The sequence below is a fragment of the uncultured Microbacterium sp. genome, assembly GCF_947488465.1.
GTDB lineage: Bacteria > Actinomycetota > Actinomycetes > Actinomycetales > Microbacteriaceae > Microbacterium.
On the sequence record NZ_CANKZA010000004.1, the window covers coordinates 287,689 to 343,483 of the forward strand.

A 55,795-nucleotide genomic window follows, 5' to 3' on the forward strand; every position below is an offset into this window, starting at 1 on the left:
GCGTTGTCCTTCCTGCAGCTGGTGGTAGTCCCACAGGCATCTGGTGTCGGCCGTGTAGGTCGCGATGGTGTGGGTGCCGAACTGGGCGCGGACGCCGCAGTAGTCGGCTCTCCATCCGTGCTGGGTGCGATCGTGCCAGGGCTTGGTGGCGTCGACGAGCGCGCGGCGCTCCGCGGCCGCGTCGAGGTCCGCGGCGGAGTAATACCGGCTGGTGAACCCGAGGGGCGTTCCTTCCCAGGCAGGGAGGCCGGCGATCTTGTCTTCGGCGAGCAACTGGTCGATGGCGTCGCTGAGGCTGAGCGTGGTGTTCACAGCGTGTACCCCTGTTCGATGAGTGTGGTGGTGATCCAGGCGGCGACCCATTGCGAACGCGACCGCGGGCTCCCCCCGTAGGATCGATGTCAGGAGGCGACCGATATGGATCCGGTCAAGGCTGGCTGGCGGATGAGCGACCTCGTCGCGTACGACACTGCGACAGCCGACGTGATCGCGAAGATCGCGGATGCCGCCGCGCCAGTCGAGACCCGTTCGATAGCCGAGACGGTCGACGTCATCCGCGCGGAGCTCCGCGCACTCTCAGTCGGAGTAGCGCCGTGACCTTCGACCTCGATCGCACGTTCGAGTCGCTCATCAAGCCCGCGCTCTTCGCGGACAATGGCGCACCCGCAGAGCCGAGCTTGAAGCTCCTGGTTGGCGAACCCGGATCGGGCCGCACTCGCGCCGCGTACCGAGACCAGCACGCGCCGGCCCCACGATCCGTGGTTAGCGCAGCTGTGCTCCGCGCATTCCACCCCGACTATCTCGAGCTCGCGAGCAGCCGGCCGTTCGAGCTCGAGGACGCTCTGCGCCCCACCGTCGAACGGTGGATCGCGCAGTCGGTTGGAACAGCGCTTAACGAGCGCCGCTCCGTCGTTCTCGAGAGCGAGGCGCTCACTGCGGACGCGGCCCGAGGGGCCTCAGCAGCCTTCGCTGGGGTTGGGTTCACGACCGAAGTCGTCGTGATGGCGTCTCGCACTCCCGACAGCTTGCTGACTGCGGCATCCGCGTATCTCAATCAGCGTCGAGAGCGAATCCCCACGCAGCCGACGACGGCCGATGCCCATCGCACGGCCGCTGCGGCGGCGCGAGATCTGACGGCTTCCCTCGAGGCCGACGGGCCGTTCGATCGCGTCCGGGTGCTCAACCCTGGTGGCGTCTCATTGCATGAAGCTGAGCCGTGCCGGCATCCTGAGTCGATCCAGGGGCTGACCGCTGCGTTGGATGCCGAGCGGCACCGCCCCTACTCGTCGATCGAGGGTGTGCAGTGGCTGAGTGAGTTGCGCCGCATCACCGAGTACGCCCGCCAGGCACGCGAGGACGTCGAGCCGGTCCTCGAGACGCTTGCCGAGTTGCACCGTTTGGCGCTGACCACAGTGCTGCCGAGCATGCCGCTGCGCCCGGACTCTGATGCCGCGATTCGGCAGCGCGTTCAACTCGAGCAGGAACTGGGGCGCCTCGATCAGCAACTGGCCGCTACGCGGGACATCCCGGCACCCCTCGACTTCCCCACGCGGGCCCCGTCGCGCGGGCTCGATCGCTGACCAGTCCCCGGCATCCTTCGGACACTCAGCGATCTCAGCGGTGGGCGCGGCGCGCAGTGCCGGGTCGTGGAATAGCGCAGGGCCGGAGCGCAGCAGAGGCCCGAGCATATGCCGCGAAAGCCCGGAACGGAGCGCCGCGCCCACCGCTACGATCTCGCGTCCGGAGGAAGCTGCGAGCTATTCGTCGATTATCTCCATGAGCGTCGCGATGAAGGTCTCACGGTTGCTCGTCGGGTCTGCGGCGACGTCGCGTACGAGCGCGCCGAGATTCGCGCGCTCGGTTCTGCCCAGCATGGTGAGCGGTTCGAGACACCAGGCGACATCCTGATCGGCCTGAGCCGTGGATGCCGGGGCGCCAAAGCGCACGGCGACGAACGCCGCGCGGTAGATGACCGCTTCGACGTCTGCACGATCGACCATGATCTGATCCTTGCTCTTCTGGGGGTTCATCGCGATATGCCGGGTCGTGCCGACGACATCGGTGGTGCCGGCGCGGTCACGGGCGTCGGCCGGGGGGCGACCTTCGGCTGGGTCCGCAGCCTGTCGTTGATCGCGGCCGCCACGGCATCCATTCGTGCTTCGTCATCTGCTCGCGCCATTGCGTTGCGCTCTGCCCGTGTCGGGCGGAGTTGTTGCTCAAGGCGTCCCTCGCCGCGAGTCAGCGATTCCGCATAGTGCGCGGCGGCGCGATGTCGCGCGTTCGCACGCTCGAACTGATCGATGAGGTAGCGGGGCGTCCCACGTTCGTTCCGCAGACGCGTGATTTCTTCGCCGGAGCGCACACGGGTGAAGAACGCCTCGGCTGCGGCCAGGTTCGTCCTTCGCTCTGTCCCCGTAACGCGGTGCAAGCGCTGCGGCGGTAGCCCGTTCGCACGCCGCCACTTCTCTCGCGCGCGGTACTGGCGCTGATCTGCCAGCGACTTCTCGTGATCGGCCCAGTACTTCTCGCGCTTGCGCTGCTTGACCTCGTCGGCGTGGGCGGCGTAGTAGCGCGCGGCGTTCTCGCGCTTCGTCGCCGGGGCGTCACGGTCTTTGTCACGCTGGTGCTGGCGGATCTGTTCACGGTGCGAGTCCCGCCAGCGCTGGTTGGCAGCCCGCAGTCGGGCGCGGAACTCCTCTGGGTTCTCGGCGCGCTGACGCTCGCGGTAGCGCCGCTGGATCTCTTGGTGCAGCGGCTTGTTGGCGGCGTACCACGCCCGCGCGTACTGACGCTTGGCCTCTTTGCGTTCCTCGCGGAGCTGCTCGGCGCGACGGTCGCCCAAGACGGCATCGCGCTTGCGCAGTTCGCGTTCTCGTTGCGCGGTATTGATCTCTTCACGATGCGTCTCGACCCAACGCTGCCGGATCTCCCGGACCTTCTCAGGGTTCGCCGCGTTCCAACGCAGCCGAGCGGCCCGGACTTTCTCTGGGTTCGCGTCCCGCCAGCGCTTTCTGGCAGCCCGCAGCGACGCGCGACGCGCGCCGTCGCCCTGCTTCCCCCGACTCTGCGGCTCGTCCACCGTTGATCACCTGCCGAGGCCCGAGGTCGGGGCAGGAGTCGGCGTGGGCAACCCGTGCACCGGTGCTGTGAACTCACCGCGCGGTCGCCGCGGCGGCGCCAGAGGGAACACGCGGTCGACGTCCTCGGGGTGGCGGTGCCCCTCAGGAAAGTACTCGAAGAACGTGGCGTGTTCGGGGTCGCGAACGACCCACTGGCATCCCACGCCGTGGAGCACGGCGAGCTTGAGTTCTGCCTCTTCGGTGGATGCGCCGAGCGCGAGAATGACGCGACCGTCGTCGAGTTGCGCGGTGTGCCAGGTGTACTCGCGTCGCCACACACGCCGCTCGTCGAGGACCTCGTCAATCAAGGCCTGACGCGCGCGGCGGTCTTCGCCAATGCCGCCGGGGACGGTCGCACGGATCCACGAGGCGATGTCGAGAAAGGATGCCTCAAGGCCGGGGCGCTCAGTGTTCATGAGCTCGCCTCGATTCGGGTCGACAGTTGCTGAATCAGGTCGGGCCTGAACCCTGACCAATGGTGCCGCTGGTCCTGATCGACGACCACGACCGGCGCGGCGCTGTAGCCCAGGTCGTCCGTCACGAACTCGCGGGCCGGCGCATTCACCGAGACGCTCAGATCAATGATCGTGAACGGGATGCCTGCCTGCCGAAGGCACGCGCAGGTGCGGACACACCACCGGCATCCGTCGCCCGTCGAGTACACGGTCACGGAGATCATCGTGATCGCCTCGCTCGCGACCACGCCTCAGACGTCGACCGACATGCCGTCTGTCCGATGTAATCGATGACCTCGCTGCGAAGGTAGGCGACCGTCTTGCCGAACTTGTGGAAGATCGGGCCGCCGCCGAGCCGGCGCCAGCGCTCGAGCTTTCCGACCGTCACGCCGCCGGGCAGCATGTCCGCGACCTGCTGGGGGGAGAGCCATTCGATCTCTTCCCGGGTTTCGACTTCTGTGGCCATCATCAACCCCCGTTCGCGTATGCACGACCACGTTTGACATGAGTAGATCAGTTAGCTATACACTTGTCAAGAGGTTGAATGTGCGAATCTGCAGCACGGTAAGACACACTGAGGAGGTGAAGGTCGACGTGTACACACTGAACGGCGAGAAGATGACGTGGCGAGCTGCCACCCAGCCGGTCGGCACAGCGCTGCGGATCGCTCCCGGCTTCACCGCGCGAGCATTCGACGTCGCTCCGGGACTCGACGCGCAGCTCGAGGCGAACTACAGCGCAGATGAGGGTCGGTACCTGATCACGAAGTTCGAACTCGTGGCGGACGGGGGCGAGATCACCCACCGCGCGCTTCGACTCGTCTCGATCGAATCGATCATGCGTGCGGCGGCGCCGCACTGCATCGCCCTCAGCCTCGATGACGGTCCGCCGAACATGACGGCGCACGAACTGACGACCACGGAGGGTCGCATCCTGCCGGCGTGGCTCGCGGCGCAGGTGGTCGCACGCGGCAACCGCGACGAACGGATGGAAGCGATCGAGCTGCTCTACGGCATCGCCGCGCTCAGCGGGAACCCGCCCGTGCAGGCGATCCAGCAAGAACTGGGTATCCCGCACCGCACCGCATCGGATTGGACCAAGAAGGCACGCGTAGAAGGGCGCCTGGCTGGCATGAGCTACATCGTCGGCCGCCAGGCGGATGGCTAGCATCCAGACCTACAAGACCACGCAAGGAAAGCGTTACCTCGTCCGATACAAGAAGCCGGACGGGAGCCACGGCAACAAGCGCGGCTTTCGCACCAAGCGCGACGCAGAAGAGTTCATCGCGTCCGTATCCGTAGCGATCAGCGCGAATCAATACATAGACCCGCGTGATGCGAAGGTGCAGGTCGCGGAACTCGGACGAGTGTGGCTCGAGGACCAGTCGGCTGTCCTCAAACCCTCTTCCCTTCGCCCGCTCGAGTCGGCGTGGAGAGTACACGTGTCTCCGCGTTGGTCTCGCATCGCCGTGGGCGACATACGCTACAGCGACGTTCGGGCCTGGGTCACAGAGCTGTCGGCAACCAAGGGCGCGTCAACAGTCATTCGGTCCTACGGAATTCTCGCTGCCATCCTCGACATAGCCGTTCGCGACCGACGTATCCAGGAAAACCCTGTGCGCGGGATACGTCTTCCGAAGAAGACCCCGAAGCGCCGCGTGTATCTGTCCCACCGCCAGGTGGACCTCCTCGCCAAAGAGTCGCGCTTCCCGGACTTGGTGTATTTCCTCGCCTACACAGGCATGCGCTGGGGAGAAGTCACTGGACTTCGCGTGCGCGACGTTGACCTGATTCGGCGACGCGTCTTCGTTCAGGAGAACGCGGTCCTGGTCGGGAGTGTCATACACGTCGGCACGCCGAAGACCCACGCTGCGAGGTCCGTCCCCTTTCCGGACTTTCTCGTTGCCCAGATCGATCTCGCTATGGCGGGAAAACGCCAGGAATCGCTGCTCTTCGGCGACGGTAGCGGGCACTTGATTCGCCCGAACTCCCAGGACGGCTGGTTCGCGGCGGCTGTGCGACGCGCGATGGCGAAGGACCCTACCTTCGGACGAGTGACTCCCCATGACCTACGCCACACTGCGGCGAGCCTTGCAATCAGCGCGGGGGCGAATGTGAAAGCAGTGCAGCGGATGCTCGGGCATGCCTCGGCGGCGATGACCCTCGATACATATGCCGACCTCTTCGACGACGATCTGGATTCGGTCGCGGCGGCGCTGAGTCGCGCGCGCATGGCCGACCTGCCGCCTCGGAACCTCAGCTGAACCGCCGGGGGCATGGCGCGCCCCTTGATAGGACTCGCCATGGCGCCGCCGGGCGAAGCGATTTACCCGCTCTTTACCCACTTTGACGACTGTGGAAAGGAAGAAGCCCCGCGATCTCAGTGTTTACAAGGGATCGCGGGGCTTCGACGCTGGCGGTGACGGTGGGATTTGAACCCACGGTAGGGGGTTACCCTACACAACTTTTCGAGAGTTGCACCTTCGGCCGCTCGGACACGTCACCGCCGTCAATCCTACGACACGCGGGGTGATGCCGCGAACCGGGACCGCTGCCGGTGGGTTTCTGAGGAGATGACGGATGCTGAGGAGGATTCCACCGGTGTCGATCCGCAGACGGCGCAATCTCCTCAACAACCCGCACGAGACGCCCGGATCAGCCAATCGCGCCGGGATAGCCCCGTGCGCGAGTAGCGTGACGACGTGACCGAGCAGATGAACGCGCAGCAGCGACTGGTGCTCGCGGTGGCGGTCCTGGGCTCGTTCGTCGCGTTCCTCGACTCCACGATTGTGAACGTCGCGCTCCCCGCGATCTCCGAAGAACTCGGCGGCGGTCTCACCACGCAGCAGTGGACGGTGGATGCCTACCTCATCACGCTCGGCGCGCTCATCCTCGTGGCCGGCGCGGTCAGTGACGCCTACGGACGCATCCTCGTGTTGCGGATCGGTCTGATCGGCTTCGGCATCGCCTCGGTCGCGGTGGCCCTCGCTCCCGATCCGACCGTGCTCATCGTCGCGCGCGCCGTACAGGGTGCGGCCGGCGCGTTTCTCGTCCCGAGCTCGCTCGCCCTCATCACGGCAACGATGCGCGACCCGCTCCGCGCACGCGCGATCGGCATGTGGACCGCGCTGACCACGGGCGCCACGGTCATCGGTCCGCTCATCGGCGGGCTGATGGTCGACTATCTTTCGTGGCGCTTCGCCTTCCTCATCAATGTGGTGCCGATCGCGCTCGGGCTGGTCCTCCTCGCGCGCCTGAAGCTTCCCGATGACGGCGCACACGCGAAGACGACCCGCATCGACTGGCTCGGCGCCGCGATGTGCACGTTCGGCCTGGGCGCGGCGGTCTATGCCCTGATCGAAGAACCGAACGCGGGATGGGCGGCGCCCGAGATCTGGATGCCGGGGATCGCCGGCATCCTGTTGCTCGTCGCCTTCGGCTGGCGTCAACGCACCGTCTCTCACCCGATCCTCCCGCCCGCACTCTTCCGCCATCGCAACTTCAGCGCCGGCAACATCTCGACCCTGTTCGTCTACGCCGCACTGTCGCTGAACGGTTTCGTCCTCGCCGTCTACCTCCAGCAGGGCGCCGGACTCTCGGCGACGCTGGCCGGGCTCGCGAGCCTGCCCATCACGCTCCTGATGATCGCGCTGAGCTCGCGCGCCGGCACCCTCGCCGGCCGCTGGGGTCCGCGCATCTTCATGACGGCGGGTCCGCTGATCATGTCGGCGGGCACCCTCCTTCTCCTCACGGTCTCGGCCGATTTCGACTACTGGTGGCAGGTGCTGCCGTTCATGCTCCTGTTCGGCCTGGGCCTTGCCGTGACGGTGTCGCCGCTCACATCGGCGATCCTCGGGGCGGCTGACCCCGCCCAGGCGGGCATCGCCTCGGCGGTCAACAATGCGGTGGCGCGCGTCGCCGGGCTCCTGCCGATCGCGGCACTGGCCTCGATCACGGGCGGCGCGCTCGACCTGGACGGCTTCCACCGGGCGGCCATCGTGACCGCGATCCTGCTCGCCGTCGGCGGGGTGGTCGCGCTCGTCGGCATTCGCAACCCGCCGACTGTCCAGTGAGGCCCTGCTGAGCTGTAGACAGCGCCGCACGATCACGAGGCGCCACCTCGACCGTTTGGCGGTAGCCCCGGCATCCGGTCACTGCCAGACTGGGCGTATGAGCGTGATCGAGAATTCCAAACTCACTGTCGTCGGCGCGGGTGCGGTCGGATCTTCCGTCGCATACGCCGCCCTGATCCGCGGCTCCGCCCGCCACGTCGCCCTGTACGACATCGCCGCGGAGAAGACCGAGGCCGAGGTGCTCGACCTCGCCCACGGCGCCCAGTTCACCGGATCGAGCGACATCATCGGTGGCGCCGATATTTCGGTCGCGGCCGGCTCACACGTCGTCGTGATCACCGCGGGCGCCAAGCAGCGCCCCGGCCAGACACGCATCGAGCTCGCCGGCGTCAACGCCAACATCCTGAAGTCGATGATGCCGCAGCTCCTCGAAGTCGCACCGGACGCCGTCTACGTCATCGTGACGAACCCGTGCGACGTGCTCACGGTGCTCGCACAGGAGAACACTGGCCTGCCGTCGGAGCGCATCTTCGCTTCCGGCACGGTGCTGGACACCTCCCGCCTGCGCTGGAAGATCGCGCAGCGCGCAGGGGTCTCGATCGCGAGCGTGCACGCTTACATCGTCGGCGAGCACGGCGACACCGAATTCCCCCTGTGGTCGCACGCGACGATCGGCACGGTCCCGATCCTCGACTGGCAGCCCCTCGACGGACAGCCAAAGTTCACAGTTGCCGAACTCGACCAGATCGCGGTCGATGTGCGCGATGCCGCGTACAAGGTGATCCAGGGCAAGGGTGCGACCAACTATGCGATCGGCCTGTCGAGTGCGCGCATCGTCGAGGCGATCCTCAACGACGAGCACACGGTCATGCCGGTCTCGACAGTGCTACAGGACTTCCACGGCGTGAACGGTGTCGCCCTGTCGGTGCCCTCGGTCGTCAGCAATCGTGGCGCGGTACCGATCCGCGAGACCACCTTCTCGGAGCACGAGCTCGGCCTCTTCCGACACTCGGCCGAGGCTCTCCGCGAGGTCGCCGACTCCCTGCGCTGACCCCCGCTCGAGCGGGCCGGGTGTCGGTGGGCGCGGCTAGCCTGAAGACATGGCATCCAAGCGCGCGACCACCACGACCGCGTTCCGGTGCACGGAGTGCGGCTGGACCGCCGCGAAATGGGTCGGCCGGTGCGGCGAGTGCCAGCAGTGGGGCAGCGTCGTCGAAGCGGCGACCCAGACCGGCATCGTCCAGAACGTCGCCGCGATCAGCCCGATCCGCTCGGCGGTTCCGATCACCCAGGTCGACACGGCCGACACGCCCCGACGCACGAGCGGCGTCGGAGAGTTCGACCGCGTGCTCGGCGGCGGCATCGTCCCGGGCGCCGCGATCCTGCTCTCCGGTGAGCCGGGCGTGGGCAAGTCGACACTCCTGCTCGAAGTCGCCGCGCAGAGCGCGCGGGCCGGGCGGCGCGTGCTCTACGTCAGCGCCGAAGAGTCGCTCGGCCAAGTGCGCCTGCGCGCCGAGCGCACGGCCGCTCTTCACGACGAATTGTTCCTCGCGAGCGAGACCGATCTCGCCACCGTTCTCGGCCACATCGACGAGTGCGCGCCTGACCTGCTCATCGTCGACTCCGTCCAGACGGTCTCGTCATCCCTGATCGACGGCGCCGCCGGCCAGCCCGCGCAGGTGCGTGAAGTCGCCTCCACACTCATCCGCGTCGCGAAAGCACGCGATCTGCCGGTCATCATCGTCGGACACGTCACGAAAGACGGCTCGATCGCGGGCCCCCGCATCCTCGAGCACCTCGTCGACGTCGTCTGCCACTTCGAGGGCGACCGCCAAACGTCGCTGCGATTCGTCCGTGCGCTGAAGAACCGTTTCGGCGCGACGGATGAAGTCGGATGCTTCGACATGACCGGTGCCGGCATTGCCGAAGTCCCCGACCCCAGCGCCCTCTTTCTCGGCCACGGATCCCGGCAGCCCGGCACCTGCGTGACGATCGCCCTCGAGGGGCGGCGCGCTCTCCCGGTCGAGGTCCAGGCGCTGACGTTGCCGGCATCCGGACCGAACCCCCGCCGTATCGTCAGCGGAGTCGACGGTGCACGCGTGGCGATGGTGCTCGCGGTGCTCGAAAAGCGCGCGCGCGTCAAAACCTCGGATCAAGACGTCTACGTGTCGACCGTCGGCGGCGTGCGCCTGATCGAGCCGGCCGCCGACCTCGCAATCGCCCTCGCCGTCGCGAGCGCCATCACGGGGCGACGCAACCCGGCAGGGGCCGTCGCGATCGGTGAGCTGAGCCTGGCGGGCGAGATCCGCGCTGTCACACAGCATGCGCAGCGCAGATCCGAAGCGGCCCGCCTCGGCTATCGGACGGTCGTCGACACCGCCTCGCGTGAACTCGCGACGGCGTGGCGTGAGCTCGCCGGCGCACACCGGGTCGACCCGGGCGACGCGCCGACGTTCTGAGCGTCCGCTACGCGTCGAGCGCGGCGATCAGGTCCGCGGGCGTCGCCTGGAGCGGATGCGGCCCGGCGATGTCGAAGAACACCGTCGTGATCTCCTCCGCGTGTGCGCCGAGAAACGCACGCAACCACGCCGGCGACTGCAACGCGACCGCGGGCGGCAACGCCGCAGGCTTGTGCGCCGCATCACTGAACAGCAGCAGGGCAAGATCGCCCGACGCCGGATCGCGATACGTCCACACCTCGCCGCTGTCGAGCGGGTTGTCGCGCTGACCGGGCTTCATCAGCGGGACCACCGTCGGCCCGTGGCGGAGCGCGAACGCGAGCGCGGCCATGTCCTGCGTCTGGAGAGCGTCCGCCAGCTGCGTGTTCCGGAACTCCAGCGGGGGTTTCGCGCGCTTCTTTCCGGCCATGACGACAACTCTAGAAGACAAGAAGGGGCCCTCTCGATTTCCTCATTGGGGACTGCGGTAATCGAAAGGGCCCATCGCTCACCGGGGCGAAAGATTTCGTCTGGCCACTGGGGGTTGGCTTCGACCGACCGTTGCTGGGGACAACGGGGACCGCCACCGGGAACTACCTACAAGGGTACGCACCCCGAGGCCTGGTCGTCTGCCCAAAACCCCAGATAACTCATGAGAATGTTCTCAGGAAGGTCGAGGTCACCGCAGTTCGAACGCCTTCGTGTCCGCTGCTTCGATTCCACCGATCGACACCGACAGATGAAAGTAGCCCGCCGGCGCCTGCGGGCGGGACCCCGCGCAGGTCTCGGTCGACGACCGGGTGCGGTCCCATTCCAGCGGCGTCACGCTCGAGACGGTCTGCCCGGCATCCAACTGAACCACCTGATCACTCGACTCGGCCTGGCAATCGGTCGAGCGCCACCAGATGTCCGGGCCGCTGGAGATCTCGAACTTCTGTGTCGCGGTCCCGACGTTGATGAGGCACGGACTGTCGGAGTCGTTGGAGAGCGTGATCGACAGCTTCGGTAGCTCGCCACCTCCGTACGAGTCCTTGTCGGTGACGGCAAGCACGGTGATGTTCGAGGTCGAACAGGCCTCGATGGCAGCATCGGTGGCCGATTCCGTCGGTTCCGGTGCGGTGGATGCCGGTGTCTCGGTCGGCGACGGCGTGACCGCGGGGCTGGTCGCGACGGGCGAGCTCGTCGGGCTCGCGGACGCAGCCGGTGCCACGATCCCCCGCCAGGGCTGCCAGATCACCAGCGCGACGACGCCCGCGACGACGAGCAACGCCACCACCACCACGACCAGCCTGCGGCGACGGTAGACGGCGGGCGACGGCCGACGAGAGGGAGTGCTCACGAAACCAGGCTATGCGCCGGCATCCGCCGATGCGTCAGGACGCGCCTGCAGGCTCTTCAGCATGCGGGTATTGCCCAGGGTGTTGGGCTTGACGTGCGCGAGGTCGAGGAACTCCGCGACGCCCTCGTCGGGGCTGCGGAGGAGCTGCGAGTAGACATCCGGATCGACGACTTGCTCCCCGATCGGCGCGAACCCGCGGCGGGTGAAGAAGTCGACCTCGAATGTGAGACAGAAAAGGCGGCTGAGCCCCAGCTCGTGCGCGTGTTCTTCGAGCGTGTCGACGATCGCGCCACCCACGCCGTGGTGCAGCCAGTCTTCGGCGACGATCAGCGTGCGCACCTCACCGAGGTCTTCCCAGATGACGTGCAACGCGCCGCACCCGATGAGGCGTCCCCGCGCCTCGGCGACGACGAACTCCTGAACGGATTCGAACAGTGTCACGACCTCTTTGCCGAGCAAAATGCGCCGTTGTACCCACGGGTCGAGGAGCTCGAGGATGCCACGTACATCAGCCGTTCGTGCGGGTCTCACCCGGAAGAGCGGGTCGGCGGAGTGCGAGGGCGTCACCGCACCACTGTATTGCGCGTCCCGCCACCCCGCACGAACGCAGGGATAGTGTTACCTGTAACCCGCCCGCAACAGGGCTCGACCAAGCTGGGGCAATGTCGATCAAAGTCGCACTGGAGCACTACACCAGTTACGAGTTCGCGCGTCCGGTGTCGGTCACCCCGCACGTCGTGCGCTTGCGACCCGCTCCGCACGCGCGGACGCCCATCGAGGCGTACACGCTGGACATCTCACCGGCGAACCACTTCCTCAACTGGCAACAGGACCCGTTCGGCAACTGGCTCGCGCGGATCGTCTTCCCCGAGAAGGTCAGCAAACTCGAGATCACGGTCGGCGTCGTCGCCGACATGATGGTGATCAATCCGCTCGACTTCTTCATCGAGGAGTACGCCGAGCGTTTCCCGTTCACCTATGCGCCGTCGCTGGCGGCCGATCTCGCGCCTTACCTCCGCCCCGTCGACGACAGCGATCGGACGGAGGCCTGGCGTGCGGGACTTCCGCCGCTCCCGGCAGATGGCATGCCGACGGTCAGCTTCCTCTCCCAGCTCAACGCGGCCGTCAACGGTGCCGTCGCCTACAGCGTGCGCATGGAACCGGGTGTGCAGACGCCCGATCACACACTCGCCGCCGGGATCGGCTCGTGCCGCGACAGTGCGTGGATGCTGGTGAGCTTGCTGCGCCAGTACGGTCTCGCGGCGCGGTTCGTGTCGGGTTACCTCGTGCAGCTCGCGCCCGACCAGAAGTCCCTCGACGGCGGAAGCGGCCCGGCCGAGGACTTCACCGATCTGCACGCGTGGGCCGAGGTGTTCATCCCCGGCGCCGGCTGGGTCGGGCTCGACGCGACGAGCGCACTGTTCGCGGGCGAAGGGCACATTCCGCTGTCGGCGACGCCGCATCCGTCCAGTGCCGCACCGATCGAGGGTGGCACCGAGCCGGTCGACGTGACCTTCGCGTTCCACAACGAGGTGCGGCGCATCCACGAGGACCCCCGCACGACGAAGCCCTACACCGATGCCCAGTGGGGCCGAATCGACGCGGCCGGCGAGGTCGTCGACGAGCGGCTGCGCGCGGGAGATGTGCGGCTGACCCTCGGCGGCGAACCGACGTTCGTCGCTCTCGACGATGCGACGGCCGCCGAGTGGAACACGGACGCCGACGGCCCCCAGAAGCGCGAGCTCGCGAACGTGCTCGCCGAACGCTTGCGGCGCACATATGCCGCCGGCGGCATCGTCCATCGTGGGCAGGGGAAGTGGTACCCCGGTGAGCCCATGCCGCGGTGGAACATCGCTCTGCAGTGGCGTACCGACGGCGTGCCCCTCTGGAACCGTGCCGAGCTGTTCGATGACCCGTGGGGCACACCCGCCTACCCGGGCAGCGCGCCCGACCGTGCCGAAGCCCTCGCGCGCAGCATCACCGGCATCCTCGGCCTTCCGGAAGGGCAGCTGCTGCCCGCCACGGAAGATGCCCTCGCGGCGCGGCTCGCCGAGGTCCGACTGCCCTCCGGCGATCGGCCCGGCGACGAGGACGACAGCGACGCTGCGGATGCCGGAACCCCGACCGCCTGGGTCCTGCCACTCGTGACGGGAGAGGCGTGGGCGAGCCCCGCATGGCGTTTCCGCCGCGGACGCCTCGTCCTCGTTCCGGGCACGAGCTCGGCCGGACTCCGCCTGCCGCTCGACTCCGTCTCGTGGGAGGACCCCGCGTGGCAGGGCGAACCGACCTATCTGGAGGCCTCGGCGCCCCTCGTCCCCGGCATCCCCCGTGTCGCCATCGTCGATCCGGACGAGCAACCCACGACAGCTCTCGTGGTGGAGGCCCGCGAAGGATTCGTCTACGTTTTCCTCCCGCCGACCGACCGCCTCGATGACTACGTGAGCCTGCTCCAGGTCATCGAGCAAGCCGCGACCCAGGGTGGCACACGGCTCGTGATCGAAGGGTACGGCCCTCCGCCGGACGCGCGCCTCACCCAGCTCGTCGTGACACCGGATCCCGGGGTCATCGAGGTCAACGTGCAGCCGACCGCGTCGTGGGCGGAGCAGCGCGCGCTCACGTTCGATCTGTACGGCGAGGCACGCCTGGCCCGACTGTCGACCGAGAAGTTCGATGTCGACGGCACCCACACCGGCACCGGCGGCGGCAACCACATCACTCTCGGCGGGCAGACGCCCATCGACTCGCCGCTACTCCGGCGTCCCGACCTGCTCGCGTCACTCGTGACCTATTGGCAACGGCATCCGGCTCTGTCGTTCCTCTTCTCCGGCCGCTTCATCGGACCGACCAGCCAAGCACCCCGTTTCGATGAGGGGCGCCCGGAAGCGGTCTACGAGATGGAGATCGCGTTGAGCGAGGTGCGGCGCCTGAGCGCCGAAACCGACGAGCCCCGCCCGTGGCTCATCGACCGTGCCCTGCGACACCTGCTCACCGACCTCACCGGCAATACGCACCGCGCCGAGTTCTGCATCGACAAGCTGTACAGCCCCGACACAAGCCGCGGGCGCCTGGGCCTCCTCGAGCTGCGCGGGTTCGAGATGCCTCCGCATCCGCAACTGGCCCTCGTCCAGGCGCTCCTTGTCCGCAGCCTCGTGGCGATGTTCTGGGAGAAACCGCTCATCGCGCCGCTCGTCCGCTGGGGCACAGCACTCCACGAAGATTTCCTCCTCCCGCAGGGAACCCGTCGCGACATCCTCGAGGTGATCGATGACCTCCGCGCCGCCGGCATCCCCTTCGAGGACAGCTGGATGGAGCCGTTCGTCGAGTTCCGGTTCCCGCGGATCGGGTTCACCCGCCTGGGCGGCAGCGCCGGGATCGAGCTCGAACTGCGCCAGGCGATCGAACCGTGGCACGTGCTGGGCGAGGAAGCGACGGCCGGTGGCACCTCGCGTTACGTCGACTCATCGGTCGAGCGCATCCAAGTGACCGTCTCCGGCATCGATCCGACTCGGCACCTCGTCGCGTGCAACGGCGTCGCCGTGCCGCTGACGTCGACGGGGAAGCCTGGCGAGTACTACGCCGGCGTTCGCTATCGCGCCTGGCAGCCCTGGTCTGCCCTGCATCCGTCGATCGAGGTGCACGCACCGCTGAGTTTCGAAGTCGTCGATGTGGATGCCGCGGCCAGCCTCGGCGGGGCGACCTACCACGTCGTCCACCCCGGCGGGCGGGCGTACGAGCATCCCCCCATCAACGCGAACGAGGCCGAAGCGCGGCGCTCCGGCCGGTTCGAACCGCGCGGTCACACGCCGGGCGCGTTCGACGTCGCGGCAGCCCGTGAGGCCGGCGCGCGTGCGGCGACGCTCGACTACCCCCGTACGCTGGACCTCAGGAGGGTTCCGCAGGCGTGAGTGTGCTCCGCGACTACGCGATGGCAGTGTCGCAACCGACACTGCCCTTTGACGCGTCCCTGGACGGCGTCGTCGCGCGCTACGACGAAGTGGTGGGCGCCGATGGTGCACTCCGGCCCGCGTGGAAGTCGATCGCCTCGCTTGCTCTTTCGCTGAACCCGCAAGAACTCCACCGCATCGACGACGAGATCACGAGGTTCCTCGCCGACGACGGTGTCTCCTACATCCGCCCCGGCACCGGCGCACAGCCGTGGCAGCTCGATCCCATGCCGCTCGTCATCGACGCGGCCGGATGGGCGCGACTGGATGTCGGGCTCGCGCAGCGCGCGGAACTGCTCAACGCGATCCTCGTCGACCTCTACGGACCCCAGACGCTGCTGCGCGAGGGGATCATCCCCGCCGCGATCGTTCTCGGTCACGCCGGCTTCGCACGGCCGGTTGCGCGGCCGAGCGCCACCGACCCGAACCCGCTGCTGCTCTCGGCGACCGACCTCGGCCGCGACGCCGACGGCGAGTGGCATGTGCTCGCCGATCGCACTCAAGCGCCCTCCGGACTCGGGTTCGCCGCCGAGAACCGCCGGGTGATCTCACAGGTGCTTCCCGACCTGTACCAGGAGGGCAACCTCCACCGCATGGATCCGTATTTCACTGCTCTGCGCGCGGCCCTCCTCTCTTCTGCCCCGGAACAGCTCGACGATCCGCAGATCGTCATCCTCTCCCCCGGCACCCACTCCGAAACCGCATTCGACCAGGCTTTCCTCGCCAACGCCCTGGGGTTCCCGCTCGTGCAGGGCAGCGACCTCGTCGTGCGCGACGGCTGGGTCTGGATGAAGCCATCCGGGTGGCCGCGGACGCGCCCGACCGAACGGATCGACGTGATCATCCGCCGGGTGGATGCCGCCTACTGCGACCCGCTCGAGCTGCGCGGCGACTCGCGGCTCGGGGTCGCCGGGCTCTCCGAAGCCGTCCGCCGCGGCCGCGTGCGACTCGTCAACGGTCTCGGCGCCGGCGTGCTCGAGAATCCCGCCCTCATGCCGTTCCTGGCGGCCGCGTGCGAGCACCTCCTCGGCGAGCAACTTCGCCTTCCGTCCGCGCCGACCTGGTGGTGCGGGAATCCGGATGATCGCACCCTCGTGGTCTCCCGGATCGCCGCCGGCGACCCGTCACTGATCGTGCGGATCATGGATGCCCCGCGCCGCAATCTCGCCGATCTCTCACCCGACGAGGTGATCGCTCGCATCGAGGCTGCCCCCCACCGATTCGTCGGACAAGACGTGCTTCCCCTCTCGCAAGCTCCGGTCTGGAATAGCTCCGGGATCGCGTCGGCGATGCCGATGACCTTCCGCGCGTTCACGCTCCGCTATGGATCTGCCTACCGACCGCTGATCGGCGGGCTGGCGACCGTGCGCTCCGCCGCCGACTCCACGCCGACCACGAAAGACGTGTGGGTGCTGAAGTCGGCCGAAACCGACCCGGACCAGGGAATGTCGGAGATCGTGCCGGCACCGTCGGGGCGATCGATCCCCTCGCTCGCGCCGCGCGCCCTCGCCGACATGTTCTGGGCCGGGCGCTACGCAGAGCGCGCCGAGGATCTCCTCCGCCTGGTGCTGAGCGCCCAGACCTCGCTCGATCAACACGGCGGGCACACGGCGACGACGGCCGATGACAGCTCCCGCGTGTTGTTGAACGCGCTCGGCCTGCTCGCCGGTACCCGGTCGCTCGACCCTGAAGCGGAGTTCCGCTCGTTGCTGATGGATGCCGGTCGCCCCGGCTCGGCGGGCCACTCGATCTCCCGTCTGCGTGAAGCGATGGAAGGGGTACGCGATCAGCTGTCCGGCGACACGTGGCGCGTGTTCGCGCACATCGACCGTGCACTGCGGTCGCTGCGGAGTTCCGCGCATCCGCACCGCACGGCGGAGTCCGCGGGACGCATGCTTGCCGCCATGCTGTCGCTCTACGGCGTGACAGCCAACATGATCCGCGACACCGGGTGGCGCATGATCGAGGCCGGTCGTCACCTCGAACGAAGCCTGCAAGTGTGCCATCTCCTGACCGCGGGTCTCGTGGAGCCGCGCAACCCGCGGCGGGAGCGGGATGTGCTGGAAGCAGTGCTGACGGCATCCGAGAGCATCGTCACCCACCGCCGCCGGTACCGCGGATCGATGCGCGTCGCGGACGTCCTCGATCTGCTCCTGAGCGACCAGGACAACCCGCGCTCGGTCGCCTTCGGCCTGGCCGCACTCCGCACGCACCTCGCTGCGATGCCGGCCTCAACCGGTTCCACCCGCGCGGAGCGCCTGCTCGACCACCTCGAGACCCAGCTGCAGAGCGCCGACCTGGCGGAGTTGGCCACCGTGACCTCGGGGCGCCGCGAACACCTCTCCGTGTTCCTCCGAGAGATCTCCGCCCAGCTGGCACAGCTGTCCGACGCGATCGGCCACCTCCACTTCGAGAGCGGTCCGCCGGCCCTGTCGATCGCCGACCTGGCGCTGATCGAGCTCATGGAGGCGCACGCGTGAACCGCTACCGCGTCTGGCATCGCACCGAGTACACCTACTCCAAACCCGTGCAGGACAGTGTCGGCCAGTTCCATCTGGTGCCGCGGAGTCTGCCCTGGCAAGACGTGACGGATGCGACGGTCACCCTCGACCCGCATCCGGCCGATCTCGAACCGGATGTCGACTACTTCGGCAACTCCGCCACCTACTTCCATCTCACCGGGGGGCACTCGGCGCTGTCGATCGAAGCCTCCAGCGAGGTCACGGTCACCGAACCCACCTACGATCCGCAGGCACTCGCCCGGCCGTGGGAAGACGCGCGGCCGCTCCTGCACCCCGAGCTCACCGGCGCCTGGTCGGCGGTGGAGTACGCGTTGGAATCCGATCGCGCCCGGCACGATGCCGACGCGACCGCCTACGCCGCCGAGAGCCTGACCCCGGGGCGACCGATCGGCGAGGCCGTGACCGAGCTCATGCAACGGATCTTCCGCGATTTCGACTACGACAAGACGGCGACCACGGTGACCAGCAGCGTCGCCGATGCCATGCGCAAGCGTGCCGGCGTCTGCCAGGATTTCGCGCACGTCGCGCTCGCGAGCCTCCGTGCACACGGCGTCGCCGCCCGGTACGTCTCGGGATATCTGGCCACCCAGCCCCCACCCGGGAAGCAACGCGTGTTCGGCGCCGACGCCTCGCACGCGTGGATCGCCGTGTGGCTCCCCGGCACCGACCAGTGGCTCGCCGTCGACCCCACGAACAATCAGTGGGCGAACGACCGGTACGTCACCGTCGCCTGGGGGCGCGACTACGCCGATGTCTCGCCGGTGCGCGGCATCATCTTCACGAAGGCGAAGAAGTCGACCCTTCGCGTCTCGGTCGACGTCGCACCCGTCCTGGAGTGATGCGGCGCTGTCAACCCCGCGCGCCCCTGCGTGCGCTGTGACACGCTAGGGCGGTGAAGGCCTATCGTTGCCGCGTCTGCGGCAATCCCCTGTACTTCGAGAACTCCGTCTGCGTCGCATGCGGCACTCCGCTCGGCTACTCGCGCGGCGAGCGTGAGATCGTCCCCGTCGACGCGTCCGGTGTCTACGTCGACGCGGACGGGTGGATCTGGCACGTCTGCCGCAACCTCAATCTGTCCGGCTGCACCTGGCTCGCGCCGCTGGCAGGCGGGCAGTGCTTCTCGTGCGACCTCACCCGCATCCGGCCCGCCGATTCGGATGCCGCCGGCCTCGTGAACTTCCCGATCGCCGAACGGGCGAAACGCCACCTGATCACCGAGCTCGACGCGCTGGGTTTCCCGCTCGTCACGAAGGGGGAGGACCCGAGCGGCGGCCTCGCGTTCGATCTGCTGTCGAGCACGCTGGCTCCCGTCATGATCGCGCACAGCGACGGCATCATCACGATCGATCTGGCCGAGAGCGACGACTCGCACCGCGAGCGCATCCGCCGGCAACTCGACGAGCCGTACCGCACGATGCTCGGCCACTTCCGCCACGAGGTCGGTCACTACTTCCAGTGGCGCCTCGTCGAAAACGACCCCGAGGTGCTCGCACGATACCGCGAGCTGTTCGGCGATGAGAGCGTCGATTACGACGCCGAGATCCAGCGGCACTACGCCGACGGGCCCCCGGCGCACTGGACCGAGCGGTACATCTCGTCCTACGCGACGATGCATCCCTACGAGGACTTCGCGGAGACGTGGGCGCATTACCTCCACATCTGCGACACACTGGAGACGGCGATCGAGTACGGGCTTCTTCCCGCCGCGGACCTCCTCGGACACGCGCGATTCCGCGATCTCGTGGGGCGGGTCTGGGTGAAGCTCTCGACGGCACTGAACCTCGTCAACCGCTCGATGGGCAAAGACGACCTGTACCCGTTCGTCCTGGCTCCGACCGTGCTCGACAAGCTGGACTTCGTCTCCACCCTCCGCCCGACGCCCTGACAACCGTCGCCACAACGACGAAGAGCGGATGCCCGTCGGCATCCGCTCTTCGTGGTGTGAGGGCTACGCCCCGGCGACGATGTCCGGTGTGGCCTCGATCGCGCCGGCAGCGGTCACACCGACCGCGACCTTCTCGCCACGCGGGCCGTTCACGAACGCGAACTTGCCGTCTTCGACATCCACCTTGACGTGGTCGCCGCTGTTCAGCTCGCCGTGGAGGATCCGCTCACTGAGGTGGTCCTCGATCTCGCGCTGCATGGCGCGGCGGAGCGGCCGGGCACCGAGAGTCGGGTCGAAGCCGATCTCGATCAGCTTGTCCTTCGCGGCATCGGTCAACTCGATCGTCATGTCGCGATCGAGCAGACGCTCCCCGAGGCGCTTCGTGAACAGTCCGACGATCTGGCGCAGTTCCGGCTTGCTCAGCTGCGGGAAGACGATGACGTCGTCGACACGGTTGAGGAACTCGGGCTTGAAGTGGCGCTTGAGCTCTTCGTCGACCTTGCCCTTCATCCGCTCATACGTCGTCTGCGCGTTGCCCTCGACCTGGAAGCCCACCGGGCCACCGGCGATTGCCGACGAACCGAGGTTGGTCGTCATGATGATGACCGTGTTCTTGAAATCGATCACGCGGCCCTGACCGTCAGTCAGGCGACCCTCTTCGAGGATCTGCAGCAGCGAGTTGAAGATGTCCGGGTGTGCCTTCTCGATCTCGTCGAACAGCACGACGGAGAACGGCTTGCGGCGGACCTTCTCGGTGAGCTGGCCACCCTCTTCGAATCCGACGAATCCCGGAGGGGCACCGAACAGACGCGAGACGGTGTGCTTCTCGCCGAACTCGCTCATGTCGAGCGAGATCAGTGCGCTCTCGTCGTCGAACAGGAACTCGGCGAGCGCCTTGGCCATTTCGGTCTTTCCGACACCCGTGGGGCCGGCGAAGATGAACGACCCGCTGGGGCGCTTCGGGTCCTTGAGGCCCGCACGCTGGCGACGGATCGTGCGCGAGAGCGCCGCGATCGCCTCTTCCTGACCGATGACCCGCTGGTGCAGGGCCTTCTCCATGAAGACGAGGCGCGAGGTCTCTTCTTCGGTGAGCTTGAAGACGGGGATGCCGGTGGCCTGCGCCAGCACCTCGGCGATCAGACCTTCGTCGACGACCGCGTGGGTCGCGACATCACCGGAACGCCACTGCTTCTCGAGGCGCAGGCGCTCGGCGAGGAGGGACTTCTCCTCGTCGCGGAGCGATGCGGCCTTCTCGAAGTCCTGCTCTTCGCTGGCGAGTTCCTTGTCCTCACGGACCTTGGCGATCTTCTCGTCGAATTCGCGCAGCTCCGGCGGGCTCGACAGGATCGACAGGCGCAGGCGGGCGCCGGCCTCGTCGATCAGGTCGATCGCCTTGTCGGGCAGGAACCGGTCCGCGATGTAGCGGTCGGCGAGGTTCGCGGCAGCCACGATCGCACCGTCCGTGATCTGCACCTTGTGGTGTGCCTCGTAGCGGTCGCGGAGGCCCTTGAGGATGTTGATCGCGTGGGGCAGGCTCGGCTCGGCCACCTGGATCGGCTGGAAGCGGCGCTCGAGCGCGGCATCCTTCTCGAAGTGCTTGCGGTACTCGTCGAGGGTCGTCGCGCCGATCGTCTGCAGCTCGCCGCGGGCGAGGAGCGGCTTCAGGATCGAGGCGGCGTCGATCGCGCCTTCCGCGGCGCCCGCGCCCACGAGGGTGTGGATCTCGTCGATGAAGACGATGATGTCGCCGCGCGTGCGGATCTCCTTGGTGACCTTCTTCAGGCGCTCTTCGAAGTCACCGCGGTAGCGGGAGCCGGCGATGAGCGAGCCAAGGTCGAGCGAGTAGACCTGCTTGTCCTTCAACGTCTCGGGCACGTCGTTCTTCACGATCGCCTGCGCGAGGCCCTCGACGACGGCGGTCTTGCCGACGCCGGGCTCGCCGATGAGGACGGGGTTGTTCTTGGAGCGACGCGAGAGGATCTGCATGACCCGCTCGATCTCCTTCTCGCGCCCGATCACGGGGTCGAGCTTGTTGTCGCGCGCGGCCTGGGTGAGGTTGCGGCCGAACTGGTCGAGGACCGCCGAACCGCCCTGGGCGGATTGGCTGTTCTGCTCACCGGCTCCGGCGGCGACACCCGCGGGCTCCTTGCCCTGGTAGCCGCTGAGCAGCTGGATGACCTGCTGGCGCACCTTGTTCAGGTCGGCGCCGAGCTTGACGAGTACCTGCGCGGCAACACCTTCACCCTCGCGGATGAGGCCGAGCAGGATGTGCTCCGTGCCGATGTAGTTGTGGCCGAGCTGCAGGGCTTCGCGCAGCGAGAGCTCGAGCACCTTCTTGGCGCGCGGCGTGAACGGGATGTGACCCGTCGGCTGCTGCTGGCCCTGGCCGATGATGTCCTGGACCTGCTCGCGCACGGCGTCGAGCGAAATCCCCAGGCTCTCGAGGGCCTTGGCGGCGACGCCCTCGCCCTCGTGGATGAGGCCGAGCAGGATGTGCTCGGTACCGATGTAGTTGTGGTTGAGCATCTTCGCCTCTTCTTGGGCGAGCACAACCACGCGACGGGCGCGATCCGTGAATCTCTCGAACATCTTGGGCTCCTCCAGCACACAGTCCTCGGGTGTGCTTACGAACGACGATAACGACGGATGCGTGCCGGTATGCCCGTGTTCGCCGTCGGCATACCTCCTCCTGACGAATCAGAGCCCTCGACGTGCGCCGACCAGGTTCGGGGTCGCGACGTGCCGCCTGCGGCCTTCGGAACCGACACAACGCGACCCCGAACTGGGCTCTTGACCTCAGGAGCATTCGCACCATATCGTTTCTCGATAACAACGTTTATCGATATGGAGGATGCCGTGGCTGACCACACGCTGATGTCTCGCTGGGATCGCACACTCGCGTTCCTTCTCTACCTGGCGACGTTCTTCTTCGGCGCCTGGTGGGCGACGAGCGGCCTCATCCAGGCCGCGTTCCGCGTGATCGCCCCCTCGCGGTATCCGGTGACGCTCCTCGCCGAAACCCCGGTCGACCACGGAACGGAGGTCATCTCCGCGGTGGCTGACACCGTCACCGTGCGGTCCGACGCGCTGTCGTCCGGCACCGTATGGATGCTTGCGTCCGCCGATTTCCTCCAGGCTCTGACGATCGCCGGCGTCCTGATCGGCAGTGGGCTGGTGGTCGAGCGGCTGCTGCGAGGCAAGCCGTTCCACCGGGTGGTGCGCCCGGCGATCCTGCTCGCGGCCTGCTCACTGGCATTCGGCAGTCTGCTCACCCAAGGCGTTGGTGGCCTCGGGCAGATGATGGCGGCATCCGACCTGAACGATCAGCTCGGCGGCATCCTGGTCGTGGGGTTCTCGTTCGACATCGTCCCGATCGTGGCCGGCTTCGGGTTGCTCGCGCTCTCGTACGTCATCGCCGCGGGCATGCGGCTCGAGCGCGACACGGAAGGACTCGTCTGATGGATGTCATCGGACTCGCAGCGACAGCCGTCGCCGGCATCGGCGTGATCTTCCGCTACGGCTCACGCCTGCAGCGCGACACCGAGGGGCTGGTGTGAGCCCCGCCGACGACGAAGTCACCGGCATCCACTGCCGCCTCGACGAGTTGCTCGCAGATCGCGGCATGACCCTCGCGCGCCTCTCCGAGCTCGTCGGAGTGTCGGTGGTGAACCTGTCGATCCTGAAGAACGACCGGGCCCGCGCGATCCGCTACTCGACTCTGGCTGCGATCTGCCGCGTGCTGGAGTGCGAGGTCGGCGACCTCCTCGTCCGCGCCGACTGACCCGCGCCCGTTGCGCCCGACGAGGGGTCGCGATCTGCCCCACAGGGCGCCGTGACGGGGCAGATTGCGCCCCCGCGTGGGCGTAGCGGCGAAGGAGGTGGCGCGAACTGCGGGTTGATCTGCGCGAAGAGGGCAGATTGCGCCACCTCCCACTCAGAGCTATCCCGCGCGCGCCCCACACGCGAAAGGAGCGGACACCCGAGTAGGGCGCCCGCTCCTGAATCGATCGGGGTCAGCCGACAATCTCGAGCTGCACGGGGGTTTCGAACTCGACACCGCCACCGGTCAGGGTCAGATCGACGACGTTGTCCTCCACATCGTCGACGGCGACCAGCGTCACGCGAGGCGCCATGTCAGCGGTGCACACCATGTCGGCCGGCGGGGCGCTGAAGGTCACCGTGATCTGGTTGCCCTCGGCAACGGTCGCGTCCTGCACCATCGGCGCACAGGAGGACGAACCCCAGGTCAGAAGAGCGAACTGTCCGTCATCGATCCAGCCGGCAGACGGTGCGTACTCTTCGACCGGGCCACCCGAGTAGGCGTCGAGGTCGGTGTCGCCGCGCAGGTCGCCGTAGGTCACGACGAGCTCGAGCTCGAGGTCGCCGTTGACCCCTTCGGGCAGCTGCACGCCCGTCGCGCGCGGCACGAGGTCGCGCGTGCACGCCGTGTCACCGGCGGGGTCTTCGAGGGTCACTGCGACCGAACCGTCGGCCTGCAGAGTGACGCTGGATGCCGTGGGCACGCACGTGCTGGATCCCTGGGTCACGATCGCGACCATGCGGCCGCCGTCGAGCCACGCGGCGTCGACCTCGAGCTCGGTGGAGGAATCGTCCGATCCACCGGAGGCACCCGGAGCGGCAGGAGTACTCGCGCATCCGGAGAAGGCGAGGGCGCCTGCTCCGAGGAGAGCGAGCAGGGCGAGGGTGCGTCGAGTGGTCATGCCACTATCCTTTCGTGGCGTACGGAGAGGGTGCCGGAAGATCGGTCACGCCCCAGTAACGAGTCACTGAAGAGCCGATGTGAGACGGGCGAGGTTGTCGAGCACCGTAGACCGCAGCGGCTGCTTCTCCCACTCCTCCAGCGTCAGCTCGCGGCTCTGCGAGCGGTATTGGTCTTCCACGGCGCGGAGTTGCTCCACGAACTCCTCTCCACGGGTGAGGAGCGAGATCTCGAGGTTCAGACCGAACGAGCGCATGTCCATGTTGCTCGAGCCGATGACGGCCACTTCGTCGTCGATCGACATCGACTTGGAGTGGAGGATGTAGGGCCGCTTGTACATCCAGATCTTCACCCCTCCCCGCAGGAGCGCCTCGTAGTAGCTGCGCTGCGCGTGGTAGACCATCGCCTGATCACCCTCTTCCGAGACGAAGAGCTCGACGTGCACGCCCCGTTGACACGCGGTCGTGATCGCGAGGAGCAGACCCTCGTCGGGGACGAAGTAGGGGCTGACGATGATGATCTTCTTTTGCGCGGCGAACAGGAGCGCCATGAAGAGCTTCAGATTGTTCTGGAACTCGAAGCCCGGACCGGACGGGATGATCTGGCAATCGAGGTCGCCGGGGCCGGGTGCGACGTCGAACAGGTCGATCTCTTCCAGGAGGGTCTCGTCGGTCTCGCTGTACCAGTCGGACAAAAACACGGCGTTGACCGACGCGACGATCGGACCCTCCAGCCGTGCCATCATGTCGACCCAGTGGAGACCCCGCTTGATGTTCTTCGGCAGGTTGTACGTCGAATCGGTGACGTTCTGCGATCCCGTGTAGGCCACGCGCCCGTCGACGACGAGGAGCTTGCGGTGATTGCGGAGGTCGGGCCGCTGGTACTTCCCCCGCAGTGGTTGCACGGGGAGCATCACGTGCCAGTGCGCGCCCATCGCGTTCAGGCGCCGCTTGGTGTCTTTGTACTTGGGCTTACTGCGGTTCGCCCAGTGGTCCAGCAACACGCGGACGACCACGCCTCGCGCCGCGGCCTCCTCCATCGCGCGGAAGAAGTTGTCGGTCGAATCGTCGGCCTGCAGGATGTAGAACTCGACGTGCACGTAACGCTGGGCGGCACGGATGTCTTCCGCCATCGCATCGAGGCTCCCCTGGTAATCGGGGATCATGCGGGCCGCGTTGTCCCCCGCGATCGGCATGGCGCCGAGATTGCGATTCATGCGGACGAGCGAGGTGAACCAGGCCGGAGCGTCGGGGCGGAGCGTCCCGAAGTCCAGCCCTCGACTGGTTTCTCGGATGTAGTCGCTGATCTGTTCCTGCTTCTTGCGCCGCTTCCGCGGAAGACGCGGGTTCCCGATCAGCAGGAAAAGGAGGACTCCGATGAACGGAATGAAGTAGATCGCGAGCAGCCACGCCATGGCCGCGGTCGGACGACGATTGCGCGGGATGACGATGATCGCCGTGACGCGGATGATGATGTCAACCACGAGGATGACCCAGACCGCCCAGGTCGTCGTCCAATCGACGATGATGTCCACTGCGCACTCTTCTCTGTCATCCCGCGCCCGTGAGGGCCGGTCCGCTCAGCGTAGCGAGTGCGCGTCGCAGGCGGCGTTAGACCGCGGCATCCTTGCTCGTCGCGATGGGCAGGCCACGCTTGGCGCGCTCCTCCGCTTCGACCTCGGAGTAGACGCGGCGTTCGGTGCGGTCCATCCGCAGGATCGATCGCAACACGAAGATGAACAGACCCAGCACGACGACGGTCGGCAACAGCGACCAGATGACGGCGAGCCAGTAGGAGTCCATGTCTCCATGGTACGCGCGGCGCACAGCTTCCTCCCCAACCGGGCTTCCTCGGAAGTTCCTCACCGATCGGCATCCGGCGCTCCCACGACCGCCGTGCTCGGCCCAAGCTCGTCGACATGTCCACCATCGTCACCGCCTCCGGGCCGGCCCAGTTCCTGTCCCTCGTGCCGAGCCTGCTCGGCTTCACCCCGACGCGCAGTGTCGTGCTCGTCCCACTCGCACGCGGGCGCAGCCTCGGCGCGATGCGCCTCGACCTCCCACCCGACGACCTGAGCGACTCGGTGGCGTCATCGGCCGTGGGCATGCTCTGCCGCATCCCGACGGCCGACGCGGCCATGGTCGTCATCTACACGGATGCCGCGATCACCGGCGCGCTTCCGCACCGCGATCTGGCGGAAGCCATCGGCCGATCTGCGGATGCGTGCGGGCTGAAGCTCGTCGATGCCTTCACGATCGCCGCTGACGGCTGGGGTTCCCACCTCGACCGCCGCCTTCCCCCTCAGGGCCGGCCCCTCGACGAGCTGATCCCGCATGCCTCCGGCCCCGGCCCGGTGCCGGAGGGTGACCAGTCGAGCGGCGCGACTCTGCCGCGGCGGAGCGGCGGGGAGCGGCGAGCGGTCGGCGGCGCACTGCGCTCGCTCGAGACCGCATTGGAGGTGATCTGCGGCATCCCGGCACGCGCCGAGCGCGTCGACCGCGTCGACCCTGCCGCTCTCGAATCCGCGTGCCAGTTGGATGATCTGCCGACCCTGTTCGAAGACGCGCTGAGGGGGGATGCCGGAGCCCTCACCCCGATGCGCGCCGCCGCCCTGGCCTGGTGCTTCGCCCGGCCCGCACTACGCGACGTGGCGCTCGTGCAGTGGGCGAGCGACCTGTCGGGCGGCGACCGCGCGCTCGACGCCCAACAGAAGTGGGAGGACGGTGCGCCGTATCCGGCCGATCTCGCCGAGCGGATGTGGGGCGAGGGGCCACGCCCCGACACTGATCGGCTTCAGGCGGCGCTCGATCTCACGCGCCAGGTTGCCGCGCTCGCTCCGCGCCCGCTTCGCCCCGGACCGCTCGCGCTGTGCGCGTGGCTGTCGTGGGCGTTAGGGCGCTCGACGCACGCCGACCACTACACGCGCGAAGCGCTGAAGATCGAGCCCACGCACGGGCTATCGGAGATCGTGCAGTCGTTCGTGCAGGCCGGGCACATCCCCGACTGGGCCTTCCGCCCGGCTACTTGACGAGCGGGAAGAGGATCGTCTCGCGAATGCCGAGGCCGGTGATCGCCATCATCAGACGGTCGATGCCCATTCCCATGCCCCCGGTCGGCGGCATGCCGTGCTCGAGCGCGCGCAGGAACTCCTCATCCACGCGCATCGCCTCGTCGTCGCCGCGCGCGGCGAGCTTTGCCTGTTCGACGAAACGCTCGCGCTGGATGACCGGGTCGACGAGTTCCGAGTAGCCGGTGGCCAGCTCGAACCCGCGCACGTACAGGTCCCACTTCTCCACGACACCCGGGATCGTCCGATGCTCGCGCACGAGCGGGCTCGTGTCGAGCGGGAAGTCCATGACGAAAGTCGGGCGCGAGAGGTCGCCCTTGACGAAGTGCTCCCAGAGCTCTTCGACGAGCTTCCCGTGCGTCGCGACCTTCTCGGGGACTTCCACGCCTACCTCGGCGGCGAGGGCCTGGAGGTCGGCGAGTGCGGTCTCCGGCGTGATGGAGCGGCCAGCGGCATCCGACAGCGACGCGTACATCGAGATGCGGTCCCACTGACCACCGAGGTCGTACTCGGTCCCGTCTGCCCACGTGACGGTGGTCGACCCGGCGACCGCGATCGCGGCCTTCTGGATCAGTTCCTGTGTGAGGTCGGCGATGCCGTGGTAGTCGGAGTAGGCCTGGTAGGCCTCGAGCATGGCGAACTCGGGGCTGTGGGTGGAGTCGGCGCCCTCGTTGCGGAAGTTGCGGTTGATCTCAAACACCCGGTCGATGCCGCCGACGACGGCGCGCTTGAGGAAGAGCTCGGGAGCGATGCGCAGGTAGAGCTCGGCGTCGAACGCATTCGAGTTCGTGACGAACGGGCGCGCAGCCGCACCGCCGTGCTGGACCTGCAGCATCGGGGTCTCGACCTCGATGAACTCGTGCGCCGTGAACGTCGCGCGCAGCGACGCGTTGACCTTCGCACGGGCGATCACCGTCTCCCGCGCCTGATCGCGCACGATCAGATCGAGGAAACGCGAGCGTACGCGGCTCTCTTCGCTGAGTTCGCTGTGCAGGTTCGGCAACGGCAGCAGCGCCTTCGCGGCGATCTGCCAGTCGGTCACCATGATCGACAGTTCGCCGCGGCGGCTGGAGATGACCTGCCCCGTCACGGAGACGTGGTCACCCAGGTCGACGATCTCTTTCCAGGCCTGGAGCGATTCGTCGCCGACCTCGGCGAGCGACACCATCGCCTGGATGCGGCTGCCGTCGCCCGACTGCAACGAGGCGAAGCAGAGCTTGCCGGTGTTGCGACTGAAGACGACGCGTCCGGCGACGGATGCCGTGACCCCGGTCTCGTCGCCGGCGGCCAGGTCGGCGAACCGCGCGCGGAGAGCGGGGATCGTGTCGGTCGTCGGAACCGCGACCGGGTACGGTCCGCCGGCGGCATCGGTGCGGTCGGCGAGCAGACGCTCGCGCTTGGCGAGACGTACGGCTTTCTGCTCGAACACGTCCTCATCGGAGGCGGGATCGATCTCAGCGGCGGGGGTGTTGTCCGTCATGTACGGGCTCCTCGAAGTCCCTCCCATCTTACCGGCGCCCCTCCCGGCCGCTCTCGCGGCGGTCAGTCGTCGGCGGCGGTCAGCGCGCGCTCGATCGTGGAGTGCAGGACCGCGGCCAGGTAGCGCCCCGGCTCGTCGACGCCGACGTGGCGCAGAAGGGTCGCCGACTGCCGCACGAGGGATGCCGCAAAATCGGTCGCGATGCCGATCGCCTCCCCGTAGGCAGGACGGTCGGCCTCGGCGATCACGACGGGTTCGCAGCCGAGTTCGACGGCCAGGGCCTGCGCGATCGGGAGCACGGCGGGCGGCGCGGTGACGGCGGCGAAAGCGTCGTGGAGCTGGCGCAGGTCGATCGACGTCCCGGTGAAACTGATCGCCGGATGCACGGCCAGCGGGATCGCACCGCGCTGGGCGGCCGGCGCGAGGACGTCCGTCCCGTACGCCGGATCGACGTGCATGACCAGCTGACCGGTCTGCCAGCCGCCGAGTTCGGCGATGCCCGCGACGATGGCGGGAAGGTCGTCGTGGGGCACCGCGAGGATCACCAGTTCGCTCCGCCGCACGATCTCATCGGCAGGAAGCACGGGCACGTCCGGGAGGATCGCCTCGACGCGCTCGGGGTCCGACCCCGCCGTGATGCCGATCAGCGCATGGCCCACGCCGGCGAAGGCGGCAGCCAAGACGGGTCCGACCCGGCCCGCGCCGATGACCCCGACGCCCAGTCGCCCGGCGCGGCTCACGGTCGCTCCTCCGGCGCCACCACAGTTTCGGGCGCCACCACCGCAACCGGTACCGGCTCCTCGACGGGAGCGACCGCCGTCGCCTCCTCGGCCTCGGCATCCCACCGGTGCGAGTGGTCCTGCGCGGCGGCCCGGACGGAACCGGCCGCGACGTGCGACCACAGCTCGTAGGCGTCCCCGGCATCCACTGCCCCGAGGTATCCGGACACCTGCCCGAGCACCGTGTGCCCGGTCACCGCCGCCGTGTGCGCGAGCCGCGCGAGCGGGCCTTGAGCGATCCGCACCGATTGCAGCCGGGCGAGCGGGAGAATCACAAGCGTCCGGCGCAGGAATCCGCGGCGTAGGTACAGGGCATCGTCCGTCAGGAGGAAGCCATTACGCCGCCACGAGAAGATCCGCATCCAGCGCGCGCGTCGCGGCGTCGTGGTGTAGAAATCCGCGTCCATCGGCACTTTCGTTCCGCCCAGGATGCCGGTCGGCACCGCCGTGGACCACTCCTGCGCGGGCACGTCGGGGAGCATCAACCGCAGCACACGATCGACGTCGACGAGGGTTCCGACCGGGAGCACGTCGGCGAACTGCTGGCTCGACGTGTCGGTCGCCGCGCGACCGGAGAGCCGGTTGACCCGGATCGACCACCAGTTGGCGGGGCGCCACAACAGCGGCTGACGCACCTCGATCGCGTGGATGCGCCCCGGCGGCAGCGTCTCGGTGATCGTCGTGAACAGACCGAACGTGATCCGCATGCCCGACGGGGTCGGTGCCACCGCATAGCGCAGCGCGCGCGTGATCGAACGGAACCAGTAGGCCCCGAAGGCGATCAGCATCGGGATGATCGTGAAGAGCACCCAGGGTGTTCCGAAGATCGACCCCGCGATGAGCCCGCCGATGAGGAGGAGCAGCCAGATCGTCGAATCGGAGATCAGGTGCGAGGCGATGACGCGCCCGGTCGGGATGTGGACGACCGATTCGGGCTCGGGCACCGGGCCCTCGGCGCCGAGGATGAGACCTGTGACGCCGGCTTCGACGGCGGCGGCCGCCGCGGCCGTGCGCGACCCCCGCGCTTCGGCACTTCGGACGGCGTCGAGCTGACGGCCCGACGCAAGGCGCAGGATGTCGGCGCGCACCTCTTCGGCGTTCGGCGTGGACAGATAGTCGAGCTTGACGTTCGCGTCGAGCCCGGCGCCGACGACCTCGAGCTTGGCCATGCCGAGGAGGCGTGCGATCATCGGCCGGGTCAGGTTCACGCCCTGCACGCGATCGAGCGGCGCGCGCCGGTGGGTGCGGAAGAGCACGCCGGAGCGCACTTCGACGTCGTCACCGGTGATGCGGAAGGTGTGGGCGCGCCACGAGATGTAGAGCACCGCGATCACGACGAGGAGGACTCCCAGCACCGCGAGCAATGCGATGAAGATGAGTTCGTTCTCGATGATGTAGTCGATCGCGTCACCCTCGGGCCCGCTGAGATCGACGTCGACGTCGCCCGGCAGGAAGAGGTCGATGAGACGGTCCCGGAGATTGGTCACCACGATGCCGAGGATGACCAGGAGAAAGAGCCCACCCCGCAAGAGCGGGGTGAGCGGATGCAGCCGATGCCACTCGCCGTCACTCAGTCCGGAGCGGACCGCGGCGGACGGCGGGGGGAGCGGTCCCGTCGGCGCGCCGGTGACTGGACTGGTCGACGGGTCGGTCACAGCCCGGTCCGCCGGGTCTCGGCCACCGCGATGAGCGTGTCACGCAGCACCTCGGCCGCGGCCTGGTCGAGCCCCGGGATCGTGACGGCGGTGGTCGCCGCTGCCGTCACGAGCTTCAGCTGGGCGATCCCGAAGCCGCGATCGAGTGGCCCGTGCGTGATGTCGACGAGCTGCATGCGCCCGTAGGGCACCGCGACGATGCGTTGCCAGAGGATGCCGCGGCGGAACACGAGGTCATCGTCGCGCAGCCGGTAACCATAGGCCCGCGCCTGCCGCGGCAGGATCGCGAGCGTCCAGAGCGTGATCGCCAGGGTGATGCCGGCCGGAATCCAGATCCAGACCTGGTGCCACACGAGGGAGAACACCAACGCGACCGCGAGGACGAGCGCCAGGAACACGCCCGTGGAGATCAGCTGCACCGTGACGTATTTGCGCGAAATCTGATGCCACGTGCCGTCGAGCGGCAGCCGGTGGGGGCTGCGCGGTTCGACGATGCCGTCGTAGGTTCCGGCATCCAACACCGGATCGACGCCCGAATCAGGGTCGGCATGCGGACGAGGTTCGGGCTCAATCGTGGTGGGTGTATCCGAAGCCGGGGTCGGCTGGTCCGGGCTGGTCGTCATCGTCTTCCTTCCGGATCGTGCAGAGGCGTTCGGCGATCACACCGGCGATCAGGAGGACGATGCCTCCGACGATCGCGGCGAGCACCGCTCCGGACGAGCCTAACGAGGGCGAGACGGGGCGGGTGAACAAAAAAGCGAGAAGCCCGAGCCCGACTCCGGCCACGACGGACCCGACGATCGCCGACGCTTTCGCCAACATCGCCACCCGCAGCGACCGGAACGGGTCGACCGGTGTCGTGCTCGCACCGGTGATCGCGCGGCGAATCGGAAGTGCCATCAGCACCGTCGCCGCGGCGAGCATGATCAACAGGATCGGGAGCAGGATCGACGGCGTGAATGTGGGCCGGCCCGTCGCCGTCAGCAGTTGGTCGACGCCGAACCCGAGCACCACACCGAGGATTCCGGCGCCGAGCAGGACGGCCGTTCCGGTGCGCTTCACGACCGGTCCTCGCCGAGGCGGGCCAGCAGGTCGACGATCGCACCGTGACCGGGCAGGACAGCCTCCGGATCGATGCGCGACCACGGCTCGAGAACGAACTCGCGCTCGGCCGCGCGCGGATGCGGCAACGTCAACCGTGGCGAGCGGGTGCGCACATCGCCGTGCGCGATGAGATCGAGGTCGAGCGTGCGGTCGCCCCAGTGCACGGTGCGTTCGCGCCCGTGGCGCGCTTCGATGGCCTGAAGATACGTCAGCAACACACTCGGGGCGAGGCGGGTCGTCAGCAGCACGACGGTGTTGAGGTAAGCCGGGGCGTCGGCGTCGGGACCGGTGGGGGTCACGGCGACGGTTTCGATCGGCTCGGCCGCGAGCACATTCGTCGTCAGCGGGAGGCGTGCGAGGTCCTTCAGCGCCTCCGCGATGGTCGCCTGCCGGTCGCCGAGGTTCGCGCCGATCGCGATCACGGCCACGACGTCCGAAGCAGCCTCGGTCGGTTCGTCGCCGCTGAACCCCTGGGCGAGGCGGCGGTTCATCGACTGTCCCGCTCTCGGCGAACCGTCACACTGACATCGCCGAAAGCGACCGTGATCGGCGCCTGCGGCTTGTGGATCGTTGCCTCGACGGCATCCACCCGTCCATAACCGAGCGCCACCCCGGCGATGCGTTCGGCCAGCGTCTCGAGGAGGTTCACCGGCTCCCCCGCGAGCACGGCCGCGACCTGCTCGGCCAGGTCGCCGTAGTGGATCGTGTCGGCGACGTCGTCGGATGCCGCTGCGTCGCGGAGCGAGAGCTCGAGCACGACGTCGGCGACGAAGGTCTGTCCGTCCCGACGTTCATGGTCGTAGACGCCGTGATATCCGGTCGCCCGGATGCCGGTGAGCGTGATGCGGTCGGTCATGATCCCTCTCCTGATCCGGCCCACGTGCGCCAGGTGCGCAGTGCGAGTCGGGTGCTTGCGACGTCGTGCACGCGCACGGCCCACGCTCCGGCCTGTGCGGCCAGGACGCTCGTGACCGCCGTCGCGAGGTCTTTGTCTTTCTCCCGCGAGCCGGCGACCTCGGCGATCATCCGCTTGCGACTCGTGCCGACGAGCACACGATGCCCCTGTACGGTGAGCCGCGCAAGCTCCCGGGCCAGCCGCCAATTGTCGGCCGGTTCTTTGCCGAACCCGAACCCCGGATCGAGGATGATCCGTTCGCGGGCGATGCCGGCATCCATCGCCGCCTGCGCGCGCACACCGAGTTCGCCGATGACCTCACCGACGATGTCGTCGTACCGGGCCCGGGCGTACATATCGGCCGAGTGGCCGCGCCAGTGCTGCACGACGATGTCGGCGTCCGTCGTCGCGACGGCGCGCAGCATGTCGGGGTCGGCGAGCCCGCCCGAGACATCGTTGACGATCCGCGCGCCGGCGGCGACGGCAGCGAGCGCCGTGCTCGCGTTCATGGTGTCGATGCTGACACGAGGTGCTGACGGCGCCGCGACGGCGCGGATGAGGTCGAGCACCCGCTCCTGCTCGATCTCGGGGGTCACCCGCGTCGCGCCCGGCCGCGTCGACTCGCCGCCGACGTCGACGATGTCCGCACCGGCCGCGGCGAGCGCACGCGCGTGCGCGATCGCCTCGTCGAGACCGAGGAACTGTCCGCCGTCGCTGAACGAGTCCGGGGTCACATTCAGGATCCCCATCACGAGGGTCATCAGGGCGTCGATCCGGTCAGGAGCGCAATGATCTCGGCGCGCGCCGCAGGGTCGGCCAGTTCGCCGCGCGCGGCGATCGTGAGGGTGGATGCTTCGCTTTGCCGGCCACCGCGCGTCGTGACGCACTGGTGCACCGCGTCGAGGACGACCAGCACACCGCGCGCGTCGAGCGAGGCGTCGATCGTGTCGGCGATCTGCTCGCCGAGACGCTCCTGCACCTGTGGGCGAGCGGAGAGCGTGTCGATGACCTTCGGCAGCGCGCCAAGCCCCACAACCTGTTCCCCGGGCAGGTAGGCGACATGCGCGTGTCCGGTGAACGGCAGGAGGTGATGCTCGCAGACCGAGCGGAAGCGCACGCCGCGCAGGAGAACCGCGCCCGAGGGGAGCGTGTCGGGGGCCGGGCCCCGCGAGACGGAGATGGTGTGCGCGAGCGGAGCCGCGGCATCCTCCCCCACCCCGGCGAAGAACTCAGCGTACGTGTCGGCGACGCGCTGCGGGGTCGCCTTCAGCCCCGGGCGGTCGGGATCTTCCCCGATCGCGGCGAGGATGTCGCGCACGGCTGCAGCGACGCGGTCTCGATCGACGGCCACGTGACGAAGCCTAGGCGGTCGCGGGTCGCGCCTGCCCGGTCGCGTGATGTGCCGGCGCCTTCTCGGCGGCCGGCGCCGCCTCGTACGACGTCGACGCGGCGAGTCCGGCATCCTGACGGCGCGGCACGTCGACCGGCGGGAGCGTCGATACGGGACGCTCGGACGACGACAACCATTGCGGGCGCGGCGGGAGCTTCTTGACGTCCTTGAAGATCTCCGCGAGCTCGATGTGGTCGAGCGTCTCCTTCTCGAGGAGCTCCAGGGCCAGCTTGTCGAGCACGTCCCGGTTGGCGTTGATGACTTCGTACGCTTCGTTGTGCGCCTGCTCGATGAGCGAACGCACCTCGGCGTCGACCCGTTCGGCGATGCGCTCGCTGAAGTCACGGCCGTGGCCCATGTCGCGGCCCATGAAGACCTCGCCCGACGAGGAGCCGAGCTTGACGGGCCCGACATCCATCGTCATGCCGTACTCGGTGACCATCTTGCGGGCGATCCCCGTGGCCTTCTCGATGTCGTTGCTCGCGCCGGTCGTCGGATCGTGGAAGACGATCTCCTCCGCGACGCGGCCGCCCATCGCGTAGGTGAGCTGATCTTGCAGCTCGTTGCGGGTGATGGAGTACTTGTCGTCGAGCGGCAACACCATCGTGTAGCCGAGGGCCTTGCCGCGCGGGAGGATGGTGACCTTGGTCACCGGATCGGTGTTGTTCATCGCCGCGGCGGCGAGCGCGTGCCCACCCTCGTGGTACGCCGTGATGAGCTTCTCCTTGTCGCGCATGACGCGCGTGCGGCGCTGCGGACCGGCGATGACTCGGTCGATCGCCTCGTCGAGGGCGCGCATGTCGATCAGCTGCGCATTGCTCCGCGCGGTGAGGAGCGCGGCTTCATTGAGGACGTTCGCGAGGTCGGCACCGGTGAAGCCCGGGGTCTTTCGCGCGACGACCGAGAGGTCCACCGAGCTCGCGAGGGGCTTGCCGCGCCCATGGACTTCGAGGATCCGCTGGCGTCCCTTGAGGTCGGGCGCGTCGACACCGATCTGCCGGTCGAACCGGCCGGGACGCAGGAGTGCGGGGTCGAGGATGTCGGGGCGGTTCGTCGCCGCGATCACGAGGACGGATGCCTTCGGATCGAACCCGTCCATCTCCACGAGCATCTGGTTGAGGGTCTGCTCACGTTCGTCGTGGCCACCGCCCATACCCGCGCCGCGGTGACGGCCGACCGCGTCGATCTCATCGATGAAGATGATCGCCGGGGCGTTCTCCTTGGCCTGCGTGAAGAGGTCGCGCACGCGGCTTGCACCGACCCCGACGAACATCTCGACGAAGTCGGAGCCTGAGATCGAGTAGAACGGCACGCCCGCCTCGCCCGCGACGGCGCGCGCGAGCAGGGTCTTTCCCGTTCCGGGAGGGCCGTACAGCAGCACGCCCTTCGGAATGCGGGCACCGACCGCCTGGAACTTCGCCGGGTCCTTCAGGAAGTCCTTGATCTCCTGCATCTCCTCGATCGCCTCGTCGGCGCCGGCGACATCGGCGAACGTGACGGTGGGAGTCTCCTTGGTCACGAGCTTGGCCCGCGACTTGCCGAACTGCATGACCTTGCTGTTGCCGCCTTGAGCGGCGGAGAAGAAGAACCAGAAGAGCACGCCGAGCAGGAGCAGCGGCAACAGGAGCGACAGCATGCTCTCGAAGAAGGTCGTGCGCGGCACGACGTCGTCGAAACCGTCCGCCGGATTGGCGGCATCGATCGCCGCGACGACCTCGTCGGAGCGCGCGCTCACGTAGTAGAACTGCACGTTCGACGAGCCTTCGAACTCGCTCGACAGCGTCAGGTCGACGCGCTGGTCACCGTCGGTGTTGGTGACCTCCGTGACGGTGTCGCCCGACAAGAGCTCGAGGCCCTGCTGCGTCGTGATCTGCTTCGCACCCGTGAGGGTCGAGATCAGCGACATGCCGATGAGCAAAAGGGCGCCGATGAGCAACACGTAGATGAACGGATTGCGCGCGAGCTTCTTGAAATCCATGGTCCGCTCAGGCTACATCGGCGGGCCTATGCGGGGACTGTGCATTCGCGCAGGGCGAACCCGAGCGGATGCCGTGCACGGCATCCCCCACCGGTGTCATGACTGTCTCCGCAGAATGTCGCGAACTGCGCAGCCCAACCGGCCGATCGGTGCGGAGATGTGGACAATCTGCAGTGATCGTGACGGGTGGATGCCGGGAAGCCGCCCGTCAGCTGTAGACGTGCGGCGCAAGCACCGCGACGTCGCGGAGGTTGCGATACTTCTCGGCGTAGTCCAGGCCGTAGCCGACGACGAAGTCATTGGGGATATCGAAGCCGACATAACGGCAGTCGATCTCGACCTTGGCGGCATCCGGCTTGCGCAGCAGCGCCAGCACCTCGACGGACTCCGCCCCCCGCGAGGCGAAGTTCTCCAGCAGCCAGCTGAGGGTGAGGCCGGAGTCGATGATGTCCTCGACGATCAGCACGTGCTTGCCGGTCAGGTCAGTGTCGAGGTCTTTGCGGATCTGCACGACGCCGCTCGATTTCGTCCCGGCGCCGTAGGAGGAAACGGCCATCCAGTCCATCGAGATGTGACGCGGGAGTCGGCGCGCGAAGTCTGCCATCACCATCACGGCACCCTTGAGCACGCCGACGAGCAACAGCTCGCTGCCGTCGTAGTCGGCGGTCACTCGTGTCGCGAGCTCTTCGAGCTTCTCGTGGATCTGTTCCTCGGTCACCAGAACCGTGGACAGCTGGTCAGCGATGTCGGCCGCGCGCATGGATCGAGCCTACTGCGCCCGTCCGGCGAGCGAGCATCGCAGGGTGACACCGCTCCCACATCACCCCTAGACTGTCGCGCAATCGGGCAGGACGCCCGCGGGGACAACGTAGGGAGCCTGGCGTGGCTGGACTGGATGACATTCTCAAAATGCTGCCGATCGATCAGATCGCCGCGAAGCTCGGGGTCGACCCGGGAACGGCCGCCGCCGCGGTCGAGCAGGGCGGCGGCGCGATTCTCAGCGGCCTGCAGAAGAACGCCGAGACGCCCGAGGGTGCGTCGGCGATCGAAGCCGCGCTCGGCAAGCACGCCGGTGTCGGCGACGCGGTCGATGTGGATGCCCTGGACACCGCCGACGGCGAGAAGATCCTCGGCCACGTCTTCGGCGGCCGGGAGCAACAGGTCGCGCAGAGCCTCACCGAGGCGCCGCAGACCGCGGGCATCGACTTCGGCAAACTCCTCCCCATGCTCGCGCCGGTCGTGATGGGCATGCTGGCCAAGAACCAGTCCGGCGGCGCGGCCTCGGCGGGCTCAGGCGGCGGCATCGGCGACCTGATCGGCGGTCTCCTGGGTGGCGGCGGTCAGCAGACCGGCGGCGGCTTCGACATCGGTGGCCTGCTCGGGGGCCTCTTGGGCGGCAAGAAGTAGCGGATGCCGCAGCGTTACGCCGCGGCGGTGAACTCGATCACCGCGCCGCGGCGTGACGCACGGCAGCCGGGCAGGTCGATCGGACCCTGCCCGCGCCAGTCGGTGACCAGCCGCGCGACTTCGATCGTCTGCGCTCGGGTCAGGCTCTGACCGAATTCGCTGTGGACGACGTGCCGGATGATCCGATTCCGGAGCGCCGCGGGGTTGGCCGCCAGTGCCGCCACCGACACGGCGATACCCGCTTCGGCCGGCTCCACGATGTCTTCGATCGTTTCGTCGATCATCTCGGCGAACGCCGCGGCATCCTCCCGCAACTGCTCGGCGGTGCGCGCCAGCGCCTCGGCGACGCCGGGGCCGAGTCCGTCCTCGAGCACCGGCAGGACGTCTTGACGCACCCGCACCCGCAAGAATCGGCGATCGAGGTTGTGCGGGTCGTGCCACGCGGGAAGCCCCTGCGCGACACACGCGGCCCGGGTCGCCTCGCGGCGGACCCCCAGGAGCGGACGCAGCCAGACCAGGTCGTCGTCGTGGCGAAGGGGGGCCATCCCCGCCAGGCTCGTGGCGCCGGAGCCGCGGGCGAGGCCGATGAGGACCGTCTCGGCCTGGTCGTCGAGCGTGTGCGCCAGCAGGATCGTGCGCGCGCCAGCGGTGTATGCCGCATCCCGCAGAGCCGTGCGACGCGCGTCACGCGCGGCCGCCTCGAGTCCGCCGTCCCCGCCGACCGTGACCCGGACCGTGCGGGCCTCGAGCCCGAGCTGCTGTGCGGCGGCGACCGCTCGCGTCGCGACGATGTCGGAACCGGACTGCAGCCCATGATCGATGACCACCGCCGTCGCCGCTATCCCAAGCTTCGGCGCCTCGAAGGCGACCGCTGCGGTGAGGGCGAGCGAGTCGGCGCCGCCGGAAAGCCCGATCACGACCGGCCCGTCGACGCCGGCGAGCGCTGCCCGCACGGCGCGGCGGATCTCGGCGACGGCGGGATCGAGGCCTGGTCGGTGCTCCATGCCCCCACGCTATCGCCGCGATTGCGCCTCTCACTCGGCCGCGCCGTCCGCTGTCCCCCGCCCCCCCCGGTCCGTATTCAGTCTGCGCGCATGCCACTTATCCCGCTGAACCCCGGAAGGACGAGGGTGCGGCGACATCGTGTCAGCAGCGAGACTGAATATGGACCGGCCAGTCCGCAAGCCGGTGGCACCTGGGCGCCCGGGGACCCGGCGCACTAGGCTGGTCGACGGCATTCCGCCACGACTTTTCCCGAAGGAGCAACACCATGGGTGCGTACGACGCCGTCATCGAAATCCCGCGGGGCAGCCGCGTCAAGTACGAGGTCGACCACGGCACCGGCCGGGTCTTCCTCGACCGCATCTTGTTCACCCCGATGGGCTACCCGGCCAACTACGGCTTCTTCGAGAACACGCTGGGGGAAGACGGCGACCCGCTCGACGTGCTGCTGCTCCTCGACCGCGACCTGTACCCGGGCGTGCTCGCGAAGGTCCGCCCCGTCGGCGTGCTGAAGATGAGCGACGAGGCCGGCGGCGACGACAAGGTTGTCGCCGTGCTCGCGAAGGACCCGCGCTGGGCGCACGTCCAGGACGTCGACGACCTCGACGAGTGGACGAAGGGCGAGATCAACCACTTCTTCGAGCACTACAAGGACCTCGAGCCCGGCAAGTGGGTCAAGGTCGACGAGTGGGCGAACGCGGCCGAGGCCGAGCGGCTCGTCAGCGAGGCGTTCGACCGCTTCGAGGAGCACGAGGGTCAGACCAAGACCCAGGGTGAGGGCGAAGCTCCCAACAGCCTCTGAGCTGTGAACGAAGAAGAGCGGATGCCGTGGCATCCGCTCTTCTTCGTTTTCGGGCAGCTGTCAGACCGAGACGCCGCGGTTGCGCAGGAACGGCGCGGGGTCGATCCGGACGCCCCCCGAATACACCTCGAAGTGCAGGTGGCAGCCGCTGGAGGCACCGGTGCTGCCGACATATGCGATGACCTGGCCTGCCGATACGGACTGGCCGACACCGACCGCATAGCCACCTGCGCGAATATGCGCATATCCGGTGACGATCCCGCCACCGTGGTCGATTTTGATGTAGTTGCCCCACGAGCCGCTGTAGGCGGCGAAGATGACGCGTCCGCTGGCGGCGGCATAAATCGAGTTGCCGCAGTTCGTCGCGAAGTCGATTCCGCGATGGTCGGTCACGCAGTATCCGTTGCCGCAGATCGTGCCGCGACCGCCGAACCACGAGCTGATCCAGCCGGAGGCCGGGCGTGCCCAGCCGCTCCCGCCGGACTGGCCGCCGGTGCCACCGCTGCTGCTTCCGCCGCCACCACCGCCGCCGCCTGCCGCGGCTGCCGCGGCTGCCGCTGCAGCGTCGGCAGCGGCCTGGGCGGCTGCGGCTGCGGCCGCCTGGCGTGCGGCTTCACGGGCCGCCGCTTCTCGGGCGAGGCGCGCCTGGCGCTCGGCTTCAACGCCAGCCTGATAGTCGGCGATCGTCTTGGCCGTCGTGTCCTTGAGGGCCGCCAGCTGGGCCTGCAGGGTACCGAGGTTCGCGGTCTGCGCGTCGAGAGCGGCCTGGGCGGCGGTGGCGGCATCCTGCGCGGCCACCATCTTCGCCTCGGCCTCCTTCTGCAGCTTGTCGCGCTCATCACGGGCGACGGATGCCTGGTTGCTCAGGTTCTGGGCATTGTCGCGCGCGCTGACGGCGTCGGCATAGATCCCCCGGTTCGCCGCGACGAGCTTGTCCATCGTGCCGAGCTTGGCGAGCAGGTCGTCGGCGCTCGCGGCAGAACCCGAGAAGAAGAGCTCGAGCGAGGCATCTTCGCTGCCGTTGCGATACTGCTGGGCAGCCAGGCGCCCGAGCTTGCCGGCGCTCTCCTGCGCACGGGCCGCTTCCGCGTCGGCCTGAGCCTGAAGGTCGGTCGCGCGGTACGCGGCGTCTTCGAAGGCTTCCTGCGCGGCGACGTATTCCGCGCCGAGACGCTCGGCCTCGGCCTGTTTGTAGGCGACATCGGCCTGCAGGGAGTTGATGAGTCCCTCGATGCGGCTCACCTCAGCGGCTTTGCTCGCCTCGTTGGACTTGGCGCGCTGCACGTCATCCCAGGAGGGATAGTCAGCGGCGAACGCCGCCGGCCCGAACGCGAGGCCCATCGCACCCACGCCCAGCACACCGAGGCCGATGGCCGCACGTCGACTCAGGGGGCCACGCAGCGCGCGAAGCTCTCGGGGCGTCGGCGCGCAGCCGCAGTCCTCCGCAGACACGCCGTCGTCGACACTCACCTCGGGCCCTTCGGTCGGGAACGCAACTCAAGCCACACTAACAACACCCGTCACATTCGCACCAGAGACGGATGCCGGCACGGCGAGCACCCCTCATCCTCACGTGTTCTCGGGCAGATCGAGGCCTCCCACGCCCTCGATTTCCGGATCCGGAGAAAATTGCATATGCTTGAGCGTCGGTAAGCGTGAACTTCCGGGTTCGCTCGGCCCCATCGTTTAGCGGCCTAGGACACCGCCCTTTCACGGCGGCAGCACGGGTTCGAATCCCGTTGGGGTCACACTTACGACATAATTTAATACGCATGGCCCTGTAGCGCAGTTGGTTAGCGTGCCGCCCTGTCACGGCGGAGGTCGCGGGTTCAAGTCCCGTCAGGGTCGCTCTGAGCGACGGGCCCTTTCTTTGAGAGGGCCTTTCGTTTCAGGAGTGACATTCTTCGGATGCCACTCGGCTCTGTAGCTCAGTTGGTAGAGCGCACGACTGAAAATCGTGAGGTCACGGGATCGACGCCCGTCGGAGCCACTGGCCCTTCTTCAGGCTTCTACTGGAGGAGGGTCTTTTATTTTGCCCGGTCAGACCTGATTTCCGAGCGCTCGTTGATCGAGCGCATCTACACTGGACACCCCAGTCGGATGGCCTCGTCTCTAGTTCGACAAGCGTCTTGGGCCGGAAATGGGCCGGGAGCGGCTCAAGAGTTGGCGCGATCGGTAAGTCCGGCGTCGCTTCCCCCGTTCGGGATCAGATCGGACACCACCCGTCACGGCGAGGGCTGTTGACTCTTTACAGCCCTCTGTCGGCGGGCTGTGCTACGTTTGCGGTATCAGACATCGCCCCCCTCTGAGCTTCGGCTCAAGGGGGCGATTTTCATTGTGCGGTATACGTTGAGTGTGGAGTACACCAAAGATTTCCGGGAACGCAACGAGTTGTTGGATCAGCTCGTCGAGCGTGGACTCGAGGTCCCGGATCAACCAGCTGCACTGCAGTTCCTGACTCGAGTCGGCTACTTCCGCTCGGGGGCGTACCGATACGTTCTGCGCGAACTCCTGCCATCTGAGCAGATCAACCCGAAGCTTCGAGAGTTCCGCTCGGACCGTTACGTGGCGGGCGCCAGCTTCGATCACGTCGTTCAGCTCGAGGCTTTCGACTTCAAACTTTCACGTGTCTGCCTCGAGGGGCTGTTGGACTTTGAAGTGCGCGTTCGCGCGGCCATTGCTCACACTCTGGCGGCGCGCGACATCTCGGCCCACACCCGCATCGACTGCCTCGACGAACGGATGTGCAGTCGGCCAGCCAAGAACGGTACGAAGTTCGTGGCGTGGATGGAAACGTGCGAGACCGCTATCACGGCCGCGGCCGAGGATGAGGACTTCATCGCTCATCACCTCCTCAAGTACCCGGAGCAGCCGGTACCGATCTGGGCGCTCACCGAGGCGCTGAGCTTCGGGAAGCTACCCTTCCTTTTCGAGCTCCTGAAAACGGAGGATGCCCGCGAGGTTGCCCGGTCCTTCGGTTTCGAGCACCCGCGCCCGTTTGGAGCGGTGCTCCGCATGATGGTGGATCTCCGAAACACGTGTGCTCACGGTTCCCGCTTGTTCAATCGAGTATTCAAGCGCTCTCTGTCGCTGAAGAGCCACGAGACCAAGGGCGTTCTGCTCGATCACGTCGTGGGCGAGGACTTCACGACCTCACCGAAGCCGCAGCAACGTGTCTACATCTACGCCGCCGTGCTCGCCTTCATGCTTCGCTCTCACGTCGCCGGCACGAACTGGCACATGAGCTTCAAGACGCAGGCGAGAAAGCTGGATATCACGCTGAGAGCCCCGGACGACACACTGGTCGTCTCGCGAGAAAGGAACATGGGGTTCCCCGTCGGATGGGAACAGCTAGAGCTCTGGAGCAGTTCCTAGGTCGTGTTGCCAGACGCGGCTCGCATTATCGGGGCGAAGTCGCTCCCAGCAAGGGATGCAGATCACCTCGAGGTGTGACTCGCCGGCGGTACGGGGATGTGAATGGGTTCTGTCGGTGGCAGCTCGAGGTCAGACGGACGCGGTTCGTACACCAGTAGTTTCCTTCTCTGAATGGGTTTTCGCAGGCGGCCGCAGTGCTTCGCGAAGGGAGAAAGGGCAACCGTCGATGACATTCCCGGTTGCGGCCGCTACGTCTTCATCTCACTCAGATTGATCGTTGAGTCGACGCTGAGTGCGATACGGAGCGTGTCGCGTGCGCGTCGATACCTGCTACGCACGGCGGTGAGGGGGACACCCAGAATGTCTGCCACTTCGGGCAGTGCGAAGCCGTCCCAGTGCACAAGCTTGACGATCTCCGCGAGGTTCTCGTCGAGCCGATCGATCGCGTCGCGCACATCTGCGCCCTCGTCCGCGCCGTTTGTGGCCCGGGTGAGCGACATGGTGCTACGTAAACGGTCGACGAGCGCCAGCCGCCTACGTTCACCGCGTGCATGGTTCAGCAGCGTGCCCCGAGCTATCCCGAAGAGCCACATTCGAGCGCCCTCCGAGTCGGCAGGGAGTTCAGCGACCCGTCGCCAAGCGACCACCATTGTCTCGCCCAGGAGATCAGGAGCATCGTCGGGTCCCACGCGCCGTTGGAAGTACGCCGCGAGGGCCGGCATCGCATCAGAGAGAGCGATAGTCAGCCGGCGGGCGGGTTCCGAAGCGCGCGCTACGCGTCCGGGTCGAGACACTCGCCTTCGCCCTTCCACATGTCGATCGACCCCGGCGGGAAGCCCTGCCGTTCGAGCTCTGCCTGGGCCGCGAGAACAACGGCAATGCTCATCGCAAAGCGATACTCATCGTCGGAGCCGATCTGTGAGCGGTCGTACTCGTCGTACGAGCGAACCTGTGCCAACGCGGCGTCGATATCGACGAGCGAGACCACATCCGCGGACGCCAACCAGGTGCGTAGCGCGTCGGCTGCTGCCTTGTCGTTGACAATCGGGTCTCCCGACGTCTCCGTGCAGACGGCGCCGCTGGGCACCGTGTACTGGACGGTCACGTAAGGATCTTGGACGCCTGAGAAGAACCAGTCACGCACATCGGGGCTGGCGAACGCAGCGGCACCACCGCCGCCCAGGAGGGCCAGAGTCAGCCCAGTCGCCGTGACAGCACGCGTCGCTCGAGGCGCCCTTACCCCTGCCCCGCGGCGAGCAGCGCGGACCACCGTGCGCCGAGCGCGGCCCGATGCATCGAACCTCGTCCGAGGTGCAGCGTCCTCAAGCAACTGGTCAAGCGGATCAATCGACATGGTTTCCTCCAGCGGTGACAGTCTCACTCAGTACATGTCCACCGAAGACACGAATGTGCTGAGGGCAGATCAACGTAAGTCATCTCGTACATCGACAGCGTGCTCGACCGAGGTCAGTCGGAGGATGCTCGCCTCGTTTGGCGAAGCGTCGCGAGAACTTAGCTCATTCCACCCTGGACCTCGGAGTTGAGCGCATCGACGACGTCGCCGATCTCGTTCAACTTGAGTAGATCGATCGGACGAGCGCCGACCAGGTGGGAGTTGTGGCCGCAGAGCCATGCAGCGGCCGCCTCAGGCCGGTAAAGACGATGTAGCAGCGCCGCGACCTCGTTCGGAATCTCCACCCGAGTAGGCGAGTGCTCGCCTCCGAGCCACCGATCGATAACGCCCATAGCGACGGGGCGGAACTCGAAGGCGTCGACGCCGACGTGGAACTGGTTTCCGTCTGGTCCATGATCCCGACTATGCGTGTGACCGTGCAGCAGCGGGATCCCCTTATCGATCGGGCGGTGCTTGCTGTGCCGATCGATCTCCTGAGAGTCGCCCCAGTACGGATAGTGCGATGCCATGAGCCGATGGCCTCGGCGTGTGCCCTCGATGATCTCAGGCAGGATCACCCAGCCCGCAGCCTCGTAGATCGGCGCGAATCGCTCGATCGCTTTCCGCGACTGCGTGGCCGACGAGACTCGATCGTGGTTTCCCGGCACCAGATGCCGTCGCCCGTTGAGCTGAGCGGTCAACGCCACGCTGTCGTTGATCGGCCCGAGCGCGACATCACCGAGGTGGAGCACCACGGCATCGGTCGGAACGACTGAGTTCCACCGCTCGATGAGCGCGCTATCCATCTCATCGACAGTCGAAAAGGGCCGGCCGGCGAGCTCACTGATGCGAGCGTGGCCGAAGTGGTGGTCGCTCGTGACGAAGTCGACCGCGTCGAAGTCGAACCATCCACGTTCAGCGGGCATCCAATCCACTCCCTTCGACCTCAGGCGTTCCAGTGTGCGCTCCGCGGGGAGGCGCCGTCGGCGAAGCGTCGGATGAGCTTTCGACCTTTACCCAAGCCTGCCTCCACTCCGGAATGATCCACGACGTACAGCGTGAACACCTCCCGGCCGAGATCGCGATCGAACCGCGCTTCGGTGGCCGCTTCTACGAGATTCCAACTCCGCACCTGAACGGAAGTCCGGCCCGCGCGACCGAACGTGTACGCCGCCTCCAGATCGGAGAACCAGAACCACTGCTCCTCAAGGCGAACGCCGAAGCCATTCGCGCGCTCGACGGTCGGCGTGCTCTTGGGTCGGTCGAGCCGATCGATGATGACGATCTCGTCATACTCGACGCGCATCACGACTCCTTCCTGAAGACGCTCATATCCCAGCCGGGCGACTTTTGATCTTCGATGAGAGAATCACGGACCACGGACAGGGGCGGCGGCACGAGCCAATCCGACCAACGCTCTGTCTCCCCCTGATCACCGGTGGCGAAGCGATCGGGCCGCTTCCAGGCATCCCAGACCAGCTCGAGAACGTGATGCTCTACGACGAGCGCAGCCCACCGATTTGCTGCCTCGATGGAATCAACGAGTTGCCCGCGCCTGCCAGCCAAGCGGTGTACGCGCGTGCTGCCGATCCGAGTAAGACCTACCTTGAACGTCGCCTCGGCAGCGAAGTGGATGAGGTAGACCAGGTGCGGCTCCCACCACCCACGCTCCACATTCGAGAAGTTGCCAGGAGCAGCCAGCTCGCGCCGCGCTAAAGCCAGCCAGTAGTCCCGCATCAGCTTCAGTTCGTCCAGCGATTGACCGCGCTTGAATACCTCGAACACGAATGTCACGGTCTCGGAGGGAAGGTCGACGTCCGCGCGACGATCGGCACGCAACCACGCCCTGCCCTGAGGGGTCTTCGGTATGGGGCGCCACCAGTCCACGTTCTCGAGAGCATGCGTCGGGAGGGGGCAGCCGATGACCTTCTCGATCTCGGCGAACGACATGACGGCGCATTGGTCCGGACTCACGCCGCTCAAGTAGTCGCTCAGCGGCGAGTACCTCTGCTCCTGACGCGTCAGCGCTCCTGAAGTGTCTGTCATGACCTTTCCCTTCTTGTGTGAGGCGCGGATTCGCCCACTGCATATAGGCCGCCGATTGCGGCGTTCGCGGACAAGAAAGCGTGAGATTCATTCCCAGAGCGCAGAGCGCAGTTCGTCGATCTGATCGACAGAGCGGGCAAAGTAGTCAGTCTCCGGGCCGTCAGCGAACGTGTCTCGATGTTCCAGCAGCGTCGCGCGGTAGTCGTCAACGGCGTTCGCGAGGATTGCGAACAGCTCAGGGTTCTCGAGCAGCGCCACAAGACGCTCGTTGCCGTTCATCGCTCAGGCTCATCGAAGAGCGAATCGATTGCATTAGCGGCGCGCTGCGCGACGTCGGAGCGGGCGTGGCTGTACCGCTCAGTCATCTGCATGCTCGAGTGCCCGAGGATCGCCTGAACGTCGTTCGCAGAGGCGCCGGCATCGAAGAGCAGCGTGGCGAGCGTGTGGCGCAGATCGTGAATCCGCAGATCAGTGCGATGCAGCTCCTTGCGCAGCGCGCTCCAGTCAATGGCCCGACGCACGTTCGACGCGTTGAGCCGACCGCCCCGAGGTCCAGTGAAGACGAGGTCGCTGCGACCCTTGCCGAGCACCGAGGCCGCCAGGTAGGGGACGAGCGCCGCAGGAATCGGCACAGCCCGCTCTTTGTGACTCTTGGGCGTCACCTCGAGTGTCTTGCCGTCGTTCCCAATGGTGAAGGAGCGCCGCACATGAATGGTTCGCTGGCCGAGATCGATGTCTTCGACACGCAGCGCAGTGGCTTCGTTCGCGCGCATGCCTGTATAGACAAGACCGGCGATGTAACGACGATGTGGCTCGCTCGCAATGGCCGCCAGTAGCAACGGCACCTCCGAAGCCGTGAGCGCTCGTGAACGCAGACTCTTCGGAGCATCGTTGCGCGGCCGACGGGCAAGCCGAGCTTGGTTCAGAGGAACGATGCGCGCCCGCACCGCGCCGTCGAGAAGTCGACTGAGCACAGAGAGCGCATCGATCCGAGTGGAGCTACTTCCCGACCATTCCGCAATCGCCGCTTCGATCTCACCGGCGGTCAGCTTCTCGAGCTTGACGTGACCCAGCCATGGCTTCACCCTCAGACGCCATGCCCGCTCGTAGGCGCGGGAAGTAGACGGGCGGATGCTGTCGGCGATGACAGCCCAGTAGCGCGCGTGCCACCCGATCAAGGTCAGGCTTCCATCCGGGAAGCGCTGCGCCTGAGTCTCGGCTCGGAGCTTCTTTGCCTCCGACAGTGTTGCGACGTAGAAGCTGCGCTCCCGCCACTCGCCGTTCATCCCGACAGCCCACACGCGCACTTGGTACTTCTTGCGGTCTTCGCGGTATCGGATGCCAGCGGGTAGCGCGCGACGCGTCTTCGGATCGATGCGCCCCACGCCGTCACCCGTCTCCACGAGTACCACCCGCCTCAAGGAACTCGTCAACCGTCGACGAACGCCACAGCATGTGCTTGCCCATGTGCGCATCCGGAAATGGAAACCTGTTCTGCCGACGCAGAGAGTCGAAAGTCGACAGCGGCACACGGCATCGAGCGGCGGCCTCTCTACGCGTCAGGTATCCCGTGGCATCTACCTCGGGCGTCGCCCCAGTTTCGGCGACGATGGTGGCTCCTATGGTCATGGCGTTCTCCTTTCGTGGGTTTGGTATCGGGCACGTGCCCTGTCGTTGCGCCACTCGCGCGCGGCGTTAGCTGCTTCGGTCGCAAGGACCTTGTCACCGTCCGTGAGCCACCCCATCCCGGCGTAGGACCACGAGCCGATGACCAGCACCTCATCCGGAGTGACGTCTTCCTTCGGCCTGACTTTGTCGAGCAGCGCACTGAGACGCCACGCGCGTCGAGCACCCCTGAGCGCACCGAGAGTCACGGAGTAGCGGCGCGACTTGGTCGAGAAGTGACCGCGGAATCCGAGCATCCCGTCCCACTTGTGCAGCTGCGCGTATGGCCCCTCTGCGTCCACGAACTTTGCGAGATGCCGCACCGTCTGCTTGACGCGCTGGATGTGTGCACGACCGCCACTCGCAGAGTCGAGGTCTTCCGTTGCCTTTGTCGCGTACTTGGCGATGTACGCAGCGACGGCACGATCGGAGAGAGAGCCGTCAAGTCCGTCGCGGCGAACGATCACGCGGGCATCGAACTGCTTGCCCCACCGGAGTTCCCGCGACCCGTCATCGCCAGGAGCCGGCGCGGCAATGACGTTGGTCTTCTTCACCGCGGCGCCGATCGCCTCGATGAGGTGCGACGTCGTGACGGATGCGGGAGCCGGCGGAAACGGATCGACCGGGTCGACGCCGTCGAGACGAATGATGGCGTGGAAGTGCACCACTCCCCTGCGCTGGAACTCGGCGACCTTCGCGAATTGCACCCGCACAAGTCGCGAAGCGGCGCGCTGAGTTACGCCGAGTGTGCGCGCCAGCTCCCGACGCAGCCGGATGGTGAACCGGCGCCAGAGCTCTGGCGCGTGGTACTGCCAGACCACCTGTCCGACGTAGTCGTAGCAATCAGGGCAGACGGCGTCGCCGCGTTGCGGGTCGTCTTCGGCGTGGGTGCAGCGACAACCTCTCGACATCCCGTGCTCACAGGTTCCGTCGCGACGATCAGTGGCGGTTGTGTGAACTGCGCCAAAGGATGGCGCCGTCAGCGTCAGGAACACCATCGGATGAGTTGCGACCGCTTCAGGAACCTCCTTCATCCCGCCCGCGGCGCCGGCCATGATCATGTGCCAGGTGTCGCCCTTATATTCGTGGCTGCACGATGCGCAGCGGATTGCGCGACGATTTCCGCAGCGGGTGAAGGTGATTCCGTCCGGCTCCCGCGACGACGCGTAGTCGGCGAGAATCTCCCCAGTGGGCTCGTGCAGCGTCGTCGACGAACCGACAAGCCGCACGGGATTGTGGCAGTAGCCCGTGGCTGCTGCGTTGCCCATCCACCGGTCATAGTCCGGGCTCCGCAGACGGCGAGCGACGGACTCAGCGAGAGGCATCTGTCACCACCACAGGGACAGCGCAGCCGATGTCGTACGTGACGGCGGAGAAGTAGTCGTCGTACCAAACGACCCGGCAGATCTCGTCGGCCTCCCCCAGCTCGCGGCGCAGCTCTTGCCACTTGAGGATCTCGGCATCCGAGCACGTGTCGTTCGCGATCATCGGCCCGTAGAGCTCGATTTCGTCGGTGTCGACTGTCGGCGCCGTGAACTCTGCCCGCTTGACCTTCGCGGTGCTGTCCCAGTACTCGCCGAGGTTGCACGGAGCTGTGCGGAACGCTGGCTGCGGGTAGCTGACGGGTGCCGTTGAAGCGACAGATTCGCTCGGTGAGAGGACACCACATCCGGACAGAGAGGCGGTGAGGACGACCGCGACAGCGGCCGTGACGAGAGTTGCGGACCTGTTCATGATGCTTCCTTTCGTGGGGCGCGACGGGGTTGCCGCGGTGCGCGGGCCGGACGTTCCGGAGCCTCGGGCGTTTCTGGGATGACGACAGGGATCTGCCGCGGTGCGGGGAAGCGGGCGGACGCATCGCGGATCATGTCGTCAGTGATCAGCCCGGCGCGAACCCGCTCGGGAGGAGCGCCGCCGTCTGGGAGTACGTAGGCGACACCGGGAGAGTCGGGTGAGATCTTGTGGCAGAGGGCACCGGCCGCGACCGCCCCGTCGCCGAGAACCATGGCTGTCTCCAGGCCGTCGCGAAGACGAAGGCCGACCGTCTGCGTGAACAGACCTCGAGCCGGCAGCGTCTCTTTGCGTGGGTCCTGAAGGCATGCGAAGACGATGAAGCCGACAGCGCGTCCCTGAGAGGCGAGCGTCGCGATCGCGGAGTTCGCGCGGCGCATCAGCTCGCGGTCGGTCTCATACGCAGTGAGGGCGGCGAGCTCATCGATCAGGATGACGACCGTGGGGCTACCGGGCGCGGCCACATGTTGCCGTGTGCGCCCAGCGAGTTCTCGAGCTCGCGCTTGCATGGCCTCGACGGCTTCCTCGAGCAGGATGACGGAGCGCTGAGCGTCGGCGGCGAAGCGGGTCAGCAGGGTCTGGCCCATGGCCAATTCCATGCCGCCCTTGCGGTCGATCCCCCAGATCTCGACGACGCCGGCATGAATAGGTTGCGCGAGCCCCAGTAGAAGCCCCCACACGAGGGATGCTTTGCCACTGCCCGACGCGCCGGCAACGAGGGTGTGCGGACCAAGCCGTAGCCGCCACGCAGCGCCCGTGTTGTCTCGACCCATCACAACGGTCCGCCCGTCCCACGGTTCGCCGTAGCCGAGGCTGAAAGGCTGCGCCAGAGCATCCGCGTATTCGAGCCGGAGCATCAGCTCACCGATGCGCGACCCCTGAACGATCGCCTCTCGCGCGCCGAACGCCTGAGCGAGGAGGCCTGTGTGCAACTGAAGGTGCTCGCGACCCAGCCCCTGGGGAATGGAGACCTGCACTACACAGGTCCACCCCTCCCACCTCGGATAGCCCACGCTCGCGAAGACCACGCCGCCGGACATGCTGCGAGCAGAGAGCCCGAGACGCATCGCGATGTCTGGCCACGAAGCGACGATGTTCCGTGACACATCACGTCGCCATTTGTCGGCGTCGACACGCGGCATGCGCTTGTGGGTGACCACCACCCAGACGACCAGGAGGCTCGCCACGATGGCGAGTGCCCAACTGAACGACGCTTGAACGGCTGGAATGAAGGCCAGCCACCACATGCCCCAAAGGACAACGAGCACCCACCAGCCGCGCCGCCAGAGGAGATCAAACTCGTCTCCCCACGTGCGCAGGCCGCGCGGCGTGGTGGTAGCCATCACTCGCCGCCGCGCTGCTTCGGGGCGGGCTTCATCTCTCGCGCCCGGAGCGAGAAGGCCACGCGGGGCCGACCCTGGCCCTCCTTGACGTAGGGAGTGACGGTGAGTCCCTCGAAGACCGCCGGCCGGAACGGCAGACCGTTCATCTCGGGCGGCAGTGTGGGCTCGGAAATGCTGGCGATCTTGACAGTGACCTCGCCCTGACCCTTCTTCGCGTCGGGGTCAGCATCAATGACACGGACCTGCCAGAGCGGGTGTCCAGAGATCTTGTCGAGATCTTGTCCCTGACGCTGGCCGTCATCGGACCACTTGACGATGGGCTCGACGATGCCCACGACGAAGGCGCCGCTGGGAAAGAACGCGTCGAAGTTCACCGGGATTGCTGACTGGATTGCCATCTTGAGCTCCTTGCTAGCTTCTCTTATCTAGATAGGTTGCTACCAGCGAGTGCCGGTTCGTCCACCTGCGACAAGTAGATCCTATCTAGATAGGCTTGTCAAGATAGCTGCACGGGAAAGCGGCTGTCCCTAATCGTCTCCGCCTTGACGACTTCTTCCGCGCCGCTGAACCCCAGGTGCGTCGTGACCAGAACCGGGAGATCGCGCGGGATTGACAGCGCCGCGACTTCTCTCGGAGTGGCCGGTCGAGCTGAGATGAACTCGCTCACTTTGTCGACCTGCTCGAGGGTGAGACGCAGGCGCTCCAAAGCGTCGCCAGCGTTGACGCCCACGTCGGCGAGGGGTGACTGCCAGTCGATCGCGTAGCGGGTGAGCGCATATCCGTCACCGTGCGAGAACTCGAGGGTCACCCGCCCCGTGAAGCCACTGCGCGCTTCCGACGACGCCGATGGGAAGGCCTCCACCTTCACGTCGATCGCACCGATGTCCCCCGCGTCTCCTTCGTCTGGCGGGGAGGGCATCTCGCCGATGAGCGCCGGCCTCTGCGTGGAGTGAATCCCAACTGTCCTCAGAGCCGTACGCAGCGGCGGAGGTGCAGAGACGTAGACTCCCCGACCCTTCTCCGAGACAATTCGTCCATCAGCCCGCAAGGAGTTGAGCGCCTCGCGGACAGTCATCGGCGCGACCGCAAAGTGCCGGGACAGCTCAGGACCGGACGGAAGCATGTCCCCCGATATAAGAATGCCATCCTCGATCAGCCGCAGCAGGCGGTCCGAGATCTGCCGATACAAGGGCACGTCAGAGTCGCGGTCAAGTTCGCCAAGGTCCGACAGCCCAATCCTGCTCATATCCAGACAGGCTAGTCCATACAGGTGACGCCCACCACGGAGTCCCGAGCTGTGAGAACTTTCCTTACTCGTTCAAGGCCGGCCTTCGGCCGGCGACACCGCTGAGCGGCTCGCTGCGGTGCGTCCGGTCCTCGCTTCGCTCCGGTCCGGGCGCTCCTCGCGGGCCGCTCACCACACCGCGACAGTTGATATACCAGCCGGACGCGCGGATGCTAGGCGCACTTTGTCGCGGTGCTCATCTGTTCGATATCTACGATGCGGACCTCAACGAGTGCATTGCCGACATCCAAGACGTACGTCTCATCCGTTGACGACTCGAGAATCCCACATACCGTGATTCGGTCGGTCGAGATGCTCAGGTAAGTCGGCACCGCGCTAAGTGTCGCGGAGACTCCAACTCCTGACACCCCGAGAATCGCTGCAGTAGCGGTCAGCCACATAGACCACTGGAGGCAGCGAACAACTGTGGACGTCTCGTTCCTCTCCCAACGCTCGAGCGCTGCCGGAGAGTCGGCCGCAACAAACCGTGGCCACCCTATCGATGCGCGAATGGCCAACCCAATCGCCGCGAATCCGGCGGCGAAAGCCAGGCCCGCAATTGCGATGACAATGCCTCTCGCTGCACTCGGCAGGTTGACCAAAAGCTCAGATCCACCGACGATCGTGCCGGCTATCGCAAGAGCGCCGGAGACGAGACCGGCATTCCGCCAACGCTCCGCTGAACTTCTCACCGACTGGAGACTCATCGCCGACTGCTGCTTTAAACGCCGAGACTGAAGCACCTCTGTTTTCGTTGGTGCCGGCAGAGGCCGAATCGCTGGCTTGGACTCAGACACGGGTAATCAGCACCTTCGTCGACATGCCGCAACCAGTCTCCCGTTTGCGTCCGTGACCATGACCGCAGTTGCACTCGACAAGCACTTCCCACACGGCGGCTTTGTCAAAACTCTGTCCGACAAGAGCGTCAGTGTCGACCGCGACAAAGCGTGTCGGCCACTCCGTTCGGATCACGCCGTGACAGATGGGACAGGGGCCTTCGACGATGACGAGGTCGACGCTATCCAGATTCACGTCGAACTCATCTAAAGAAAATGTTGACGAGCTGATGTTCTTACTTGTCCATTTAATGGCGAGGTCATGCTTAGGAGACACGAGCGCGGACCTCCTGGCGTGCGAGCGCCGCGAGGCGCGCCTCGGTTAGCGCGTGAAGGTCAAGGCTAGTTCGGGCTTCATCGATGAGCTCGATGGCCAACGCATATGTCTGCGTCGGGTACTGATCGAGCTGTGCCGTCGTCCATGGACTTGAGTCGTGCGACACCACCAAAAAGTAGTCTTCGTCGTCCTCGCTCCAGTTGTTTGTCTCGACATCACGGCGGACGATGGTGTTCGACCGCAGCGCGTCCACACCGGGAATCGTCTTGGGGCGGCGTCGGTCTGAGGGCAACTCCAGACGCTCCAGGCCCTGCGAAGCCGCCTCTGCGATCGAGGGCTGCTCCTCCCAGGTGCGCTTGACCAGATCGAGGTCCATGTTCCTCACGAAATCGAAGATCATGCGTCCCGCGATGTAGTCGCGGCGGCTCCGTCGAACTGGAGGGTCGAATGCGAGCGCGACACGAAGGCGACGTTGCGCACCGCTAAAGGCGCTGGCGAACTCAGCGGGAACTGGTAACGCGAAAATGTGCCTTCCCCCTCGCTGAACCTCGCCCTCAAAGGTCATAATCGCTCGGTGCCCACCGCTCTCCAAAATACGCTCAGCGTCAGGTACCCCGTAAGCAGTCCCGATCCCCTCGCTCAGAGCCTGGCCGGGCCTGTCCGCAGGCGCATGCGCTGAGAGCGCAAGCAAGGCTCGTAGCAGATTCGGACCTGCGCTCGGATATCGCGTTGCAATCTTCGCCAGTTCGTGAGCTACAAACGGCGCGGCGACGCTGGTCCCAGCCGTTGAAGTAAAGGCTGGCACGGCGCTTGTTGAGAGCGTGACTACGCTGAGGTTCGTGTCACCGTGGACAGGCGATGATCCGCCATCGCGCCAGCCCAGGTTGCCACCGGGTGCAAGAAATTCAGGCTTCCGAGTCTTACCAAACCGATTGCCTCGAGTCGGCCCAGTGCGACTGAACGGCGAGAGCTCGTTGCTTGGTGCGATCGCCGTCAGAGTTTGGTCATGCGCAACATCGCGCAGGGCAACGCTGCCTACCGTAACCGCCAATGCCGCCGCACCGGGCGCCGCGATGCGCGCGTCACCATGATCAAGATAGGTCGGGTAGTCGTCACGCCAGTGGTGAGGTGTGACGCGCCGCAAGTTTCCGGCGCTAACAACGATCACAAGCTTGAGGTCGCGTGAGAGTCGATCGATGGTCGCCGTTAGCTCAGTGGGCAGGGGGTCAGTGTCTGCGTGGTCGTATCCGAATGCGATGACCGCGATCCGCGCCCCGCGCTGCGCAATCCATGTGAGCGCGTCCTCAAAAAGCGTCACCACGCTCCCGCTGATTGTCGGATTGCCTGCCGCATCCGACTCTGCGATGCGCGCGGAAATGATCGGAAACGGAATCGGGAGTTCGCCGCCACGCACCGTCTCGTCGAAGCCGCCGTAGGCAGCGATGCTCGCAACGTTCGTGGCATGTGCCGTTGCTGCACCAAACACTTTCCCAGCGGGGAATGACGCAGATTCGACAACGGCGGAATCCATAAGAAGATTGGCGCGAATGACGAGATCGTCCACTACGCCGATCGCCGCTCCGGCAGGCGTAGGTATCTCGCGCTCAAAGGCTGCGTCGATGAAGTGGCTGGGCGCGATGGTGGCCGCGAGCGGGCCACGCACACGTTCGACGACCGGATGATCCAGAAGCAGCGATAGTAGCGGCGCGTCAACGACCGCTCTGACCAATG

Annotated in this window: 57 protein-coding genes, 4 tRNA genes and 1 pseudogene (2 of these 62 running past the window's edge); 20 read left to right on the forward strand and 42 right to left on the reverse strand. The window is 66.9% G+C overall.

What is annotated here, in order from left to right; all coding sequences use genetic code 11:
• Positions 1-312, reverse strand: partial view of a DUF6349 family protein gene (locus tag Q0653_RS10870; protein ID WP_298944598.1) — the beginning only. 396 nt of this gene lie to the left of the window's left edge; the window shows 312 of its 708 coding nt (coding positions 1-312); it begins with the start codon at positions 310-312; its stop codon lies beyond the left edge, outside the window.
• 105 nt (positions 313-417) lie between these two features.
• Here Q0653_RS10870 and Q0653_RS10875 point away from each other — a divergent pair, with 105 nt between their 5' ends.
• Both Q0653_RS10875 and Q0653_RS10880 read left to right on the forward strand, forming a co-directional pair.
• Entirely contained in the window at positions 418-597 is a 180-nt protein-coding gene (locus Q0653_RS10875) for a hypothetical protein (protein WP_287272091.1), read from the forward strand.
• Positions 594-1,580 (forward strand): zeta toxin family protein, encoded by a 987-nt coding sequence (locus Q0653_RS10880; protein WP_298944599.1) that lies wholly within the window; start codon positions 594-596, stop codon positions 1,578-1,580. The genes Q0653_RS10875 and Q0653_RS10880 overlap by 4 nt, the downstream gene beginning before the upstream one ends.
• 177 nt (positions 1,581-1,757) lie before the next feature.
• Here Q0653_RS10880 and Q0653_RS10885 read toward each other — a convergent pair whose 3' ends face one another.
• The 5 genes from Q0653_RS10885 to Q0653_RS10905 are packed head-to-tail and all read right to left on the reverse strand — an operon-like array spanning position 1,758 to position 4,043.
• Entirely contained in the window at positions 1,758-2,000 is a 243-nt protein-coding gene (locus Q0653_RS10885) for a hypothetical protein (RefSeq protein WP_298944600.1), read from the reverse strand.
• Between the two features lie 26 nt (positions 2,001-2,026).
• Complete coding sequence (locus Q0653_RS10890; protein WP_298944601.1) at positions 2,027-3,079, reverse strand: hypothetical protein; 1,053 nt, start codon at positions 3,077-3,079, stop codon at positions 2,027-2,029.
• A gap of 6 nt (positions 3,080-3,085) precedes the next feature.
• The gene (locus Q0653_RS10895) at positions 3,086-3,535 is read right to left on the reverse strand and encodes a hypothetical protein (protein WP_287272096.1); all 450 of its coding nucleotides are present in this window, start codon (positions 3,533-3,535) and stop codon (positions 3,086-3,088) included.
• Positions 3,532-3,798 carry a glutaredoxin family protein gene (locus Q0653_RS10900; RefSeq protein ID WP_215487636.1) on the reverse strand — a complete coding sequence of 89 codons (267 nt, stop codon included), beginning with the start codon at positions 3,796-3,798 and terminating at the stop codon, positions 3,532-3,534. The genes Q0653_RS10895 and Q0653_RS10900 overlap by 4 nt, the downstream gene beginning before the upstream one ends.
• Positions 3,795-4,043 (reverse strand): helix-turn-helix domain-containing protein, encoded by a 249-nt coding sequence (locus Q0653_RS10905; protein WP_215487635.1) that lies wholly within the window; start codon positions 4,041-4,043, stop codon positions 3,795-3,797. The genes Q0653_RS10900 and Q0653_RS10905 overlap by 4 nt, the downstream gene beginning before the upstream one ends.
• 113 nt (positions 4,044-4,156) lie before the next feature.
• On the opposite strand from Q0653_RS10905, the gene Q0653_RS10910 reads away from it, so the two are divergent.
• Entirely contained in the window at positions 4,157-4,741 is a 585-nt protein-coding gene (locus tag Q0653_RS10910) for a hypothetical protein (protein ID WP_298944602.1), read from the forward strand.
• Positions 4,742-4,940: 199 nt separating this feature from the next.
• Complete coding sequence (locus Q0653_RS10915; protein ID WP_298944603.1) at positions 4,941-5,837, forward strand: site-specific integrase; 897 nt, start codon at positions 4,941-4,943, stop codon at positions 5,835-5,837.
• Positions 5,838-5,987: 150 nt separating this feature from the next.
• Here the strand turns inward: Q0653_RS10915 and Q0653_RS10920 are convergent.
• Positions 5,988-6,078 (reverse strand) — tRNA-Ser (locus Q0653_RS10920).
• 209 nt (positions 6,079-6,287) lie between these two features.
• Between Q0653_RS10920 and Q0653_RS10925 the strand changes: the two genes are divergently transcribed.
• The 3 genes from Q0653_RS10925 to radA all read left to right on the forward strand — a co-directional run bounded on the left by Q0653_RS10925 (position 6,288) and on the right by radA (position 10,105).
• A complete protein-coding gene (locus Q0653_RS10925) occupies positions 6,288-7,646 on the forward strand; it encodes an MFS transporter (protein WP_298944649.1) in 1,359 nt (452 codons plus the stop codon).
• 97 nt (positions 7,647-7,743) lie between these two features.
• The gene (locus Q0653_RS10930; RefSeq protein ID WP_298944604.1) at positions 7,744-8,697 is read left to right on the forward strand and encodes an L-lactate dehydrogenase; all 954 of its coding nucleotides are present in this window, start codon (positions 7,744-7,746) and stop codon (positions 8,695-8,697) included.
• Between the two features lie 49 nt (positions 8,698-8,746).
• On the forward strand, positions 8,747-10,105 hold the full coding sequence (radA, locus tag Q0653_RS10935; protein ID WP_298944605.1) for a DNA repair protein RadA: 1,359 nt from the start codon (positions 8,747-8,749) through the stop codon (positions 10,103-10,105).
• A gap of 7 nt (positions 10,106-10,112) precedes the next feature.
• On the opposite strand, the gene Q0653_RS10940 is transcribed toward radA, so the two are convergent.
• The 3 genes from Q0653_RS10940 to Q0653_RS10950 all read right to left on the reverse strand — a co-directional run bounded on the left by Q0653_RS10940 (position 10,113) and on the right by Q0653_RS10950 (position 11,990).
• Positions 10,113-10,514, reverse strand: coding sequence for a dehydrogenase (locus Q0653_RS10940; protein ID WP_298944606.1), 402 nt, complete (start codon positions 10,512-10,514; stop codon positions 10,113-10,115).
• A gap of 249 nt (positions 10,515-10,763) precedes the next feature.
• Entirely contained in the window at positions 10,764-11,423 is a 660-nt protein-coding gene (locus Q0653_RS10945; RefSeq protein WP_298745097.1) for a hypothetical protein, read from the reverse strand.
• Positions 11,424-11,432: 9 nt separating this feature from the next.
• Positions 11,433-11,990 (reverse strand): amino-acid N-acetyltransferase, encoded by a 558-nt coding sequence (locus Q0653_RS10950; RefSeq protein ID WP_298944607.1) that lies wholly within the window; start codon positions 11,988-11,990, stop codon positions 11,433-11,435.
• A gap of 95 nt (positions 11,991-12,085) precedes the next feature.
• Here Q0653_RS10950 and Q0653_RS10955 point away from each other — a divergent pair, with 95 nt between their 5' ends.
• From Q0653_RS10955 to Q0653_RS10970, 4 genes are read left to right on the forward strand one after another with little or no spacing between them, the layout of a single operon-like run.
• A complete protein-coding gene (locus tag Q0653_RS10955) occupies positions 12,086-15,328 on the forward strand; it encodes a transglutaminase family protein (RefSeq protein ID WP_298944608.1) in 3,243 nt (1,080 codons plus the stop codon).
• A complete protein-coding gene (locus Q0653_RS10960) occupies positions 15,325-17,847 on the forward strand; it encodes a circularly permuted type 2 ATP-grasp protein (RefSeq protein WP_298944609.1) in 2,523 nt (840 codons plus the stop codon). The genes Q0653_RS10955 and Q0653_RS10960 overlap by 4 nt, the downstream gene beginning before the upstream one ends.
• A complete protein-coding gene (locus Q0653_RS10965; RefSeq protein WP_298745088.1) occupies positions 17,844-18,728 on the forward strand; it encodes a transglutaminase family protein in 885 nt (294 codons plus the stop codon). Before Q0653_RS10960 ends, Q0653_RS10965 begins: the two co-directional genes overlap by 4 nt.
• A 53-nt stretch (positions 18,729-18,781) precedes the next feature.
• Positions 18,782-19,774, forward strand: coding sequence for a putative zinc-binding metallopeptidase (locus Q0653_RS10970; protein WP_298745084.1), 993 nt, complete (start codon positions 18,782-18,784; stop codon positions 19,772-19,774).
• Positions 19,775-19,837: 63 nt separating this feature from the next.
• Here the strand turns inward: Q0653_RS10970 and Q0653_RS10975 are convergent, their stop codons facing one another.
• On the reverse strand, positions 19,838-22,363 hold the full coding sequence (locus Q0653_RS10975) for an ATP-dependent Clp protease ATP-binding subunit (protein WP_298745082.1): 2,526 nt from the start codon (positions 22,361-22,363) through the stop codon (positions 19,838-19,840).
• 267 nt (positions 22,364-22,630) lie between these two features.
• Here Q0653_RS10975 and Q0653_RS10980 point away from each other — a divergent pair, with 267 nt between their 5' ends.
• Positions 22,631-23,233 carry a hypothetical protein gene (locus Q0653_RS10980; protein ID WP_298944610.1) on the forward strand — a complete coding sequence of 201 codons (603 nt, stop codon included), beginning with the start codon at positions 22,631-22,633 and terminating at the stop codon, positions 23,231-23,233.
• A gap of 94 nt (positions 23,234-23,327) precedes the next feature.
• Positions 23,328-23,555, forward strand: coding sequence for a helix-turn-helix domain-containing protein (locus Q0653_RS10985; RefSeq protein ID WP_298745078.1), 228 nt, complete (start codon positions 23,328-23,330; stop codon positions 23,553-23,555).
• 232 nt (positions 23,556-23,787) lie between these two features.
• Here Q0653_RS10985 and Q0653_RS10990 read toward each other — a convergent pair whose 3' ends face one another.
• The 3 genes from Q0653_RS10990 to Q0653_RS11000 all read right to left on the reverse strand — a co-directional run bounded on the left by Q0653_RS10990 (position 23,788) and on the right by Q0653_RS11000 (position 26,296).
• Positions 23,788-24,495, reverse strand: coding sequence for a hypothetical protein (locus Q0653_RS10990; protein ID WP_298944611.1), 708 nt, complete (start codon positions 24,493-24,495; stop codon positions 23,788-23,790).
• A gap of 63 nt (positions 24,496-24,558) precedes the next feature.
• The gene (cls, locus tag Q0653_RS10995) at positions 24,559-26,022 is read right to left on the reverse strand and encodes a cardiolipin synthase (RefSeq protein WP_298944650.1); all 1,464 of its coding nucleotides are present in this window, start codon (positions 26,020-26,022) and stop codon (positions 24,559-24,561) included.
• Between the two features lie 82 nt (positions 26,023-26,104).
• Positions 26,105-26,296 (reverse strand): hypothetical protein, encoded by a 192-nt coding sequence (locus Q0653_RS11000; RefSeq protein ID WP_298944612.1) that lies wholly within the window; start codon positions 26,294-26,296, stop codon positions 26,105-26,107.
• Between the two features lie 116 nt (positions 26,297-26,412).
• On the opposite strand from Q0653_RS11000, the gene Q0653_RS11005 reads away from it, so the two are divergent.
• Positions 26,413-27,522: a DUF4192 family protein gene (locus Q0653_RS11005; protein WP_298745072.1), complete on the forward strand. Its 1,110-nt coding sequence runs from the start codon at positions 26,413-26,415 to the stop codon at positions 27,520-27,522.
• Here Q0653_RS11005 and lysS read toward each other — a convergent pair.
• The 11 genes from lysS to hpt all read right to left on the reverse strand — a co-directional run bounded on the left by lysS (position 27,515) and on the right by hpt (position 37,602).
• Positions 27,515-29,041: a lysine--tRNA ligase gene (gene lysS, locus Q0653_RS11010; RefSeq protein ID WP_298944613.1), complete on the reverse strand. Its 1,527-nt coding sequence runs from the start codon at positions 29,039-29,041 to the stop codon at positions 27,515-27,517. The two genes, Q0653_RS11005 and lysS, sit on opposite strands and share 8 nt — an antisense overlap.
• Positions 29,042-29,103: 62 nt before the next feature.
• The gene (locus tag Q0653_RS11015; RefSeq protein ID WP_298745069.1) at positions 29,104-29,781 is read right to left on the reverse strand and encodes a Rossmann-like and DUF2520 domain-containing protein; all 678 of its coding nucleotides are present in this window, start codon (positions 29,779-29,781) and stop codon (positions 29,104-29,106) included.
• Positions 29,778-31,475 (reverse strand): PH domain-containing protein, encoded by a 1,698-nt coding sequence (locus Q0653_RS11020; RefSeq protein ID WP_298745067.1) that lies wholly within the window; start codon positions 31,473-31,475, stop codon positions 29,778-29,780. The genes Q0653_RS11015 and Q0653_RS11020 overlap by 4 nt, the downstream gene beginning before the upstream one ends.
• On the reverse strand, positions 31,472-32,098 hold the full coding sequence (locus tag Q0653_RS11025; RefSeq protein ID WP_298745065.1) for a PH domain-containing protein: 627 nt from the start codon (positions 32,096-32,098) through the stop codon (positions 31,472-31,474). The genes Q0653_RS11020 and Q0653_RS11025 overlap by 4 nt, the downstream gene beginning before the upstream one ends.
• Positions 32,043-32,537, reverse strand: a complete 495-nt coding sequence (locus Q0653_RS11030) for a DUF3180 domain-containing protein (RefSeq protein WP_298944614.1) — start codon at positions 32,535-32,537, stop codon at positions 32,043-32,045. The genes Q0653_RS11025 and Q0653_RS11030 overlap by 56 nt, the downstream gene beginning before the upstream one ends.
• Positions 32,534-33,070, reverse strand: coding sequence for a 2-amino-4-hydroxy-6-hydroxymethyldihydropteridine diphosphokinase (gene folK, locus Q0653_RS11035; RefSeq protein WP_298944615.1), 537 nt, complete (start codon positions 33,068-33,070; stop codon positions 32,534-32,536). The genes Q0653_RS11030 and folK overlap by 4 nt, the downstream gene beginning before the upstream one ends.
• A complete protein-coding gene (gene folB / locus Q0653_RS11040; protein ID WP_298745059.1) occupies positions 33,067-33,435 on the reverse strand; it encodes a dihydroneopterin aldolase in 369 nt (122 codons plus the stop codon). The genes folK and folB overlap by 4 nt, the downstream gene beginning before the upstream one ends.
• The gene (gene folP, locus Q0653_RS11045) at positions 33,432-34,235 is read right to left on the reverse strand and encodes a dihydropteroate synthase (RefSeq protein WP_298745057.1); all 804 of its coding nucleotides are present in this window, start codon (positions 34,233-34,235) and stop codon (positions 33,432-33,434) included. Before folP ends, folB begins: the two co-directional genes overlap by 4 nt.
• The gene (folE, locus tag Q0653_RS11050; RefSeq protein ID WP_298745055.1) at positions 34,235-34,825 is read right to left on the reverse strand and encodes a GTP cyclohydrolase I; all 591 of its coding nucleotides are present in this window, start codon (positions 34,823-34,825) and stop codon (positions 34,235-34,237) included. Before folE ends, folP begins: the two co-directional genes overlap by 1 nt.
• A gap of 10 nt (positions 34,826-34,835) precedes the next feature.
• Positions 34,836-36,842 carry an ATP-dependent zinc metalloprotease FtsH gene (ftsH, locus tag Q0653_RS11055; RefSeq protein ID WP_298745053.1) on the reverse strand — a complete coding sequence of 669 codons (2,007 nt, stop codon included), beginning with the start codon at positions 36,840-36,842 and terminating at the stop codon, positions 34,836-34,838.
• Positions 36,843-37,050: 208 nt separating this feature from the next.
• Positions 37,051-37,602 carry a hypoxanthine phosphoribosyltransferase gene (gene hpt, locus Q0653_RS11060; RefSeq protein WP_298944616.1) on the reverse strand — a complete coding sequence of 184 codons (552 nt, stop codon included), beginning with the start codon at positions 37,600-37,602 and terminating at the stop codon, positions 37,051-37,053.
• A 122-nt stretch (positions 37,603-37,724) separates the two neighbouring features.
• On the opposite strand from hpt, the gene Q0653_RS11065 reads away from it, so the two are divergent.
• The gene (locus tag Q0653_RS11065; protein ID WP_298745049.1) at positions 37,725-38,249 is read left to right on the forward strand and encodes a DUF937 domain-containing protein; all 525 of its coding nucleotides are present in this window, start codon (positions 37,725-37,727) and stop codon (positions 38,247-38,249) included.
• A gap of 14 nt (positions 38,250-38,263) precedes the next feature.
• On the opposite strand, the gene tilS is transcribed toward Q0653_RS11065, so the two are convergent.
• On the reverse strand, positions 38,264-39,253 hold the full coding sequence (tilS, locus tag Q0653_RS11070) for a tRNA lysidine(34) synthetase TilS (protein WP_298944617.1): 990 nt from the start codon (positions 39,251-39,253) through the stop codon (positions 38,264-38,266).
• A gap of 266 nt (positions 39,254-39,519) precedes the next feature.
• Here tilS and Q0653_RS11075 point away from each other — a divergent pair, with 266 nt between their 5' ends.
• Positions 39,520-40,053: an inorganic diphosphatase gene (locus tag Q0653_RS11075; protein WP_261606250.1), complete on the forward strand. Its 534-nt coding sequence runs from the start codon at positions 39,520-39,522 to the stop codon at positions 40,051-40,053.
• A 60-nt stretch (positions 40,054-40,113) separates the two neighbouring features.
• On the opposite strand, the gene Q0653_RS11080 is transcribed toward Q0653_RS11075, so the two are convergent.
• Entirely contained in the window at positions 40,114-41,523 is a 1,410-nt protein-coding gene (locus Q0653_RS11080) for a M23 family metallopeptidase (protein WP_298944618.1), read from the reverse strand.
• A gap of 205 nt (positions 41,524-41,728) precedes the next feature.
• Between Q0653_RS11080 and Q0653_RS11085 the strand changes: the two genes are divergently transcribed.
• The 4 genes from Q0653_RS11085 to Q0653_RS11100 all read left to right on the forward strand — a co-directional run bounded on the left by Q0653_RS11085 (position 41,729) and on the right by Q0653_RS11100 (position 43,428).
• Positions 41,729-41,801, forward strand: a tRNA-Glu gene (locus Q0653_RS11085).
• Between the two features lie 26 nt (positions 41,802-41,827).
• Positions 41,828-41,901 (forward strand) — tRNA-Asp (locus tag Q0653_RS11090).
• Between the two features lie 69 nt (positions 41,902-41,970).
• Positions 41,971-42,043, forward strand: a tRNA-Phe gene (locus tag Q0653_RS11095).
• Between the two features lie 365 nt (positions 42,044-42,408).
• Positions 42,409-43,428 carry an Abi family protein gene (locus Q0653_RS11100; protein WP_298944619.1) on the forward strand — a complete coding sequence of 340 codons (1,020 nt, stop codon included), beginning with the start codon at positions 42,409-42,411 and terminating at the stop codon, positions 43,426-43,428.
• A gap of 248 nt (positions 43,429-43,676) precedes the next feature.
• Here Q0653_RS11100 and Q0653_RS11105 read toward each other — a convergent pair whose 3' ends face one another.
• The 15 genes and pseudogenes from Q0653_RS11105 to Q0653_RS11170 all read right to left on the reverse strand — a co-directional run.
• Positions 43,677-44,150, reverse strand: a complete 474-nt coding sequence (locus Q0653_RS11105) for a sigma-70 family RNA polymerase sigma factor (protein ID WP_298944620.1) — start codon at positions 44,148-44,150, stop codon at positions 43,677-43,679.
• Between the two features lie 50 nt (positions 44,151-44,200).
• Positions 44,201-44,533, reverse strand: a complete 333-nt coding sequence (locus Q0653_RS11110; protein ID WP_298944621.1) for a hypothetical protein — start codon at positions 44,531-44,533, stop codon at positions 44,201-44,203.
• Positions 44,534-44,940: 407 nt separating this feature from the next.
• Positions 44,941-45,747, reverse strand: a complete 807-nt coding sequence (locus Q0653_RS11115) for a metallophosphoesterase (RefSeq protein ID WP_298944622.1) — start codon at positions 45,745-45,747, stop codon at positions 44,941-44,943.
• Positions 45,748-45,767: 20 nt separating this feature from the next.
• Positions 45,768-46,127, reverse strand: coding sequence for a hypothetical protein (locus tag Q0653_RS11120; RefSeq protein WP_298944623.1), 360 nt, complete (start codon positions 46,125-46,127; stop codon positions 45,768-45,770).
• Positions 46,127-46,771 carry a hypothetical protein gene (locus Q0653_RS11125; protein WP_298944624.1) on the reverse strand — a complete coding sequence of 215 codons (645 nt, stop codon included), beginning with the start codon at positions 46,769-46,771 and terminating at the stop codon, positions 46,127-46,129. The genes Q0653_RS11120 and Q0653_RS11125 overlap by 1 nt, the downstream gene beginning before the upstream one ends.
• 183 nt (positions 46,772-46,954) lie before the next feature.
• Complete coding sequence (locus tag Q0653_RS11130; protein ID WP_298944625.1) at positions 46,955-47,146, reverse strand: hypothetical protein; 192 nt, start codon at positions 47,144-47,146, stop codon at positions 46,955-46,957.
• A complete protein-coding gene (locus Q0653_RS11135; protein ID WP_298944626.1) occupies positions 47,143-48,270 on the reverse strand; it encodes a site-specific integrase in 1,128 nt (375 codons plus the stop codon). The genes Q0653_RS11130 and Q0653_RS11135 overlap by 4 nt, the downstream gene beginning before the upstream one ends.
• Positions 48,271-48,492: 222 nt before the next feature.
• Complete coding sequence (locus tag Q0653_RS11140; RefSeq protein ID WP_298944627.1) at positions 48,493-49,857, reverse strand: replication initiator; 1,365 nt, start codon at positions 49,855-49,857, stop codon at positions 48,493-48,495.
• On the reverse strand, positions 49,844-50,266 hold the full coding sequence (locus tag Q0653_RS11145) for a hypothetical protein (protein WP_298944628.1): 423 nt from the start codon (positions 50,264-50,266) through the stop codon (positions 49,844-49,846). The genes Q0653_RS11140 and Q0653_RS11145 overlap by 14 nt, the downstream gene beginning before the upstream one ends.
• A complete protein-coding gene (locus Q0653_RS11150; RefSeq protein ID WP_298944629.1) occupies positions 50,263-51,666 on the reverse strand; it encodes an FtsK/SpoIIIE domain-containing protein in 1,404 nt (467 codons plus the stop codon). The genes Q0653_RS11145 and Q0653_RS11150 overlap by 4 nt, the downstream gene beginning before the upstream one ends.
• Entirely contained in the window at positions 51,666-52,064 is a 399-nt protein-coding gene (locus tag Q0653_RS11155; RefSeq protein WP_298944630.1) for a plasmid replication, integration and excision activator, read from the reverse strand. The genes Q0653_RS11150 and Q0653_RS11155 overlap by 1 nt, the downstream gene beginning before the upstream one ends.
• 98 nt (positions 52,065-52,162) lie before the next feature.
• Entirely contained in the window at positions 52,163-52,585 is a 423-nt protein-coding gene (locus Q0653_RS11160; RefSeq protein ID WP_298944631.1) for a hypothetical protein, read from the reverse strand.
• A 90-nt stretch (positions 52,586-52,675) separates the two neighbouring features.
• Positions 52,676-52,912 (reverse strand): annotated as a pseudogene (locus tag Q0653_RS14075) (GntR family transcriptional regulator); the annotation flags it as partial.
• Between the two features lie 828 nt (positions 52,913-53,740).
• Complete coding sequence (locus Q0653_RS11165) at positions 53,741-53,983, reverse strand: hypothetical protein (RefSeq protein WP_298944632.1); 243 nt, start codon at positions 53,981-53,983, stop codon at positions 53,741-53,743.
• A gap of 70 nt (positions 53,984-54,053) precedes the next feature.
• On the reverse strand, positions 54,054-55,795 hold the 3' portion of the coding sequence (locus tag Q0653_RS11170; RefSeq protein ID WP_298944633.1) for a S8 family serine peptidase. Its footprint extends 553 nt past the window's final position; the window shows 1,742 of its 2,295 coding nt (coding positions 554-2,295); its start codon lies beyond the right edge, outside the window; it ends in the stop codon at positions 54,054-54,056.

Excerpts from the sequence above, each read along its gene's own strand:
- Q0653_RS10875 (WP_287272091.1), top strand. The coding sequence starts at position 418 with ATGGATCCGGTCAAGGCTGGCTGGCGGATGAGCGACCTCGTCGCGTAC.
- Q0653_RS10885 (WP_298944600.1), bottom strand. The coding sequence starts at position 2,000 with ATGGTCGATCGTGCAGACGTCGAAGCGGTCATCTACCGCGCGGCGTTC.
- Q0653_RS10895 (WP_287272096.1), bottom strand. The coding sequence starts at position 3,535 with ATGAACACTGAGCGCCCCGGCCTTGAGGCATCCTTTCTCGACATCGCC.
- Q0653_RS10900 (WP_215487636.1), bottom strand. The coding sequence starts at position 3,798 with ATGATCTCCGTGACCGTGTACTCGACGGGCGACGGATGCCGGTGGTGT.
- Q0653_RS10905 (WP_215487635.1), bottom strand. The coding sequence starts at position 4,043 with ATGATGGCCACAGAAGTCGAAACCCGGGAAGAGATCGAATGGCTCTCC.
- Q0653_RS10925 (WP_298944649.1), top strand. The coding sequence starts at position 6,288 with ATGAACGCGCAGCAGCGACTGGTGCTCGCGGTGGCGGTCCTGGGCTCG.
- Q0653_RS10930 (WP_298944604.1), top strand. The coding sequence starts at position 7,744 with ATGAGCGTGATCGAGAATTCCAAACTCACTGTCGTCGGCGCGGGTGCG.
- radA (WP_298944605.1), top strand. The coding sequence starts at position 8,747 with ATGGCATCCAAGCGCGCGACCACCACGACCGCGTTCCGGTGCACGGAG.
- Q0653_RS10940 (WP_298944606.1), bottom strand. The coding sequence starts at position 10,514 with ATGGCCGGAAAGAAGCGCGCGAAACCCCCGCTGGAGTTCCGGAACACG.
- Q0653_RS10955 (WP_298944608.1), top strand. The coding sequence starts at position 12,086 with ATGTCGATCAAAGTCGCACTGGAGCACTACACCAGTTACGAGTTCGCG.
- Q0653_RS10975 (WP_298745082.1), bottom strand. The coding sequence starts at position 22,363 with ATGTTCGAGAGATTCACGGATCGCGCCCGTCGCGTGGTTGTGCTCGCC.
- Q0653_RS10990 (WP_298944611.1), bottom strand. The coding sequence starts at position 24,495 with ATGACCACTCGACGCACCCTCGCCCTGCTCGCTCTCCTCGGAGCAGGC.
- Q0653_RS11000 (WP_298944612.1), bottom strand. The coding sequence starts at position 26,296 with ATGGACTCCTACTGGCTCGCCGTCATCTGGTCGCTGTTGCCGACCGTC.
- Q0653_RS11005 (WP_298745072.1), top strand. The coding sequence starts at position 26,413 with ATGTCCACCATCGTCACCGCCTCCGGGCCGGCCCAGTTCCTGTCCCTC.
- lysS (WP_298944613.1), bottom strand. The coding sequence starts at position 29,041 with ATGACGGACAACACCCCCGCCGCTGAGATCGATCCCGCCTCCGATGAG.
- Q0653_RS11025 (WP_298745065.1), bottom strand. The coding sequence starts at position 32,098 with ATGACGACCAGCCCGGACCAGCCGACCCCGGCTTCGGATACACCCACC.
- folK (WP_298944615.1), bottom strand. The coding sequence starts at position 33,070 with ATGAACCGCCGCCTCGCCCAGGGGTTCAGCGGCGACGAACCGACCGAG.
- folB (WP_298745059.1), bottom strand. The coding sequence starts at position 33,435 with ATGACCGACCGCATCACGCTCACCGGCATCCGGGCGACCGGATATCAC.
- folP (WP_298745057.1), bottom strand. The coding sequence starts at position 34,235 with ATGACCCTCGTGATGGGGATCCTGAATGTGACCCCGGACTCGTTCAGC.
- ftsH (WP_298745053.1), bottom strand. The coding sequence starts at position 36,842 with ATGGATTTCAAGAAGCTCGCGCGCAATCCGTTCATCTACGTGTTGCTC.
- hpt (WP_298944616.1), bottom strand. The coding sequence starts at position 37,602 with ATGCGCGCGGCCGACATCGCTGACCAGCTGTCCACGGTTCTGGTGACC.
- tilS (WP_298944617.1), bottom strand. The coding sequence starts at position 39,253 with ATGGAGCACCGACCAGGCCTCGATCCCGCCGTCGCCGAGATCCGCCGC.
- Q0653_RS11075 (WP_261606250.1), top strand. The coding sequence starts at position 39,520 with ATGGGTGCGTACGACGCCGTCATCGAAATCCCGCGGGGCAGCCGCGTC.
- Q0653_RS11105 (WP_298944620.1), bottom strand. The coding sequence starts at position 44,150 with ATGCCGGCCCTCGCGGCGTACTTCCAACGGCGCGTGGGACCCGACGAT.
- Q0653_RS11115 (WP_298944622.1), bottom strand. The coding sequence starts at position 45,747 with ATGCCCGCTGAACGTGGATGGTTCGACTTCGACGCGGTCGACTTCGTC.
- Q0653_RS11120 (WP_298944623.1), bottom strand. The coding sequence starts at position 46,127 with ATGCGCGTCGAGTATGACGAGATCGTCATCATCGATCGGCTCGACCGA.
- Q0653_RS11125 (WP_298944624.1), bottom strand. The coding sequence starts at position 46,771 with ATGTCGTTCGCCGAGATCGAGAAGGTCATCGGCTGCCCCCTCCCGACG.
- Q0653_RS11130 (WP_298944625.1), bottom strand. The coding sequence starts at position 47,146 with ATGAACGGCAACGAGCGTCTTGTGGCGCTGCTCGAGAACCCTGAGCTG.
- Q0653_RS11140 (WP_298944627.1), bottom strand. The coding sequence starts at position 49,857 with ATGCCTCTCGCTGAGTCCGTCGCTCGCCGTCTGCGGAGCCCGGACTAT.
- Q0653_RS11145 (WP_298944628.1), bottom strand. The coding sequence starts at position 50,266 with ATGAACAGGTCCGCAACTCTCGTCACGGCCGCTGTCGCGGTCGTCCTC.
- Q0653_RS11150 (WP_298944629.1), bottom strand. The coding sequence starts at position 51,666 with ATGGCTACCACCACGCCGCGCGGCCTGCGCACGTGGGGAGACGAGTTT.
- Q0653_RS11155 (WP_298944630.1), bottom strand. The coding sequence starts at position 52,064 with ATGGCAATCCAGTCAGCAATCCCGGTGAACTTCGACGCGTTCTTTCCC.
- Q0653_RS11160 (WP_298944631.1), bottom strand. The coding sequence starts at position 52,585 with ATGCCCTCCCCGCCAGACGAAGGAGACGCGGGGGACATCGGTGCGATC.